The 57,671-nt window shown below is 50.4% G+C and carries 49 protein-coding genes (2 of these 49 only partly in view); 11 read left to right on the top strand and 38 right to left on the bottom strand.

Going from position 1 to position 57,671, the window contains the following annotated elements; all coding sequences use genetic code 11:
* A protein-coding gene (locus AR333_RS08065; RefSeq protein ID WP_068774752.1) for a PH domain-containing protein crosses the window boundary here: on the bottom strand, positions 1-31 show its beginning. The gene continues 347 nt to the left of window position 1, outside the view; only the first 31 of its 378 coding nucleotides appear in the window; the start codon lies at positions 29-31; its stop codon lies beyond the left edge, outside the window.
* A gap of 86 nt (positions 32-117) precedes the next feature.
* A complete protein-coding gene (locus AR333_RS08060) occupies positions 118-1,179 on the bottom strand; it encodes a DUF3900 domain-containing protein (protein ID WP_068774751.1) in 1,062 nt (353 codons plus the stop codon).
* A 196-nt stretch (positions 1,180-1,375) separates the two neighbouring features.
* Between AR333_RS08060 and AR333_RS08055 the strand changes: the two genes are divergently transcribed.
* The gene (locus tag AR333_RS08055) at positions 1,376-1,627 is read left to right on the top strand and encodes a hypothetical protein (RefSeq protein WP_157338760.1); all 252 of its coding nucleotides are present in this window, start codon (positions 1,376-1,378) and stop codon (positions 1,625-1,627) included.
* A 247-nt stretch (positions 1,628-1,874) separates the two neighbouring features.
* On the top strand, positions 1,875-3,281 hold the full coding sequence (locus AR333_RS08050; protein WP_068774750.1) for a hypothetical protein: 1,407 nt from the start codon (positions 1,875-1,877) through the stop codon (positions 3,279-3,281).
* 188 nt (positions 3,282-3,469) lie between these two features.
* Here AR333_RS08050 and AR333_RS08045 read toward each other — a convergent pair whose 3' ends face one another.
* Entirely contained in the window at positions 3,470-4,138 is a 669-nt protein-coding gene (locus AR333_RS08045; protein ID WP_068774749.1) for a uracil-DNA glycosylase, read from the bottom strand.
* A 12-nt stretch (positions 4,139-4,150) separates the two neighbouring features.
* Positions 4,151-6,631: a type IA DNA topoisomerase gene (locus AR333_RS08040; RefSeq protein ID WP_068774748.1), complete on the bottom strand. Its 2,481-nt coding sequence runs from the start codon at positions 6,629-6,631 to the stop codon at positions 4,151-4,153.
* 376 nt (positions 6,632-7,007) lie between these two features.
* Between AR333_RS08040 and AR333_RS08035 the strand changes: the two genes are divergently transcribed.
* Positions 7,008-7,355: a hypothetical protein gene (locus AR333_RS08035; protein ID WP_068774747.1), complete on the top strand. Its 348-nt coding sequence runs from the start codon at positions 7,008-7,010 to the stop codon at positions 7,353-7,355.
* Between the two features lie 85 nt (positions 7,356-7,440).
* On the opposite strand, the gene AR333_RS08030 is transcribed toward AR333_RS08035, so the two are convergent.
* The 3 genes from AR333_RS08030 to AR333_RS08020 form a co-directional block, all read right to left on the bottom strand.
* Entirely contained in the window at positions 7,441-7,944 is a 504-nt protein-coding gene (locus tag AR333_RS08030) for a metallophosphoesterase family protein (protein WP_068774746.1), read from the bottom strand.
* Positions 7,945-7,994: 50 nt separating this feature from the next.
* Positions 7,995-8,555, bottom strand: a complete 561-nt coding sequence (locus tag AR333_RS08025) for an MOSC domain-containing protein (RefSeq protein ID WP_068774745.1) — start codon at positions 8,553-8,555, stop codon at positions 7,995-7,997.
* Positions 8,556-8,739: 184 nt separating this feature from the next.
* Positions 8,740-13,260: an S-layer homology domain-containing protein gene (locus AR333_RS08020; protein WP_068774744.1), complete on the bottom strand. Its 4,521-nt coding sequence runs from the start codon at positions 13,258-13,260 to the stop codon at positions 8,740-8,742.
* Between the two features lie 329 nt (positions 13,261-13,589).
* Here AR333_RS08020 and AR333_RS08015 point away from each other — a divergent pair, with 329 nt between their 5' ends.
* Complete coding sequence (locus AR333_RS08015) at positions 13,590-15,767, top strand: 3'-5' exonuclease (RefSeq protein WP_068774743.1); 2,178 nt, start codon at positions 13,590-13,592, stop codon at positions 15,765-15,767.
* 157 nt (positions 15,768-15,924) lie between these two features.
* Here the strand turns inward: AR333_RS08015 and AR333_RS08010 are convergent, their stop codons facing one another.
* From AR333_RS08010 to AR333_RS07990, 5 genes are all read right to left on the bottom strand, one after another.
* Complete coding sequence (locus AR333_RS08010; protein WP_068774742.1) at positions 15,925-16,770, bottom strand: DegV family protein; 846 nt, start codon at positions 16,768-16,770, stop codon at positions 15,925-15,927.
* Positions 16,771-16,785: 15 nt separating this feature from the next.
* A complete protein-coding gene (locus AR333_RS08005) occupies positions 16,786-17,634 on the bottom strand; it encodes a DegV family protein (protein ID WP_068774741.1) in 849 nt (282 codons plus the stop codon).
* Positions 17,635-17,690: 56 nt separating this feature from the next.
* The gene (locus tag AR333_RS08000) at positions 17,691-18,413 is read right to left on the bottom strand and encodes an amino acid ABC transporter ATP-binding protein (RefSeq protein WP_068774740.1); all 723 of its coding nucleotides are present in this window, start codon (positions 18,411-18,413) and stop codon (positions 17,691-17,693) included.
* Positions 18,406-19,095 (bottom strand): amino acid ABC transporter permease, encoded by a 690-nt coding sequence (locus AR333_RS07995; protein WP_068774739.1) that lies wholly within the window; start codon positions 19,093-19,095, stop codon positions 18,406-18,408. Before AR333_RS07995 ends, AR333_RS08000 begins: the two co-directional genes overlap by 8 nt.
* Before the next feature lie 146 nt (positions 19,096-19,241).
* A complete protein-coding gene (locus AR333_RS07990; protein WP_068774738.1) occupies positions 19,242-20,048 on the bottom strand; it encodes a transporter substrate-binding domain-containing protein in 807 nt (268 codons plus the stop codon).
* A 386-nt stretch (positions 20,049-20,434) separates the two neighbouring features.
* Between AR333_RS07990 and AR333_RS07985 the strand changes: the two genes are divergently transcribed.
* Entirely contained in the window at positions 20,435-21,070 is a 636-nt protein-coding gene (locus tag AR333_RS07985) for a hemolysin III family protein (RefSeq protein WP_068774737.1), read from the top strand.
* A gap of 46 nt (positions 21,071-21,116) precedes the next feature.
* On the opposite strand, the gene AR333_RS07980 is transcribed toward AR333_RS07985, so the two are convergent.
* Positions 21,117-21,770: a GDSL-type esterase/lipase family protein gene (locus tag AR333_RS07980; protein WP_068774736.1), complete on the bottom strand. Its 654-nt coding sequence runs from the start codon at positions 21,768-21,770 to the stop codon at positions 21,117-21,119.
* Between the two features lie 75 nt (positions 21,771-21,845).
* Positions 21,846-22,151: a hypothetical protein gene (locus AR333_RS07975; protein WP_068774735.1), complete on the bottom strand. Its 306-nt coding sequence runs from the start codon at positions 22,149-22,151 to the stop codon at positions 21,846-21,848.
* Between the two features lie 200 nt (positions 22,152-22,351).
* Here AR333_RS07975 and AR333_RS07970 point away from each other — a divergent pair, with 200 nt between their 5' ends.
* Positions 22,352-23,527, top strand: coding sequence for a M20 family metallopeptidase (locus AR333_RS07970; RefSeq protein ID WP_068774734.1), 1,176 nt, complete (start codon positions 22,352-22,354; stop codon positions 23,525-23,527).
* A 127-nt stretch (positions 23,528-23,654) separates the two neighbouring features.
* On the opposite strand, the gene AR333_RS07965 is transcribed toward AR333_RS07970, so the two are convergent.
* The 13 genes from AR333_RS07965 to AR333_RS07905 form a co-directional block, all read right to left on the bottom strand.
* Positions 23,655-24,308, bottom strand: a complete 654-nt coding sequence (locus tag AR333_RS07965; RefSeq protein ID WP_068774733.1) for an amino acid ABC transporter permease — start codon at positions 24,306-24,308, stop codon at positions 23,655-23,657.
* 58 nt (positions 24,309-24,366) lie between these two features.
* A complete protein-coding gene (locus tag AR333_RS07960) occupies positions 24,367-25,014 on the bottom strand; it encodes an amino acid ABC transporter permease (RefSeq protein ID WP_253735740.1) in 648 nt (215 codons plus the stop codon).
* Positions 25,015-25,099: 85 nt separating this feature from the next.
* Positions 25,100-25,948 carry an ABC transporter substrate-binding protein gene (locus tag AR333_RS07955; RefSeq protein ID WP_068774731.1) on the bottom strand — a complete coding sequence of 283 codons (849 nt, stop codon included), beginning with the start codon at positions 25,946-25,948 and terminating at the stop codon, positions 25,100-25,102.
* A gap of 46 nt (positions 25,949-25,994) precedes the next feature.
* On the bottom strand, positions 25,995-26,723 hold the full coding sequence (locus tag AR333_RS07950; protein ID WP_068774730.1) for an amino acid ABC transporter ATP-binding protein: 729 nt from the start codon (positions 26,721-26,723) through the stop codon (positions 25,995-25,997).
* A gap of 279 nt (positions 26,724-27,002) precedes the next feature.
* Entirely contained in the window at positions 27,003-28,004 is a 1,002-nt protein-coding gene (locus tag AR333_RS07945) for a DMT family transporter (RefSeq protein WP_068774729.1), read from the bottom strand.
* Positions 28,005-28,266: 262 nt separating this feature from the next.
* Positions 28,267-28,608: a bacillithiol system redox-active protein YtxJ gene (ytxJ, locus tag AR333_RS07940; protein WP_068774728.1), complete on the bottom strand. Its 342-nt coding sequence runs from the start codon at positions 28,606-28,608 to the stop codon at positions 28,267-28,269.
* Positions 28,609-28,706: 98 nt separating this feature from the next.
* On the bottom strand, positions 28,707-29,255 hold the full coding sequence (locus tag AR333_RS07935) for a chromate transporter (protein WP_084783532.1): 549 nt from the start codon (positions 29,253-29,255) through the stop codon (positions 28,707-28,709).
* A 179-nt stretch (positions 29,256-29,434) separates the two neighbouring features.
* Positions 29,435-29,848 carry a PaaI family thioesterase gene (locus tag AR333_RS07930; protein WP_068774727.1) on the bottom strand — a complete coding sequence of 138 codons (414 nt, stop codon included), beginning with the start codon at positions 29,846-29,848 and terminating at the stop codon, positions 29,435-29,437.
* A gap of 122 nt (positions 29,849-29,970) precedes the next feature.
* Positions 29,971-31,776: a long-chain fatty acid--CoA ligase gene (locus AR333_RS07925; RefSeq protein WP_084783531.1), complete on the bottom strand. Its 1,806-nt coding sequence runs from the start codon at positions 31,774-31,776 to the stop codon at positions 29,971-29,973.
* Positions 31,777-31,808: 32 nt separating this feature from the next.
* Positions 31,809-33,587: an acyl-CoA dehydrogenase family protein gene (locus tag AR333_RS07920; RefSeq protein WP_068774726.1), complete on the bottom strand. Its 1,779-nt coding sequence runs from the start codon at positions 33,585-33,587 to the stop codon at positions 31,809-31,811.
* Positions 33,588-33,664: 77 nt separating this feature from the next.
* Positions 33,665-34,849, bottom strand: a complete 1,185-nt coding sequence (locus AR333_RS07915) for an acetyl-CoA C-acyltransferase (protein ID WP_068774725.1) — start codon at positions 34,847-34,849, stop codon at positions 33,665-33,667.
* Positions 34,850-34,876: 27 nt separating this feature from the next.
* The gene (locus AR333_RS07910; protein ID WP_068774724.1) at positions 34,877-37,276 is read right to left on the bottom strand and encodes a 3-hydroxyacyl-CoA dehydrogenase/enoyl-CoA hydratase family protein; all 2,400 of its coding nucleotides are present in this window, start codon (positions 37,274-37,276) and stop codon (positions 34,877-34,879) included.
* Positions 37,277-37,321: 45 nt separating this feature from the next.
* Positions 37,322-39,490 (bottom strand): (Fe-S)-binding protein, encoded by a 2,169-nt coding sequence (locus AR333_RS07905; protein WP_068774723.1) that lies wholly within the window; start codon positions 39,488-39,490, stop codon positions 37,322-37,324.
* A 310-nt stretch (positions 39,491-39,800) separates the two neighbouring features.
* On the opposite strand from AR333_RS07905, the gene AR333_RS07900 reads away from it, so the two are divergent.
* From AR333_RS07900 to AR333_RS07890, 3 genes are all read left to right on the top strand, one after another.
* Entirely contained in the window at positions 39,801-40,385 is a 585-nt protein-coding gene (locus AR333_RS07900) for a TetR/AcrR family transcriptional regulator (protein ID WP_068774722.1), read from the top strand.
* Positions 40,386-40,469: 84 nt separating this feature from the next.
* Positions 40,470-41,231, top strand: a complete 762-nt coding sequence (locus AR333_RS07895) for an electron transfer flavoprotein subunit beta/FixA family protein (RefSeq protein WP_068774721.1) — start codon at positions 40,470-40,472, stop codon at positions 41,229-41,231.
* A gap of 61 nt (positions 41,232-41,292) precedes the next feature.
* A complete protein-coding gene (locus AR333_RS07890) occupies positions 41,293-42,264 on the top strand; it encodes an electron transfer flavoprotein subunit alpha/FixB family protein (RefSeq protein ID WP_068774720.1) in 972 nt (323 codons plus the stop codon).
* Positions 42,265-42,483: 219 nt separating this feature from the next.
* On the opposite strand, the gene AR333_RS07885 is transcribed toward AR333_RS07890, so the two are convergent.
* Both AR333_RS07885 and AR333_RS07880 read right to left on the bottom strand, forming a co-directional pair.
* Positions 42,484-43,521 carry an anti-sigma factor gene (locus tag AR333_RS07885; RefSeq protein WP_068774719.1) on the bottom strand — a complete coding sequence of 346 codons (1,038 nt, stop codon included), beginning with the start codon at positions 43,519-43,521 and terminating at the stop codon, positions 42,484-42,486.
* Positions 43,514-44,095 (bottom strand): RNA polymerase sigma factor, encoded by a 582-nt coding sequence (locus AR333_RS07880; RefSeq protein WP_068774718.1) that lies wholly within the window; start codon positions 44,093-44,095, stop codon positions 43,514-43,516. Before AR333_RS07880 ends, AR333_RS07885 begins: the two co-directional genes overlap by 8 nt.
* A gap of 197 nt (positions 44,096-44,292) precedes the next feature.
* Here AR333_RS07880 and AR333_RS07875 point away from each other — a divergent pair, with 197 nt between their 5' ends.
* Positions 44,293-45,888, top strand: coding sequence for a copper amine oxidase N-terminal domain-containing protein (locus tag AR333_RS07875; RefSeq protein WP_068774717.1), 1,596 nt, complete (start codon positions 44,293-44,295; stop codon positions 45,886-45,888).
* Positions 45,889-45,997: 109 nt separating this feature from the next.
* Here the strand turns inward: AR333_RS07875 and AR333_RS07870 are convergent, their stop codons facing one another.
* Positions 45,998-46,462, bottom strand: coding sequence for a hypothetical protein (locus tag AR333_RS07870; RefSeq protein ID WP_068774716.1), 465 nt, complete (start codon positions 46,460-46,462; stop codon positions 45,998-46,000).
* Positions 46,463-46,703: 241 nt separating this feature from the next.
* Entirely contained in the window at positions 46,704-47,564 is an 861-nt protein-coding gene (locus AR333_RS07865) for a MurR/RpiR family transcriptional regulator (protein ID WP_068774715.1), read from the bottom strand.
* Between the two features lie 563 nt (positions 47,565-48,127).
* Between AR333_RS07865 and AR333_RS07860 the strand changes: the two genes are divergently transcribed.
* Complete coding sequence (locus AR333_RS07860) at positions 48,128-49,699, top strand: FAD-dependent oxidoreductase (protein ID WP_068774714.1); 1,572 nt, start codon at positions 48,128-48,130, stop codon at positions 49,697-49,699.
* Between the two features lie 131 nt (positions 49,700-49,830).
* Here AR333_RS07860 and AR333_RS07855 read toward each other — a convergent pair whose 3' ends face one another.
* The 7 genes from AR333_RS07855 to AR333_RS07825 all read right to left on the bottom strand — a co-directional run.
* Positions 49,831-52,791, bottom strand: coding sequence for a glycoside hydrolase family 10 protein (locus AR333_RS07855; protein ID WP_084783528.1), 2,961 nt, complete (start codon positions 52,789-52,791; stop codon positions 49,831-49,833).
* Between the two features lie 239 nt (positions 52,792-53,030).
* Positions 53,031-53,813, bottom strand: coding sequence for a TspO/MBR family protein (locus AR333_RS07850; RefSeq protein WP_068774712.1), 783 nt, complete (start codon positions 53,811-53,813; stop codon positions 53,031-53,033).
* A gap of 105 nt (positions 53,814-53,918) precedes the next feature.
* On the bottom strand, positions 53,919-55,010 hold the full coding sequence (locus AR333_RS07845; RefSeq protein ID WP_068775166.1) for a Xaa-Pro peptidase family protein: 1,092 nt from the start codon (positions 55,008-55,010) through the stop codon (positions 53,919-53,921).
* 234 nt (positions 55,011-55,244) lie between these two features.
* Entirely contained in the window at positions 55,245-55,862 is a 618-nt protein-coding gene (locus AR333_RS07840; protein WP_068774711.1) for a rhomboid family intramembrane serine protease, read from the bottom strand.
* A gap of 95 nt (positions 55,863-55,957) precedes the next feature.
* Positions 55,958-56,470, bottom strand: coding sequence for a type 1 glutamine amidotransferase domain-containing protein (locus tag AR333_RS07835; RefSeq protein ID WP_068774710.1), 513 nt, complete (start codon positions 56,468-56,470; stop codon positions 55,958-55,960).
* Positions 56,471-56,524: 54 nt separating this feature from the next.
* Positions 56,525-56,938: a hypothetical protein gene (locus AR333_RS07830; RefSeq protein ID WP_068774709.1), complete on the bottom strand. Its 414-nt coding sequence runs from the start codon at positions 56,936-56,938 to the stop codon at positions 56,525-56,527.
* Between the two features lie 181 nt (positions 56,939-57,119).
* Positions 57,120-57,671: the end of an LCP family protein gene (locus AR333_RS07825; protein WP_068774708.1), read on the bottom strand. The gene runs 876 nt beyond the window's last position; 552 of the gene's 1,428 nt are visible here — the last part of the coding sequence; its start codon lies off the right edge, out of view; the stop codon is at positions 57,120-57,122.

The following is a 57,671-nucleotide window of genomic DNA, read 5'->3' as shown; positions in this document are numbered from 1 at the left end:
CATTTCCTAATAAAGCATCCAGCAGTCCCATGATCCATCCATCTCCTAAATAAAAGTATAACTAATTGTATCATCAGTTCCCTCTATCTAGAATCACCCTTGCCTAAATGGCTGGATTTAATCTCCCTCGGCAGCCAGCTTCTCCAGCTTAGCCAGGACAGAATGCAGATCTTCCGGTTGAAGCAATTCTATAGGGGAAACCCCTTTCTCGAAGTGCAGGGAGCTTCCGCTTAACAAGACCACATATTGATCTCCAAATTTGGCAAAATGAACTTTCCGTCCGTAGTCGGCCAGCTTGCCCTTGACTGCCAGGTGATCCAGCTTGAATGCCATACCCAGATCCGGCTGTTGATCCACCAGATGATTGGCGGCTTCCATCACAAGTTCCGGCGTCCATTTCTCCTGAAGCTCCCGCTTGTCACTCGCTGCCCACAGCTCCAGATCACGCTCCTCCGTCTCCCTGAGCTCCGGCTGAGCTACCAGCGTTTCTTCAATGTGCTGCTGAACCATGTTGTATACCTGATGATTGAGCAGTTCAGGCATGGATTTCTCGTATTCAACGAATTTAAGCAGATCCTCAAAATATTTGGCATGGGAAGGCTGATGAATCTTGAGTTCCCACTCTTCCAGCATTCCCGCTTCCGGCATATAAGGATACTGGATGGCCTTCATATTCTTAGCGTTCACAGCCATTTCAACCTCATGCAGCAGGCTCGACTCATCCGTAATCCTTGCGATTTTGGGTTCAAAATCACATTTCATGACAAAGACAAATGGCTCGTCAAAATACTGCGGCAGCTTCGCGCTCGCTATAATCAAAGCTCCTGTCCGCACCGAACTCGTCTGAATATAAGCTCTGGCCAATTCATCGCTTTCTTTGAAGAAGTCATCCCGGTTAGAAGCCGCTCTCAGCCTGGCAAACATATTATAATTCGGATTCGTTTCAAGTCCGCAGCCCGGCTCTGTAATGAAACGGCCGATTTTGGTCGGTACCTGTTCGGATTGCGGATTGCGCTCCACCTTGCGTTTGGCAAGTCTAGCGAATTCTCCCCCCAGGAATTGTTCCAGCGAACTTCCTTCATAAGCATATCCGTCCAGCGTCTGGAAATGACGATATGCTTTGCCTGTCCCGTCGTCCTTTATGACAAAAAATGAGATGTATTGCACATCAAAATTCATGTAAAAGTCCCCTTTATTCGTTAACCTGTTGTCTAACCTCTATTGATTGTAGCGAATCCTGTGTTTTTTGACAAAAGAAACTCGAATGCCCGAAAAAAACTTTACATAGTAATGTGATAAATCATCTAATGGCACTGTCTATATACATAGAACCATTACTAATAGGACTGACTAAGAAGTTGGGGTGTAGGATGAGATGATTTATGGAACGAGACTACTGGAAACCGATATTGAATTGTTTGCTGCTGCATTAACTCGAAGTGAAGTGTATATTTGGGGAATGGATGGCAATGACGTATACGTCCAAATCGGATGCGGCTACATTGAAAAATACAACAAGGAGCAAGTGAAGATCCGCTCCAGCATCCAGAACGGTTCAACCGTATACTCCCGTGAAAAATGTGAATTCAGCTCCAAAGTCGAAAGCAACAACGAAATGCCGAGATAACCCCCGCTTCTAAATTCCTGCCCACACTAATAGAGAAAAATAGCTGACCCTATATAAAAAAACAAAAGCAAACCGGTTTGAAGCCCCGCAAGGCCTTCATGACCGGTTTGTTTATATTTAGAGCCCTTTTTAAACTCAGCGCAGCCCTAACCTTATAAGTATTGGCCCCCTCTGGCATGAACCTTTGCTGCATGGATGCATAGATTGTAGCAGTACAGGATATCAGCCCAATTACGGAGGGATTCTCGTGGGTGTAGAGCTGATGGGTTTGCATGGGGTCTACGTGCTGTTTATTGCGCTTATCATCGGATTTATGATCTTTCGTAAAGATACAACGCCGATTTGTCTAATCGGCATTCTACTCATCGGTCTGGCCGCCACCGGATCGGTGAGCCAATCCGTCGAGGGTATTTTCACAAGCTTAATTTATGCCATGAAAGAACTGCTTCCCACGATCCTCGTCATTTCAATTATCGTCGGCATGAGCCATGTGCTATCCCTGTCGGGGGTAAGCGATACTATGATTTCTCCGGTAACCAAGCTTATCCGCAGTCCCGCAGCCGCCTACTGGATCATCGGTATCATCATGATGATCGTGTCGTGGTTCTTCTGGCCATCCCCTGCTGTCGCTTTGATAGGCGCGGTTCTCCTTCCCGCTGCCATTCGGGTCGGTTTGCCTGCCATAGGAGTTGCAGTTGCCATGAATCTCTTCGGTCACGGCATTGCTCTCTCCGGCGATTTCGTCATACAAGCGGCTCCCACATTAACGGCCGATGCAGCCGGTCTCCCTGTCGGGAGCGTTATCACTGCCTCCATTCCCCTCGTAATTGTGATGGGAACGGTTACGACGGCGCTTGCGTTCTGGTTTCTGCGCAGCGACCTCAGAAGAGGTGTTCTTAAGCCAGCCAGTGCCATGAAGTCAGCGGTTCCCGGAATCAGCGGCTCTTCCATGAAAGGAATCCCTCTCCTCCCTGTGAGGAAGCGGAGAACTCTAGCGGTTCTTATTCCGCTTCTCTTCCTCGCCGACATCACAACCATGTACGCTTACCGGCTGCAGGGCGGAGAGGCAACCGCCTTGATCGGCGGAACGGCGGCCCTAATCCTGCTCCTGGTCGCGATGTTGTCTCACCGGCAGGAGGGATTCGGCAAATCTACCTCTTACCTGGTGGACGGTTTCCATTTCGGGTTTAAAGTATTCGGTCCCGTTATTCCCATCGCAGCATTCTTCTATCTCGGAGATGCCGCGCTGCTGGAGCTGTTCGGCAACGTCCTGCCGGCAGGTTCCCAGGGCATCGTCAATGATCTGGGCTTGGCGCTGGCACATCATGTGCCGGTACAACCGGCAGTCAGTGCTGTCACACTGACTGCGGTCGGCGCGATTACCGGACTCGACGGCTCCGGCTTCTCGGGAATCTCGCTGGCCGGCTCTGTCGCCCACCTATTCTCGGCTGCCCTTGGAGCCGGGGCAGAGACTCTTACCGCACTCGGCCAGGTAGCCGCTATTTGGGTGGGAGGAGGTACGCTCATTCCGTGGGCGCTCATCCCGGCCGCTGCTATTTGCGGCGTCGATCCGTTCGATCTCGCGCGCCGCAACCTCAAACCGGTGTTGATCGGTCTTGCGGTTACGACTGTGGTCGCCATCTTCCTGATTTGACCTATAGAGAGCCTGAAGGCACCTCCGCGTTGTCAAGGAGGTGCCTTTAAGATGTTCTTGCTTTTCTGTTCTCGCTTTTCTGTTCTTGCTTTTCTGTTCTTGCTTTTCTGTTCTTGCTTTTCTGTTCTTGCTTTTCAGCTCGGATAGGCACGGATAGTATCAGCCTGCTTATCACAGTCTGTATCTCACTACGCCAGACACCAGTCGATCGGAGACAAGCCCCTCTCTTCGAGCCAGGCATTCGCCTTGGAGTAAGGCCGGCTGCCAAGAAATCCGCGGTGTGCGGAAAGCGGACTCGGATGAGGAGAACGAATGACCCCATGCCTGCTTGTATCAATAAGCTTTACTTTGGACTGGGCATGGCTCCCCCATAAAATAAATAATACAGGGTCCGTCTTCATGCTGATCGTTTCGATCACTTTATCCGTAAAAGTCTCCCAGCCTTTGCCTTTGTGGGAGTTAGCCTCACCTGCGCGCACCGTCAAAACCGTGTTCAGCAGCAGCACGCCCTGATCCGCCCATGGCTTCAAATAACCGCTGTCAGGCAGATCACAGCTCAGGTCCTCTCGTAACTCCTTGAACATATTCCTCAAGGAAGGAGGCAAGGGTATGCCGGGTTTAACCGAAAAGCTCAAGCCATGAGCCTGTCCCGGCCCGTGATACGGATCTTGGCCCAGAATAACTACTTTAACTTCCTTAAACGGTGTATAATTCAGCGCGTTAAAGATATCTTTTTTCTCCGGATAAATCGTATGTTCCTCGTACTCCTCCGCAAGAAATTGCATCAATTCGCCGTAATAAGGCTTCTCGAATTCAGCTTGGAGATAATCCTTCCAGTCGTTAATCAGATCACTCATGGCGTTTCCCCCCTATTCCTCGGCGGCAAGCCTTCCGGTAGCCGGATCAGCTAGAACAAGCCGAGCCGAAATTTCGCCCCTGCCTTCCTGGACGATTTTCAGCTTCGCAGTCCTGCCTTTCTCCAGCAGCGATTTCACCTGCGCATCCGTCAAGCTCCGACCGAAACTGTCCTTCCATATGACAAAGCCGCAGCCTCGCTTGTAATGCGAGCAGCCGTAGCCTTTCTTCCCCATAAAAATCGTCCCGCCGCAGCCTTGTCTCGGACAAGCCCCGACAACCCGCGGGCCTTCCGGGCCCCGGCGGCCGCCGTCTGCACTTGAGGCGGCAGAACTGCCCGAGACCTCAGTGCCGCCCCTCACACCGGCGATCCTCCCTCCGTTATTAACGGAGGTTACTGCTTGGCCGGCAGCGCTTTGCGAGGCCTGTTGAGAGCGGCGGCTTGTCTTCTGCGCAGCCGCGGCACCTGAAGCAGCGCTCCTGCCGCCGGCAGCAGCTGCGCTGTCACGTGATGGCGTCCTTGCGCCCCCTCCTGCCGCCTTCGATCTCCCTGTCCCGGGAGCCGATTTGCTTGCGGCAGCGCGGGCTGTTTTCGCGCCCGCACCTCTGCCTGGAGACTTCTGAGCGGGCTCCTCGTTCTCGAAGGCCGTGCGCGAAGCCCTGTGCTGTACGCGCACTTTGTCCACAATAAGCGAGGCGAATTTCTTGACGTTAAGCATAAAGGTTTCATCCGATGCCTGTCCGCGCGAGATTTCATTGAGTCTTCTCTCCCACTGTCCAGTCATCTCAGGAGATGTTAACAACTCAATACCCGCCCCGCGGATTAGTTCGACAGCGGTTCTTCCTTTGAGCGTCAGCGTGATCCGCTTCCCCTGCATCGTCACATAGCCGACATGCTTAAGGCGTTCAATGGTTGCCGCTCTCGTTGCAGGCGTTCCGAGTCCGGAATCCTTCATCGCATCCCGGAGCTCTTCGTCCTCTATTTGTTTACCCGCACTTTCCATCGCTTTAAGCAGGGTGCCTTCCGTAAAAGCTTTGGGCGGCTGGGTTTCTTTTTCTTTGGCAGAAGAATCTTTGCAATAAGCCGGCTTTGACGCATCCAATGAAAAGGGCTCGCTTACTTCCTCTTCTTCCGCTTCCTCATCTTCTTTGTTCTTGTCGTCCTTGGCTTTGCTGCGCTTGCTCTCTTTTTTGGAATCCGGGTACAGCACCTTCCAGCCCAGATGCAGCAGCTCTTTAACTGTCGTCTTGAACATTTCTTTCTCAGCTTCCGTCAGAACAGTATGCACTTTATACTCCGCTGCCGGATAGAATTGAGACAGAAACCGCCGAACAATCAAGTCATATACTTTTTGCTCATCGGCCGATAAACCGGCCGCTTTCTTACCCGTCGGCAGAATCGCATGGTGATCCTCTACCTTGGCAGGGTTGCAGATCGCTTTGTTGTTTTTATGAACCAGATTGCGGTTGGCCTGCTTAACCCATTCATCGTAGGAGGTCCCCTGGAGAGCGGTTAACGTCTTGTGCATCTCCGGGATGTTCTGCTCCGTCACATAGTTCGAGTTTGTTCTCGGATAGGAGATGACTTTGTGCTTCTCATAGAGTGCCTGCGCGATATCCAGCGTCTTTTTGGCCGAGAAGCCAAGCTTTGCATTCGATTCCCGCTGAAGCAGCGTCAAGTCATACAGTTTGAACGGATATTCTTTGGTATCCTTCACTTCATAAGAAGCGATCCTCGCTGTCTTTCCTTTGACCTTGGCTGCTATGGCTTCCGCCTTGGCCCCGTCCGTAATCCGCTCTCCCTGCCATACGCCGCGGTATTCGGTCTGCTCCTGCGTAAAAAACGCCTCTACATCGTAGAACTTCAGGGACGAGAAATCCTCGATAATCTTCTGGCGGTCATAGATAAGCGCAAGTACAGGCGTCTGCACCCGGCCTACGGATAAAAGCACGTTGTGCTTAGTTGTAAACGCGCGTGACCCGTTCATCCCGATAATCCAGTCCGCTTCGCTGCGGGCTTTGGCGGCTCTGGTCAGATTATCAAAGTCGGACCCGGCCCTAAGCTGGGCGAACCCCTGCCGGATCGTCTCTGCTGTCAAGTCGGAGATCCACAGACGTTTGACGGGATGTCTGAGCTTCAGGTGCCTCTGGATCAGCGAGAAAATATGCTGGCCTTCACGTCCCGCATCACAGGCGTTTACGATGCTGCCGCACTGTTTTGCCAGCTCGGCAATGACCTTCAGCTGGTCCTTGGTGCGGGGGTTCGGGAGCAGCTTAAACTCATCGGGGATAATAGGCAGATGCTCAAACCGCCATTTTTTGTATTTGTCATCATATTTGTCCGGTTCGGCAAGCTCAATCAGATGTCCGATGGCCCACGTAATGATATAGTCCGTTCCTTCGATATAAGTCCGCTTGTTCGCCGCTAGGGGCTCGATGACAGCCGCAATCGTGCGGCCCATATCCGGCTTTTCGGCTATCACAAGAGTTTTCACAGGCTATCTCTTCCAATCTATCAATCTATCTGGAATTCTGTTAGGAGATTGACTTATTTTGTACCACGTTTTGGCGGCATACGCTTGCCATGTATTCCTCAGTATATCGGCCCTGGAGAAGCTGTGCAAGGGAAACGGATGCCGCTGCTCCCTCCCTAAGAAGCGCCCAAAGCCCTTCAGACCGCCTCCGCTATGCGGATGTTGACCCCTCGGAATGTTGTAAATTGGATAAGTCTCTAAAGCTTTTCTAAGTCCGCGTTTCTTCCGTCTGGATTTTGCACATGACTGTATAAGTTTGGTTCTGTTTAAATTGTTGCTCGCAGGAAACATTAAGAGCGAAACACCCTAATCAGACCCTGAGAGGAGAAGGTTCACTATGTATTTGATCTTCGGTATAGCCCTGCTGCTTGGGGGACTTTTGACGATTAACAGCATTTTCTCTTATCAAAGCAAGCATATTGATCCGGCATTCCTGACAACGCTGTGGTTTCAGTTTAAAATGATTCCGCTTGTTTTTGCTGCCAACATGATGATTGGCTACGGAGTGAAGTTCAGTTATAAGACGACCGGCAATTTAACTTTCTCGCTTGGTATTTCAAAGGGAATAGAGATCTTTATTTGTGTGCTGATGGGCTATATTTTCCTGAAGGAAATTCCCTCTTGGAAAACCTATGCCGGATTAACAGTTGTGGTCTTAGGCTTCGTCATAACCAGATGGAAATAAACCCTTAGGATTCCCGCACGATTCGAAAAGCCCCGAACCTGTCCACAGGCCCGGAGCTTACTCGATCCACCATTCATGATCTTCTTTATTCCCTGCTGTCAAAAAAAACGTGCTGCGCTTCAATCTTCTCGCCATCAATCGCGATTATGCCATAGGAGAACCGGGGCTGCCATCTTTTGTCCCAAGGAGAGCCCGGGTTAAAAAGCAGAATTCCGTCTACATATTCGTGGTGCGGAATATGGGAATGCCCGAATACGATAATATCCGGCTGCTCGTCGCGAAACGTCAGGAAAGCGCGCTGCTCCGTTGATTTGCCAGGTCCGCGATCACCATGAACAAGGCCAATACGCTTTCCACCAGCGGAGACGATCTTTGTTCTGCCAAAATATTGTGCAATGTCAGGACCGTCATTATTGCCAAGGACCGATTCCACCGGGGCGATTTCCTTCACCCATTCAATGACCTCAGGACTTGTCCAATCTCCGGCATGGAGAATAAGATCAACTCCGCTTAACCCTTGTATGACTGCTTCAGGCAGTTTACCCGCCGCTCGTCTCATATGCGTATCCGACAAGATTCCAATTCGCATGGGAGTCTCCCCTTCCAGATGACTATAGATTGATTCGGCTGCTGCCGTATTCAAGTAGCGGACGGAAGAAGAATACGGACCGTCTCACCCGGCTGTACAAGTCCCGGACATTCAACAGAAGCAACAATACCGCGGCGCTTCCATGCCGCTTTGACAAACTTCGCGGCCAGTTTGGGATTGTCTGAATGTTCGGCGATGACTTTGCCGGGGAAGACGCACGGCTCATTCTCCCCTTCGCAGATCAGTCCCGCACCAGAAGGAAACAGAATCCGTGAACCTGCGGGAAGCTGCGTAAGTTTTTCTAGCCCGCTAACCGCCATATTAGCTCCCAGCCACTGGGGAAGTACCTTCTCAATACCCAAGGCCGCAGCGATTTGCCCACACTCTTCTTCCGAGACGATGCTGATCTGCCTCCGGTTCATAATCTCAGTTCCGCGCGGGTACATAGACTGCCGTACGTCGGCACGGCTCGTTACACCGAAATGCCGGTCTCCGGGCAATCCCCCGAACTGCAGCTCTGCAGATTCCAATACTCTTGTAATGAAAGACCCCTCTTGATCTGCAATCAGAACAGCGCTCAGGACAGCGCCTAATTCATTGGCTTTGGCCATGAAAGTTCACTCCAGACTTGATTCACTGTTTCCCAGGAGACAGTTTTCTCTATTTCCCGACATTATAACATAGGAACACACATGGCTTAAATGAGCACATATACTCCACACTGCAATTCTTTGCTTAATTTTCGAAAAAAAAAAGAAACGACTTCCTCTCGGGAAAGTCGTTTCAGAAACCGGATTAACGCATGCTGCCTGTAAAACCTGCACCCTCCAGCACGCGCTCGAGGACTACGGCAGCTTCCGCTCTTGTGATCGTTTGCATAGGCTGCAAGCGGCCCTCGCCGCGGCCTTCCAGCAGCTTCGCTTTTACAGCTGCCGCCAGTTCATTCGCGGCCCATGCTGCTTCATTAACGTCGGCGAACGGATGAAGCTGCTGCTGGGCCTCTCCTGGGTTCAGGCGGACTGTCTTCCCTGTGAAGCTGAGGGCACGGACAGCCATCGCCGCCGCTTCAGCACGGGTCACTGGGTGATCAGGGCGATAGGTTCCATTCTCATAGCCGTCTACGAGCCCTGCACGGACTGCAGAAGAAATTTCACCGGTAAACCATGCATCTGCCGGCAGATCTGTAAAGCCATGAAGCGGATCAGCTCCGGCGCTCAGACCAAGCGCCCGGCTCAGCATGGCAGCGAATTCCGCGCGCGTTACATTCTTTTCCGGTGCAAAGGTATTCGCGGACACACCGTTAACGATTAGTTTACGGGCGGCATCAGTAACGGATTGTTCAGCCCAGTGGCCGTTAAGGTCCGCAAATGTCTTATCCGACTTGATAATGGCATACGCGCTCATCCCGGTTCTCCAGAATGAAGCCTCTGTACCGTCAACATGGCTGGGAACAAAGCGAAACTCTTCCTTATCGGAATTGAACATGGCTGCAACGGAGCCGGCTTCAGCCTGCCGGCCAAGCTTCAGCGTCCGCTTCATATATAGTGGAGCGAAATCAGTGATGTCCAGCCGGGCCCCCTTACTTTCGAGTGACAAACTATACTCGTAAAGAGGCGATTGCAGTTCAATGCCATTCTTCATTGCAACCCGGGCGGCTTCATCCGATACACGCTTTGCGGACTCGGTTAGACTAAAACGGAGCTGGAGCTCTGCAATAGAAACTCCGAGTTTGCCCGCCCACTCCTTAAGCGGAAGCTTGGATGGCGCAAGCTCGAAGGTTCCTTTATCCGTTTGGATCGTCAAAAGGTCGGCGACGGCTCCCTGCAAGCCGGATGCGGGCACCAAAGCCTCAGTCTTCGCCAGAATTGTAACCGGAGCAGAAGTAGCGAGCGCTGCTTTAAGATCATTCGCTGTGACACCTTGATTGTCGTTTACCTTCAAGGTCTTAGACACATCCGGTACGGTACCGGGGTCCGTTCCGCCACCGCCGCCCGGAGCAGTTTCACCACCAGTGCCCGGAGCAGTTCCATTGCCATTACCCGGGCCCGGGCCACTCCCTCCGTTGTCACCGGGATTAGTTCCACCTCCGGTATCGGGGTCCGTTCCACCAGTGCCCGGATCGGTTCCGCCGCCTTCACCAGGGTCTGTCCCGCCGCCATTACCGGGGTCTGTTCCCCCTCCACCGGCGTCCGAGCTGCGATCAAGCCAAGATGACTTGCTGTATAGCTTGCTGTCCTGATTAACCTGCAAACGAATTTTTTTATAGTCCGAGTTTAGCCGGAAATTAAAACCGTACTGGTATTTACCATCCTCATAAACGGAATAAGTAGCGGTTTGCACCGAATGGGCGGCGAGTATCTTATCCTCAGAAGAATGGGCTTCAACTGTAACGGTTCTTCCGTCCTGCGGTTCTAAGAAATACACACTCCCGCTTACCGTACCGTCCGCTTTAAACTCCGTCTGAGTGAAATGATTCTCAAGCACGGTGATTGTGACAGGAGATGCCTCTACTATTCTCCCATCAAGATTTACAGTTGCTTTTATTTGCGTTGTTCCTGGCTGATGAGCCGTTACTACTCCGCCCTCGACCGTTGCTATATCAGGGTTGCTGGAGACCAAATGGCCCCCGGCTCCTTCCAGTGATGTGTCTTTGCCGTTAGCATAAGTAAGCTTCACAGTAAGTGCGGACGTATCGCCAGCCGCAAGAACTGCGGACTCAGACTCGACGGACGCAGACGCAATTTTTACCGGCAGCTTATAGAGCTTAGTACCGACGACATAGTAGATGCTGCCGTCTTGTCCCAGTGTCATTAGATTAACGGTACCGTCTATAACTTTTTGAGAGCGCATATCGGCAGGATCTACAGCGAACAATTGGCGGCCGATCGTCGTATAGAGCAGCCCATCCTGCCCCCAGCGCAAATAATAAGGGCGGAATTTACTTGTATTATAAGGTGATTCTGTAACGATTTTACTTTTAACGATTTCCAGCGTGTCAGGCTTCATAGCAAAAATCGCCGCCTGATACCCTGCATCTTCGGTTCCTGCCGGATCTTTCGTATTGTCCATAATCCCCCAGAGAAGACCATCGGGACCGATCGAGAGATTACCGATTAACCGTGTTCTGCCTTGCAGGCCTGGTATTTGGGGAGTGAGTCTCTTGGTGACTTTCTTGGTCGCTGTATCAAATACGAACAATTCCGCGTTCGTTACCGCAGGGGTGGTACCTAGTCCCCCGTTGAGAGAAGTTCCTCCATACACGTTGCCGTTTAAATACGCCAGCCCGAAAATACTCTGGTCCGGAACTAAATGACGGAATGTTTCGGAGTTCACTCCGGCAAAAGAACCGTCCGCATTCCGTTTTTCTTCCAGAATCGTAATCGCGCCGCCCGTCTGCCCATAGCCCGGGAAAGTTCCGATGAACAATTTATTATCGCCGCTCGTCATTGCAAACGGCCGGTCCTGATAATCTTCTATATCAAGAGCCAGACCCGGATTCCCGGCAGATTCCAGTTCTTTGTAATCCAGAGGCTTCGTCATATCCAGACGATACATGCGCGCTCCGCTGTAGGTACCGAAATAAACCATATCGTTCAGAAATCCGATACCCTCAGGCTGGTGGAACTGTTTATTCTCATACACAAATTTGCCCGTCTTTGTATCATAAATGCTCATGCCGCGCTGATAGCCGCCCATGTACAGATAGCCGCCGGATTCCTCAAGCGCATTAACGGAAGTCGCAGATGTCGGCAGATCGGCAGCATGTACTTCGTACTCGTTAGCAACCGGATCATACAGGAAGGATTCACCGAATGCCGCCATGCCGGCCAATACCTGCTTTCCTGCAAATTTGCCGCTTGCAGGCGTGACCCAAGCATGACTTTTTACAGCTGTATCATCGGGGAGTTCCGGGATCCCTTCAATCTTCGTTATTTCATCCCTGGCTATACTGTAGCTGTACAGTTCCCCCTTCAGCTTGTAATAAACCAGATCCGGATTGAGAGGGGACGGAGGGGACAGCTTGGATTGAAAATTAATGGTACGGATGAAATTTCCAGTCTGCTCATCAATCACATACAAATCTTCTCCGCTATAGGCGAACAGTTTGCCGTTATTGATATCCACTTCCGAGATTGTCTTGGTCGTACCGGTAACACCTGGAATCGTTATCTCCGTAATCTGCTCGGTCCTTCGGTCATAACGCATCAGGTGAGCGCTTGTTCCGATACCTACATAAAGGGCATCATCGGTTACACCTATTCCACGTGCATATTGCTGACCTTCCTTCATTATGCCAAGATCACGGAACTTACTCGTCTGGATGTCATATTCAAAAACACGGCTCATATTTGTTGCGGAATACGTGGAGCCATATATCTTGCCGTCTTTGCTGGCTTTGAGATCAAACACCTGCTTGTTGGACGGATTATCGCCCAGCTCTTCAATACGTTTCTCTTGAACCAGATAGCGGTAAAGGACACCGCCAGTGCTGAAGTACATATTCCCGTCTGAACCTTGGGCTACTCCCCAGATCGTGTCCGCCGAGCTTTTGATGGACTGGGAAAATTTCAATTCTCCTGTCACTGTGTCTACCACATGAAAACCGACCGGGGTACCGTGTGTGGTGACATACTGTTCGGATAATCCGTCAGGTCCGGTGCCGTAAGCGGCCGCCTGCGAGAGTGCAAACTGGACGGCATCACCGATCATAACCGGGGCATCGTAAGGAAGAGGAAGCGGAGAAAGCATTTTCTTCTTTTCCAGTTTAATATCATCGACATATGCGGAGGTACCTACTCCCGATCCCCCCATATAAAAAGCAATTTCAGCGGTATCCGCTTGATCCGGTGCCGTACCTTCCAGGTTCAGCTCTTTCCAGCTGTTCAGCGTATTGGCCAGGAAATTGACACTGGAGAGCTCTTTCCCGTCTTTCTTAAAGCGGAGATAGGCACGTACGCTTTTGCTTTCCACAAAGATTTGAGCCGACAACCGATAAGCTTGTCCCCCCTCAACCGGAATAAGTGAGCTATTGACCTCAAGAGCAGACTTGGCGTTGTTGTCTACAATCTTCACACTGTTGTTCCCTGAGAATTTACGGTCCTTAGCTACTTTAACCTCCAGGTTATCCACAGGCAGTGCAGGGGTAACCTTCCATCCGGGCATCGGCAGATCGTCTGACTCCTCAAAGCCGGGATTCTGCACATGAAGGGGCGTATACTCAAAATCTGCCGCCTGAGCGGTTGGAGCAGGTATAGCTATCGCGGGAAGAACAAGTGCCGCACTAAGTGCAGCGGATAAGAGCTTTTTCCACTTCAAAAAGACCAGCCTCCAGTTTGTCGCCTAGAAAAGCAGTTCTAAGCGATAAAATATAATATGTATAGATTAAGTTGCTTTGGAGGCGCTGTCAATACAGAAAAGAAATGAATATTACTAACGGTCAATATTTATCTAGGCTATATAATCATGAATCCAGACAAAAATAACAGAAAAAACATCTTCTAGAACATTCATACTTCTCCTAGTCGTTAGTCAGAATAAATCTCTTTGTTTGAAAAAATGCGTAATAGAGGTACAATGAATGGACGCTTGCCCGCACTACATAGTGAAGCTTTACAAATTCGATTCCCATAAGGAGGTAACTGATTTTGGACAAGAATCAAAGTGCCTATCAGGAAGAACAAAACCGTTTAAACCGGCTTTTACAAAATGTGGACCGCCGCTTGGAGAAACTTCGTGCGATTCCCGTCTACAGGGGTCCCGATTTTACCGAGCAGGCACTGGAGGCTGTCCGTGAGAGCGGCCGCCAATCCTTATCCCAGGCTTCTGATGAGCCATATTTCGGGCGGCTCGATTTTCATCCGGATGATAAAGTCGGAGCAGCCCCTCTTTATATAGGTAAGTTCGGCGTTGACGACGAAGAAGGCGGCGAACCGCTTGTTATTGACTGGCGCGCACCGGTTGCCAGCATGTTTTATTCATTTACAGGCGGAGAGGAGAAGGCATCTTACGAATCACCTGAAGGAATTGTGGAGGGATTGGTGTATCTCAAGCGGAACCTGGTCATTCGCAAACAGATTCTACAAAGAGTAGTCGATACGTTTGAGAGAGACAGCGATTTGCTGTCGGGTGCAGGCGGAGATGAATTCCTGCTGTACCGTCTCGGCGAGAATAAAGACAATAAGCTGCGTGATATTGTTTCCACGATTCAGGCCGAGCAGGACCGCATCATCCGGTCTGCCAAGAATGCCGCGCTCATCATCCAGGGCGTTGCCGGAAGCGGCAAAACGACGGTTGCACTGCATCGTCTCGCTTTTCTTCTCTACCAGTACCGGGATCAGGTCAAGGCGGAGAATATGATTATTTTTGCGCCTAACCGAATGTTCCTGGATTATATATCCGGCGTACTGCCGGAGCTCGGTGTCGGGCATATCCGCCAGACTACGTTCGCGGACTGGGCTTTTGAACTGACGGGTCTTACAGCAGAGCTTGCCGATCCAGACGAAGAAAGTGCGGTATGGTTCGCTGTCGGTCCCACAAGACCGGACCTGAATGATGGGGTATCCGGACGCTGGAAAGGCTCTACGGCGTTCATGAAGCTGCTGGACGACTGCTTCCTGAAGTATGAAAGCTCCTGTCTGCCGGAAGCCGACTTTCTTCCCTGGGACGGCAAACGGCTTTCTTCCGGGTTGATCCGTACGTGGTACTCTGATGAATACAAGCATCTTCCTCCCGCCAAACGCAGAGAACGGGTTGTCGCACGCATCAAACGCTGGCTGGGGATGGAGCTCGATAAACTATGGGATGCCAAGCAGAAAAAAGAACGCAAGACGAAATCTGCCCAGCGTTTGAAAACGTTCCTGAAAGCTTGGCCCGAGCCGGATGTGCTGTCCTTTTACAAAAACGTATTCGATCCGAAGGCAGACGTCTCCTGGTTTACAGAAGAGCAGCGCAATGAAATTCCCACGGCATTAGTCAAGGAAACGTTAGCGCTGCTCAAGCGTAAAAAGGTTCGCACTGAGGATTTGCCTGCCCTTGTCTACATTCATTCCGCCTTATACGGCATTGAAAGTGCCGAGCGCTTCGACCATGTCGTCATTGATGAAGCGCAGGATGCCTCCCCCTTCCAGATCGCCGTACTGGACAACTACACGCGCCAGCATTCCTTTACGATACTGGGCGACTTGTCCCAAGGCATCCATGCCTACCGGGGAACGACGGACTGGGCGGAGTTCACCTCGCTGTTCGGAGAAGGCGAAACGGCTTATTTCGAGCTGGAACGGAGCTACCGTTCCACCATGGAAATCATCCGGTTCGCCAATCATGTTCTCACCACCGGTGTGGGAACGGGTCTGCTCGCCGAGCCGGTATTCCGAAGCGGCGAGCGGGTTAAAGTGCTGCAGACCGGCAAGGAGCATCAAGCAGAGTTTCTGCGCGATGCGATCTCTCACCTTCTGCAGCAGAACTACGACACGGTCGCTGTCATCACGCGGACCGAAGAAGACGCCGCCATGCTGCACGGCGCGCTCCGATCACTCGGCATAGAAGCCAGCCGGATTACGGCGGACCAGAAGCAGTATGCCGGAGGCATCTCGGTCGTGCCGGTGTACTTGACCAAAGGACTCGAGTTCGATGCGGCGCTGCTGATAGACGCCGATCCTGAGCACTATGGCGCCAATGTACAGGACGCCAAGCTGCTGTATGTCGGCTGCACGCGCGCGCTGCATGAACTGTGGGTCCTCTACACCCTAGATGCTTCTCCGCTTGTCTGCACCGACGACCCGGAGATCGTCTCTCTGGAGGCCCCCGCCCGGCTCCAAACATGATTGAACAACAAAAGAAGGGAAGTCTTGCCGCGGGGCAGGACTTCCCTTCTTTTGGCTCACACATAAGCGCCGGGGCTTGTGTGTGGACATCTCAGTGCTTCAGGCTGCAAATCACTGCAGCGCGAATAGCGATGTATGAGTAAAGAATCACACCGCATCAGCAAGTAATCAGAATGCCGCCTTCACCCGCATAAGTGCCGATGACCGGCCCCATCTCCGAAATAACGACGGTGCCAAAGGGAAACAGCTTCAGCATCTGTTCTTTGACATCGCGCGCACGTTCCTCACAGTTGCTGTGAGCTATACCCAGAATGATTTTCTCGAAATCGCTGCGGGTCTCGCTTACCTTCTCGCCCACTCTTTCAAGCAGCCGTTTGAGAGCGTTCTGCGTGCCGCGGACTTTCTCGAACGGCTCCAGAGTGCCTTCTTCGCTGGCTTTCATAAGCAGCTTAATATTAAGAACGGATGCAACCGCTCCGCGGACGCGGTCCAGCCGTCCTCCCTTAATGACATTCTCAAGCGTATCCAAGAAAAAGTACGTATGATGATTCTTTATCGTATTCTGCATCTGTACGACCAGTTCTTCGAAGGGTACGCCTTCTTGCGCGAGCTTGGCGGCCTTAACAGCCAGAATGCCCTGACCGAGCGAAGCCGAGCGGGAATCCAGAACTTCGATTTTTCCCGTATAGCCCTCTTCAATCATTTGCTCTTTGGCCATAGTGGCATGATGGTATGTGCTGCTCAAGTTGGACGAAACACAAACCACGAGAATATCTCCATCCGCCTTGCTGTATTCTTCCATAAATGTATGTGGGGAAGGACTCGCCGTCTGAGGCAGCTTCGGCTCACTGCGCATCATCTCATAGAACAAGCTGTTGCTCATATCCGATGTCATTTCTTTATCTCCGAACCGGACGAGCAGAGGGACAACTGTGATGTCCAGTTCCTGCGCCAGCTCCTTAGGCAAATCGGAAGTACCGTCTGTAATAATCTTGATTGTCAACGAGGACCCTCATTTCTAAGATTTAATAAATACGATTCCGACGGTTTGAGGACCGCAATGACTGGAGACCACACAACCGGTTTCCGTGATTTCCACCCGCTTAACACCCGTCTCTTCAAGCAGTTGTTTCCGGACAAGCTCAGCTTCTTCTCTAGCCATAGAATGCGTCACGAATAGTACATCCGGATCCATAGCGTGTTTGAAATCCAGCGTATTGTTAATCAGCTGCTCCAGCGCTTTTTCTCTTTTGCCGCGCACTTTGGAAGTCAGGATCATCTTACCTTCCTTGACCTGCACAACAGGCCGGATCTTGAGCAAACTGCCGAAAAAAGCTTGTACGCCGGAACAGCGGCCGCCCTTATGCAAGTAATCAAGCGTGTCGATAATAAATTCGGTACTCACCCGGGGAATGCATGAATAGATAAGGGCTTCGATCTCAGCAGGTGAGTCCCCCTGTTTGACAGCTTCTACTGCTTTGCAGACGAGTATGCCGATGCCTGTTGCCAGATTCCGGGAATCAATAATCGTGATACGCTCTTCTTCCAGTAATTCGGCGGCCAGCTTCGCATTCTGATAAGTCGAGGACATTTCAGATGAGAGTCCGATATACACGATATCATACCCCTGCTCGATAAAAGGACGGAAAGCACGGTCAAAATCCGCAGGTGAAGGGGCTGCCGTCTTCGGAAGCTTGCCCGTCTGCTCCACCTTGCGGTAAAGCTCTTCTGTCGTAATATCGACGCCATCCCGGTAGGATTCCTCGCCAAAGATTACGTATAAAGGAACCACGCCGATTTTATTCTCATCGAGATACTCCTGATTTAAATCGTTTGTGCTGTCAGTAAAGATTTTGATGGGTGCCACTAGACAACCTCCTGGTCTCTTTGCAACAAATTCTTGCGCTCACGTGCAAATGTACACTACAAAACCTTACCTAAGAACTCCTTGGTGCGTTCATGCTTAGGATTCGTAAAGACTTCAGCCGGAGGGCCTTGTTCAACGATGACCCCGCCATCCATAAAGACAACACGGTCACCTACCTCTCGGGCAAAACCCATCTCATGCGTAACCACAACCATAGTCATTCCGTCCTTGGCAAGTTTCTTCATGACATCCAGCACTTCCCCGACCATTTCGGGATCGAGTGCGGATGTCGGTTCGTCAAACAGCATCACGTCCGGAGACATCGCCAGAGCACGCGCTATGGCGATCCGTTGCTTCTGTCCGCCGGACAGCTGATCCGGATACGATTTGGCCTTCTCGGACAAACCTACTTTACGCAAGAGATCGGCCGCGGTTTCATTTGCCTGCTGGACAGAATAATTTTTGAGTTTGCGCGGCGCCAGTGTAATATTGTCCTGCACAGACAGGTGCGGGAACAGATTAAACTGCTGGAACACCATGCCCATTTTCTGGCGTACGCCATTGATGTCGGTTTTCTTATCCGTGATCGAAATGCCTTCGAACATAATCTCCCCGTCGGTCGGCACTTCCAGCAGGTTCAAGCAGCGGAGAAACGTACTCTTGCCAGAACCGGATGGCCCGATAACTACGACCACCTCACCTTTGTCAACCTCCATGTCAATACCGTTCAATACATTCAGTTTGCCGAAGTGTTTGTGTAGATTCTTGATGTTAAGCATGGGATCTCTTCAGCCTCCTCTCAAGTCTGCCAACCAGCTTGGACAGGGTAAAGGTGATAACCAGATAAATTAGAGCGGCGATAATAAGAGGTTCAAACGGTTTGCTTAGACTTCCTTTAACGGTATCCGCGTTGAACATAAGCTCACCCAGACCGATAACCGATACGATAGATGTCTCTTTGATGATCACAATCAGTTCATTCCCGAGTGCGGGGAGAACGGTACGGAACGCCTGAGGGATAATAATGAGGCGCAGTGACATCCAAGGCTTCATGCCGAGGGAGCGTGCCGCCTCCATCTGGCCTTTGTCAACAGACTGGATACCCGCGCGCATAATCTCGGCCACATAAGCCGTACTGTTCAGGGCCAGTGTAATGACCGCTGCCGTGAATTCCCCGCCGTATTGCTCCAAGAATGGAAAAGGGGGAAACCGGAATCCTTCTATTAATTGCGGCAAAGAATAGTAAACTAGGAATACTTGAATAATGATTGGAGTTCCGCGGAAGAACTCAATATATGCGGTTGCCAGCAACCGGACAGGAGTGAGACCGGAGAGTCTCATTAAGCTTAATAATGTACCGAAAATAGCTCCCAGGACGACTGTAAAAATTGAAAGCAGAAGAGTCACCTTCGTGCCATCCACAAAATAATGCCAATATTCACCTAAAAATTCAAAATTCATGGGCTGCCTGTTCCTCCTTTAAATGCGGATGGACAACGATTATTATACCTTCCTAGTACCCGCGTGACCATCCCTTGAAAAAAGAAAATAGCGGAGGTTTCTCCGCTATCCCGATCTACATGCAAGATCCTGCATTTCATACCGTGTTATTCGGCTTCGACCTGATTTGATGCTTCCGTTACGAATTGTTCGATTTTCTTCTCGGCAATGAGGCGGTCGATCGTTTTATTGGCCTGGTCGACCATTTCCTGGCTGCCTTTCTTAAAAGCAACCGCAGAACCTGCTTCTTCTACAGAAGGAGTGGCTTCAGCGATAACGATCGTCTTGTCTTTGTTCACATGAGAAGTAGCTACCGGAAGTTCAATAATAGCCGCGTCGGCATTTTTATTTTTCAGCTCCAGCACGATATCCGTAATTTTACTTAACGTTTTGATCTTGGCATCTTTAATCTGTTCTTTAGCTACTGTTTCTTGAATAGAAGCTTTCTGAACGACAATTCTTTTGCCGGTCAAACTTTCCATGGTCTTGTACTGCTCTTTATCTTCCGCACGAACTACGATCATCTGCTTTGCAGTATAGTAGGTTTTGGAGAAATCCACACTCTTTTTACGTTCCTCAGTCGGTGTCATACCCGAGAGAATCATATCTACATTACCCGTTTGAAGGGCCGGAAGAAGACCGTCGAATTTCATATCGCGGACAACCAGCTCCGCTCCCATGTCTTTCGCGATTTCTTGCGCAATCATAATGTCGAAACCGATAATCTGATCCTTGCCGTCAACGGATTTATGAAATTCGTATGGCGGATAATCTGCGCTCGTTCCGAGTGTGATTGTTTTCTTCTGAGCGTCGGCGCCGCTTTCTCCAGGCTGTGCTTCAGGCTTTTGCCCGCAAGCAGCAATGAGGCTCAGGGAAAGTACAATTGCGACGAGTGTTAGTCCCCATTTTTTCATGATAAAAGCTCCTTTTATGATCGTTTTTTAATTAACGTAGGGTCAATAATGTAAAGAACATGAATTAGTATATCGAATACTCACATTTTATGCAAGGATATTTGCGTTCATGCTCTGTATGGTAATGATTTCACGCTTTTGATGCATAAATATACAGGATTTGTATTCGCCGGTTTCCTCCTCTTTTGTTTTATAGATAACATTTTTCGTTTATAGATAACGTTCCCGAATTTAATTCCTGCAAACGGGGTAAATCATAGGGGAGATTATTTATTTGAAGGGTATCGGTTCTAAGCAGCGTCTAAGACTATATCAACTCATAACAAACTTTGTAAACAAAGAACCTGTACGGGTCATGGACCCCTCAATAGGCAAGGAGGATTAGAATGGAATATTCACCGCGCGAGGAAGTCGCAAACGCAGTCTCACATGGAATCGGCACCCTGCTCAGCATAGCCGCTTTTGTACTCTTGCTCATTCAATCAACGAGATATGGAGACGCCTGGCACGTCGTCAGCTTCAGTATTTTCGGTATTTCCCTGATCGTTCTCTATCTCTGTTCGACTCTTGTACATAGTGCGCCGGGAGGCCGCTTGAAGGATATTTTTGAAATCATGGATCACTCGGCGATTTATTTGTTAATAGCGGGATCATACACCCCGTTTATGCTGGTCACTCTCCGGGGAGCGCTCGGATGGACGATATTCGGAATTGTGTGGGGGCTTGCCATCCTGGGTATCATCCTGAAGATCTTCTTCGTCAAAAAATTTATCGTACTGTCTACGATTTGCTACATAGGGATGGGCTGGATTATTGTACTGGCCATCAAGCCTCTGGCGGAGAACCTTTCTATAGGAGGAGTTGCGTGGCTCGTTGCAGGCGGCGTCGTGTACACGATCGGGACGGTCTTCTATCTGTGGAGACGTATACCATACCACCATGCTATCTGGCATTCCTTTGTTATCGGAGGCAGTGTCTGTCATTTCTTTGCCGTACTTCAAGTGCTGCCTGTCCCCCATTAAAAAAATCCAAAACAAAAACAGTGAGGCGATCATGCTTCACTGTTTTTTAATTCCACTTATTCGAGTAGGAGGTAAGCTTTACCGTCCGGGCGATCTGTGCGCCAATGACCTTATACCCCTCTGTATTGGGGTGAAACAAGTCGGATGAAACGAGCCGGCTTTCCGACCCTTTAAAAGCGTCATATATACCGACGTATCTTACTGAGTCCGATTGCATCTTGGCTGTCGCGGTATTGAAGCGCTTAATCCAGAATTCGGCCTCCGGCAGCATCGGAATCGGGTTGTACAGCCCAATCAGAATGATTAGGGGGCCTGCCGATCCCGCAGGGGTCGAATGCTGAATCCAGCGGACCATCTGCCTGAGATTAGAACCATACGCGCGCAGGCTGTTCTTGAGAACGGCTGTATCGCGGCCCGCGATGTATGGCTGAGCCGCCCGGATGAGATCATTACCGCCCGCGGTAAGAGTGACGATGCCGGCGCTACCCAGCCCGCGTCTAAGTTCACCTTCGTTGCGGAGGAACTGGAGCAGTTCGCCGGAAGTGGCTCCCTTGGTACCGGCGTTGCGCAGAGTAACGGGGCGTTTCAGCACCTCTTGGGCATAATCACGATAGCGTCCGGCAAAGCCCCGGCCCGTATTATCACCTGTGCCTACCGTAAGCGAATCTCCGAAAGCGCAGTAACGAATCGCTTCGCTCATAGGAATTCCCCCCTGTCTTGACATTGTATACTCCAGTATATTAAATCCCGCTCCGAAAGGTCTCTGCTTTTATGCTCAGCTTAAAGATTTAATAGAGGCACTGCAGTGTTGCCGAATAAAGGCGGCAATCTGCTCTTTTTCCGCGGGGGTAAACATAAATTCACTATCGCAGCCTTCATCGAGAAGGATATATTGAACGATCGTTCCTTCCAGATTGCAAATAACATACACGCTGGGATCGCTCAGATCCTCCGGCAGCATCTGCCCCGGCTCCGTCAACAGGTTAAGGCGCACGTCGATCCAAGGCCCTCTGCGCTCTATTTCCCCGCATTCCAGTGTAAAACGGTGGTCCTGCAAATGTTCCGCGCCATATTTGTTCATATTCGTTCCCCCTATATGTGTCCTTATATGAATGGAATCTTGAAGAGGCGTGTATAAAAACCGCCCTGCCGGTTTATTGTAACCGAAAGGCTGCTTTAGTGGTAGCTGGAGCCCGTTTGTATTACAATAAACGTGATGCGTTACATATCCCATGCTGGTCCTGAACAGACTTTATCGCATAAATCCGGAGGAGCTGCACTATGAAAGAACTCATTTATACAACAATTGATGGACACGCTTCCGACTTCCAGTCCATTTCAACCTATATCGGCCAGAACCCTGAGCTTGGCCATGAAGAATATTTGGCAGCGGACCGGCTGACCAAGGAACTGGAAAGTCACGGCTTTCAAGTCGAACGGGGCGTTCTCGATATTCCGACGAGCTTTATCGCCGTGTACGACTCGGGCAAGCCCGGCCCTACTGTGGCCTTTCTGGCTGAGTATGACGCCCTGCCGGAGCTTGGCCATGCCTGCGGCCATCATCTCATCTGCATGATGAGTATCGGCGCTGCAGTCGGCCTCAAATCGGTTCTCGATGAGATTGGAGGCGTTATCCGCGTGTACGGGACGCCTGCCGAGGAGACCAAAGGAGCCAAAGTTCCGATGTCCAAGGCGGGATTGTTCGACGACGTGGACTTTGCTCTAATGGCTCATCCGTATTACACGTATGAGCGTTCAGGCGAATCGCTGGCGCTGGATGCGATACAATTCGAATACTTCGGCAAAGCCGCGCACGCCGCCGCTTCTCCCTATGAGGGCGTGAACGCGCTGGATGCTGTGCTCCTGCTGTTCAACTCCATGAATGCGCTTAGACAGCAGCTCCGCAGCGATGTGCGCATTCATGGTGTGATCACCGAGGGAGGCAAGGCCGCGAATATCATTCCCGACTATGCCGTTGCACAATTCTATGTGCGCTCCTCGACGCGTGCGTATACGGATGAAGTCGTCGCCAAGGTGCTCAAGTGCGCCGAAGGAGCTGCGCTGCAGACGGGCTGTACGCTGCAAACGTCTAACTATGAGTATTCCTACGATGAACTGAACACGAATGAAACTTTGTCTGCCGTCTTCAACCGCAATTTGGAGGCTTTCGGAATCACCGAAGATCAGATCCAGTCCGGCAAGGACCACGGTTCACTGGATCTGGGCAACGTATCCCTGCATTGTCCCACCATCCACCCTTATATGAAGGTGATTGATGAGCGGCATCTGCTTCATACGCCTGAGTTCCGGGACGGGGCTATGCGGCGGCAGGCTCTGGATGCGATGATCTTCACGGCCAAGATGCTGGCCGTTACCGCTTATGATGTCATGACGCATCCTGAGCTTCTCACGGAGATCAAAGCGGAATTTCAGCGTTCCCGCATGAAAGCGGAATAGCCTATATACTAAAAACCGCTTCAAACGAAGTTTCATCCTCCGTTTGAAGCGGTATTTTGCGAGCGCCGCGAGTGATATGCTGCCGCGGTCTGCCTATTCCGTTCCTGGTTCATCCCTATTATTTAACTCAGGTACGCTTAAGCTCAAACCGCTGCGCGAATAAAGCGATGCAGTAGTTCACCGTGAAGTACATAAGCGCGACAAGCAAGAATATAGGGATGACATATTGCTGAGAAGCTCCGTTAATGATCTGCGCGTTATGCACCAGCTCCGGCGCAGCGATAATAACCGTGAGCGATGTATCTTTGAGCAGGGAAATAAACTGGCTGACCATCGGGGGAACCATACGCCGAAGGGCTTGAGGGAAGACGATATGCCACAAGGTTTGCACGTAGGACAAGCCCGAAGAACGCGAAGCCTCAATTTGACCTTTATCGATCGAATTCAGGCCGCCTCGTATTATTTCCGCAATCATAGCTGACTCGAAAATCGTCAGTGAGATAATAGCGGAGGTGAGGATGCTCATGTTCCAGCCCGTGATCTCGGGAACCGCGAAATAGACGAAGAAAATGATTAACAGCAGCGGCAAATTGCGGATTAACTCTACCCACACACCCATAAGCTGACTCAGCACCGGGATTTTGGAATATCGGATCACGCCGATCAAGCTGCCGATCACAAAACTGAGGACAATAGCAATGGCCGCCATTTCAAGTGTAACCAGAAAACCTTTAAGCAAATAAATAAGATGGTCGCTTGTATAAGCTCCAGCAAAGTCCATTCCGACACCCCACTTTTACATTCACCGAATCGTGTTCCTGTTCATTGGTCCACTTCATTTAAGTACGCGCCATCCGTTTCTCCAGATACCTCACACCAAAACTGAGCGGCACGGTAAGCACCAGGTAGAATAGCGCTACCCCGATATATACGTTGACGGTATCCAGTGTATCGGAGTTAATCAGATCGCCGAAATACATCAGATCCATACCCGCAATTACACCAAGAATGGAAGAATTCTTAATGAGATTCAGAAACTGGTTGCCGAGCGGGGGAACAACAATCTTGATCGCCTGCGGCAATACGATATGGATCATTGTCTGCCCATAGGTAAGGCCTGATGAACGCGCGGCTTCTGTCTGGCCCTTAGGCACGGCAAGGATACCGGCACGGATCGCTTCGGCGATAAAGGCCGAGGTATAAATGGTCAATCCGATCGTACCTGCTGTGAACCCATCCAGCGACAACCCCAATTCGGATGAACCGTAGTAAAAGAAAAAGATGATCAACAGAAGCGGAATGTTCTTGACGAATTCCACATAAGCCGCACTTACAATCCGCAAAATCTTAATAGGCGAAATGCGGAGAACGGCAATCAGCGCCCCGAGCAGAAAACTGAGTACGAGTGATAGTAAGCTGACCAAAACGGTATTGCCGAATCCTTCTATGTATCTGTCCCAATGTTCAACGATTACGCTCAAGTCCACCGGCAGCACCTCAATTCTATCCGTCTATGTTACCTCGTTAAGGGAATAAAACGGGACAAGCGGATGACCGCTTATCCCGCCTTGATTACTGCGCTGGTTTCTCGCCGATCCACTTTTCGTGTATTTTAGCGTACTCGCCGCTGTCCTTCATTTCTTTCAGCGTATCGTTGACGGCTTTAACGAATTCCGCGTCGCCTTTGCGAATCGCGATGCCATAAGGCTCATCGGTGAACGTGCCTCCAACGACTTCATAATTAGCGTCCTGCTTCATCATTCCGAACAAGATTGCGTTATCCGTCGTCAAAGCTTCACCCTTACCGGACTTGAGTGCGGTGAAGGCTTCCTGGTAGTTCTCGAATTCAAGGACTTGCGCATCGGGCGCTTTCTCGCGGATGTTCTTCGCAGAAGTGGAGCCTTTAACCGCTAATACTTTAATTCCCTTCTTGCCCTTCACGTCGTCGATCGATTTGATCGGGCTTCCTTTCTTCACGAGCAGCGACTGGCCTGCCTTGAAGTAAACATCCGTGAAATCCACTTCCTTCTTGCGCTCTTCGGAGATGGTCATCGTCGCGATAATCGCATCGATATCCCCCTTATTCAGCATCGGAATACGAGTCTTGGAAGTCACTTCTTTCAGCTCGATTTTGTTTTCGTCGCCAAGCAGTTTTTTGGCAATCGCTTTGGCGATATCGATATCGAACCCATTAACCTGACCGGTACCCGGGTCTTTCAGGCCGAATAAGTTCGTATCGTATTTGACACCGACCACCAGTTTATCGCGCTTCTTGATAGCCTCCAGGGTCTTGGCTTCTCCGCCAGGTGCATCCGATGCATTCCCGCCGCCTTCCGGCTCCTTTGCTTTGCCGCATGCAGCCAGAACCAGCATAAGAGACAGCATGATTAACCCCAGTTTAAAAAATTTCCGATTTTTCATATCAAGACCCCTTTCAATCTCCTATTTATAATCGCCCTCTACCCAATTAATGCGCAAACAGGCGGCTCAAGAACAATTTTGCTCTCTCTTCCCTCGGATTCGCGAAAAATTGTTCAGGCAGTGCTTCTTCCACAATTTGTCCTTGATCCATAAAGATGACCCGGTCTGCGACTTCTCTGGCAAACCCCATCTCATGCGTGACGACGACCATGGTCATCCCCTCGCGTGCAAGGGCTTTCATGACGTCCAGAACTTCGCCGATCATTTCGGGATCCAAGGCTGAGGTAGGCTCGTCGAACAGCATGATCTTGGGCTTCATCGCAAGTCCTCTGGCTATAGCCACACGCTGCTGCTGGCCTCCGGACAAATTAGAAGGATAGGTTTGGGCTTTGTCCGGAATTCCTACCTTCTCCAGAAAGAACATGGCACGTTCTTCCGCTTCTTTCTTAGACAACCCGAGAACTTTGATAGGAGCCAGGGTAATGTTGTCGATTACTTTTTTGTGAGGATACAGATTAAAGTGCTGGAACACCATTCCAATCTCACGGCGCAGCTTATTGATATCGGTTTTCTTGTCATTCACAGCTAGACCTTCAACCGTCAGCTCGCCGCTTTGAATCGTTTCCAGGCGGTTAATACAGCGCAGCATCGTGCTTTTGCCCGATCCGGAAGGCCCGATTACGACCACTACCTCGCCCTGCTTAACTTCGAGATTGATATTCTGGAGTACGTGAAAAGAGCCATAGTACTTGTTAACTTCCCGAAAATTAATCATGGCATCCCCCTCTTTGGCAACAATGCGGATTGACTCAGTAAAGAACCGTCTGACCGCTTTATGTATATGGTTAGTTTGCTAAATAATTACACAGTTCTTGTAGACCTGAAACACCATCGTCTATTTAACCAATGTAATCGTTTTCTTTATATAATTTAACATATATCTTCTCTTTTTTAAAATGGTAAATCTTGAGCGGCTGATCTGTAACATATGTTCATAAATAAAAAAGGCCGGACATTGGAGTCCGGACTTCTGTTTACGGTTGTGTGGTTTCTCTCATCTGAACGATGACGGTTGATTAGCGGTTGATGCAGCCGCATCACCGGAAGTGAGCGGCTTCTCGGGAAGAGGCGCAGGTACCGCTGGAGTCGCAAGCAGCTCATCCTGTCCGATTTCTCTGCCCTGACTGCGGATAAACAGCCATATGCCGAACAGCAGCAGGAAACCTGCGCCGACCTGGATGCCCGTAATCGCTTCACTGAGCAGGTAATAGGCCAAGATCGTAGAGCCGAGAGGTTCCCCGAGCACACTCATCGACACCGTTGCCGCCTTCATATATTTAAGCAGCCAGTTAAACAAATAATGACCGAACAGAGTCGGTACGATCGCAAGCAGCAGGAACATGGTCCAGTCTGTCTGGCTGTAGCCCGTCAGAGGAGTTCCCTGCACGATATTGTAAAGGCCGAGCACAACGCCCGCGGCTAGAAAAACAAAGAAACTGTAGACAAACGCAGACATCGACTGTCTCATCGATTTTCCGATCAGCATATGCACGGCTACCGCTGCGGCACTCACAACGGACAGGATGTCCCCGCGCAGTGCTTCGCCGGAGAAGCGGAAGTCGCCCCAGCCAATCATAGCGGCTCCGATCATCGCGATCAGAATGCCGGCTATCGTCCCCCAGCTGCTTTTTTGCCGGAAAATCAGATAGGCGCCGCCCATAACAAAAATAGGCTCCAGTGTCAGCAGAGCAGTAGATGAAGCGACCGTTGTATAGGATAGAGAAGCCATCCACAGCAAAAAATGAAGCCCCAGGAAAAAACCGGAGCTGATTAACCAGGCAAGGGATTTCCAGCGAATGCCCCTAATTTCCTTTATGTACCGGAACAAAAACGGGAGCATGATTAGAGTAGTCAGAAGCAAACGATACATAGCGGTTACAGCTACCGGAGCGGAACTCCAGCGGACGAAAATAGCGGAGAAAGAAATTCCTATGATCCCTACAACAAAAGCAATCCATACAGGAAAAAGCGGTTTGTCAGTCGAATGTGCAGTCATGTTCAGTAGTCCTCTTCCAATGGTCAATTTTATGAATCCCGAACAAGTATACCTGATTTAATCCCCTCTGTGTACGGCATTTGCCTTCCATTATTTTCTTGTATCCGCGCGCAAAAAATAACCTTTACCCGCAAAGGAGTAAAGGTTATGAAAAAAAGATCCGACGGATGACTACTTTCCACGATAATCATCCGTAGCAATAGTATAGCGTATATGATTTTATCTATACTAGATGTATATATTGGTATTGCAGTCCCAGTTATTAATCTAAAACCGCCGCAATGTGTTTAGCCGTCACCGACCAATGAGAAGTGTTCCAATAGGATTCTTTGTTCTTGACATACAAAATTTGCGGAGAAGCGTGTTTCACACCGATGTCTTCGGCAATTTTGTTCGACACAGGGCGGGACTCAATCACTTTAACGAGATAATAACCAACTTCTTGATTGGGCTGTTTGCCCAGATAATCATCGTATTCTTCCAGCGCACTCGCGCTTACCGGGCAAGTCGTACTATGCTTCAGGATGACGAGAGGTTTGTCTGTGGAATTCTCCAGAATATCGTTCCATTCTTCTACGGTCGTAATTTCAGTCCAGTTAGCCACTTAGCACCGCTTCCTTCCTAGTTCTATTATCGGGATACTTGTCATTATAAAGAAATCAATCCTTATGTACAAATGCAGCGTTCATCTTATGCGGGAACTTACCGGATAAACAAAGCGCCGATAATTAGCGCACCGATAATTCCCCATACCGGATTTATGTTTAAATACTGTACCATTATAAAATACCCGGCTGCCAAGAGAAATGGAAGAAATTTCACCGGACCTTCTGTCGTACCGAAGCCGAACTTCGCGAAGTCATACGCCAGCATGGCCAGCATGACAAAAATAATCGGCTGTACGCCTTTGATCATTCCCCGGATCACCGGGTTCCCGTTCAGTTTGCTCATTACACCGACCAAGGCCACCATAAGAATAGCCGTTGGCAACACCACGGCCCCTATGGCGACTGCGGCTCCCATCCAGCCTCCGACTTTGAACCCGATATAGGCCGCCAGCTTAGTCGCAATGGGTCCGGGAAGAGCATTGCCGAAGGCAAGCGCTTGTCCGAACTCTTCTTTGTTCATCCAGCCGAAACGGCTTACCACTTCGTTCTCATAAAGCGGAATGATGGAGGGGCCGCCACCGTAGCCAAGCATGGTAGAACGGCCAAAGGCAACAAACAATTCCCACAGCTTCATCACTGTCATCTGCAACTCCTGTCCTTGCTATGCTTTCGAAATTTATTCCTAGTATACCCCAAAATCATCCACACCCGGGAAAAAGTTTCTTACGGACACGCGGGTACCGCACAAAAAGACCTGACAACCATCGGCCAGGTCTTCCGCCGGAAAAGACGCTGCATAGCATCCTTGCTAGCTTCCATTCATTAAATGACCCGGAATGTACCGGTACCCAGCGTCCCCAGACGCCCCTGTCCATCGGTCACCCGGCCGCTGGCCGTCAGCATCTTACGCGTCTGATGCACGAGCTCAGCCGTCACAATCAGCTCACCCGGCTGCATAGGCGCAACGAATTGCACATTCAAATTAGTTGTGACAATCTTCTCGTCCGGTCTCGCCAGCATGAGCACGATACCCATCGCATTATCGAGCAGAGACGAGGTAACGCCTCCGTGGACAATACCGATGAGATTCAAATGGTGCTGCTGTGCGTCCAGACGAATGACGACTTTCTCCGTACTGGCTTCCACCAGTTCGCAGCCCAAATAGTCCCAGAATGTGTCTTTTGCCTGATCGATCATCTCTTGATAACGGGGGTGCAGCAAGCTTTCTTGTTCCACCGGTCTCCCTCCCTTCTCTATAGCGTCATTATAACGGGACATACTGGAAAGAAAAAGTCCCGGTCAGGGACTTTTCGTTAGTGGATAGGCAGCAGAGCGGAATCCGCCCGCGTTCCGCTTCCTTATGCCTTTTCCTTTTCATCTTCTTCTTCGTCTAACATGGACGGATTCGGATTCCGGCTTCCCTGAACCTGCTCTCTATCCGTCCCCCCGGGAACCTCGTGCTTCTCGAGCTTCTCGCGCTCCCTGACCCTGCTGAGCAGTTCCATCTCTTCTTCGAGAAGTTTGCGCCGGAGTACTTTACCCACCATCGTCTTAGGCAGCTGAGTCCGGAATTCGTAACGCCGGGGAACTTTAAAGGCTGCAAGGCGTTCACGGCACCAGACATCCATTTCTTTGGCCGTTAGACTTTCACCGTCACGGATAATAATGTAGGCTTTCACCGTTTCACCGCGATAGGGGTCCGGAACACCAATCGCAACAGCCTCTTTGACGGCCGGATGTTCGAACAGCACTTCCTCGATTTCACGCGGATAGATATTAAATCCGCCCGCAATAATAATATCCTTCTTCCGGTCCACAATGGAGAAGTAACCCTCTTCGTCCATCCGTGACATATCCCCTGTATACAGCCAGCCATCGCGGAGAACCGCTGCCGTCTCGTGGGGGCGGTTCCAGTACCCTTTCATAACCTGCGGACCCCGGACGATCAGTTCTCCGATCTCACCTGCCGCCACTTCTTCTCCGGTGGCCGGATCAATCACTTTCGCTTCCGTATCTGGAAAAGGGAGCCCGATCGTCCCGATTTTACGGTCCCCCCAGATTGGATTGACATGTGTGGCAGGTGAAGCTTCCGTCAGTCCGTATCCTTCAATAAGTCTTCCTCCGGTTAGTTCTTCAAAACGCTCTTGAACCTCAAGCGGGAGAGGAGCAGATCCGCTAAGACACACATTAATAGAAGAAAGATCATATTCCCGGATACGGGCATGATTGATCAGTGCGATATACATCGTGGGTGCACCCGGAAATATCGTCGGCTTCAGCTTCGCAATCATCCGGAGAATTTCTTCAATATCAAACTTCGGGATAAGTACGAGCATCCCTGAGCGCAAGATCGCTTGATTCATGAGCACAGTCATTCCGAACACATGAAAAAATGGAAGCGCTGCCAAGTAAATTTCTTCGCCTTCCTTGGATCGGTAACACCACTTAGCTGCCTGTACGGTATTCACCACCAGGTTATAATGTGTCAGCATCACACCTTTGGATAGCCCGGTGGTACCCCCGGTATACTGGAGCAGGGCAACATCCTCTGCCGCTTCCACTTCAGCCATCACGGGTTCAGGCGAAGCATAAGATAAATGCGTGCGGAAGGAGCGGATTTGATCGCTCCAGGCTACGTTTAAATCCGTCCCGTCCCGCTTCGCTTTAATCGGGTACAGGATATTTTTCGGAAAAGGCAGATAGTCCTTTATGGAAGTCACGAGCATGTGGCGCAGGTTCGTTCTGGCCATTAACGGAGATACTTTATGATGCAATAGATCCAGAGTAACCATGACTACGGAACCGGAATCCGCCAGTTGATGCTCCAGCTCCCTTTCCATATACAGCGGGTTCGTCTGCACAACAATGGCTCCCGCCATTAATGCTCCGTAATAAGCAATGATGCTCTGGGGGCAGTTGGGCAGCATGATCGCCACCCTCTCCCCCTGTTTGACACCGAGCTGCTTCAGCCCGTTCGCAAACCGGTAACAGGCATCCAGCAGCTTGGAGTAGTTCATTTTCTTCCCCATAAAATAGATTGCGGGCTTCTGCGGATATTTCCCGGCCGCCTGTACGAGAAAATGCGCAAGATTGTGCTTGGGATATTCGTAAGTCGAGGCGACTTCGTTGTCGTAGTGATGCAGCCAAGGCTTAGCTGAATCCATACAAGATCATCCCTTTCCCGGGAGCCGGATCGTCAAATGACGTATTTCTCAGAGGCGATGACACGAGCGGCAATTTGCCGTTTGAGGCCGACTGCGTCTGCCGGTATGCTGCGGGTCAGTTTCTTAAGCACGGACAATTGAGTCCGCAGCGTATCGCCGGTCTCCATCGCAGCCAGCGTATCTTTGGCAAGACGTTCGATTTCAGAGAAAGCTTCGTGTACGTAAACCTCGGTCATCTGGATCGCATTCTGCGCTTTCGTTTCTCCGGATTTATCCCTGATCTTACGGGTACGGAGAAGAATCGTTTCCATCGCAAAAATCTGAATCATCATATCCGCCAGGTTGCTCAGCACTTCCTGCTGTTTTTCCAGGTTCATTCCATATTTCTGTACAGCCGATCCGCCCGCCATCAGAAACACTTTCTTGGCCATGCCGACCAGATGAGCTTCTTGTTCCAATACGCCGTCAAACGTCTGACCTGGGACCAGCTGCATCAGCTCGGATTGCAGAGCTTGTGCTCTTCCCAATAAATCGATTTCGCCTTTCATAGCTTTCTTGAGCAAGGTGCCCGGAATCAGAAGCCGGTTTATTTCGTTGGTTCCTTCAAAAATACGGTTGATCCGCGAGTCGCGATAAATCCGTTCGATTTTATATTCTTGAATAAAGCCATAGCCTCCGTGAATCTGTACACCTTCATCCGCGATGAAATCAAGTGCCTCTGAAGCGAATACTTTATTAATGGAACACTCAAGCGCGTATTCCGCAATCGCCTTGGCTGACTGCTGCCCCGCTTCTTCGCCGGCATGGTCCAGATTCTGCAGCGCCTTGTCAATCATGCCGGCTGTCCGGTACACCATGCTTTCGGTGACATACGTGCGGATATTCATTTCAGCCAGTTTTTTCCCGATCAATGGGAATGAAGAAATCGGCTGACCGAACTGGGTCCTCGTATTGGCGTATTGCGAGCTAAGTTCTATCGCTTCTTTGGAAGCGCCCAGACAGCCGGCTCCGAGCTTGAATCGACCAATGTTCAAAATATTAAAAGCAATAATATGCCCGCGACCGATTTCCCCCAGTACATTGCCGGCAGGAACCCGTACATCTTCGAAATACAGCGGACACGTCGATGATCCTTTGATTCCCATCTTCTTCTCTTCCGGACCCACCGAGAAGCCTTCCATATTCCGCTCCACGATAAAAGCCGTAAAATCTTTGCCGTCTACTTTGGCATACACAATAAAGATATCCGCGAAGGCCGCATTCGTAATATAAAGCTTAGAGCCGTTCAAAATATACGATTCCCCGTCTTCCGAGAGCTTTGCCGTCGTTTTGGCGCCAAGCGCGTCTGATCCCGAGGTCGGCTCCGTCAGGCAGTAGGCCGCGATTTTTTCGCCGGTGGCGAGTTCAGGCAGATACTTGTTCTTCTGCTCTTGCGTCCCGAAGAACACAATCGGCAAAGTGCCGATTCCCACATGGGCGCCGATAGATAACGCGAAGGAGGCGGCTTTGGACAGAGTCTCGTTGATGACGGTAGAGCTGATTTTGTCCAGACCGAGTCCCCCATACTCCTCCGGCACATCTGCCCCAAGCAGGCCGAGTTCCCCGGCCCTGCGCATCAATTTCACGGTAAGCCCGTAGTCCAGTTTCTCGATTTCTTCATCCTTGGGAAGTACTTCCCTCTCCACGAAATCTCTCGTAGTTTCCATCATCATTCGCTGTTCTTCCGTAAAATCCTCCGGAGTAACGAGAGCATCTGCATCCAAATCCTCAATGACAAAGCTTCCGCCTTTTACAATTTTAGTCTCCAGCATCTCTGATCTCTCCTTTAATGGATTCATATGCGGATAGGAGCTTGCTTTAGTTCATGTAAATCGCCGGGAAGAATGCATTAAGGACCGAATACTTCAAAGACTCCTGCGGCTCCCATACCGCCGCCAATACACATGGACACTACGCCGAGCCCTCCGCCCCTGCGCCTAAGTTCATGCACAAGGCTCGCAGTCAGCTTCGTCCCCGTGCAGCCGAGCGGATGTCCCAGCGCAATGGCGCCCCCGTTCACGTTCACCTTCTCTTCTTCGAGGTTCAGCTCCCGGATGATATGCAAGCACTGGGAAGCGAACGCTTCGTTGATCTCATACAGATCAACCTGATCCTGCGTAATTCCGGCCAGCTTAAGCGCCTTCGGAATCGCTTCGACCGGCCCCACGCCCATAATCTCGGGCGCCACGCCTGCCAGCGCGAAGGAGCGCAGCGCAGCCAGCGGCTTAAGGCCCAGCTCCTCCGCCCGTTCGCGGCTCATCAGAACGGCCGCTGCTGCGCCGTCGCTCACCTGCGAAGCATTGCCCGCCGTGACGCTGCCGCCCTGCGTGAAGGCGGGACGCAGCTTGCCGAGCACTTCAAGGGTCGTGTCCGGGCGGACGCCTTCGTCCGTATCCAGCACGACCGGCTTCTCCCAGCGCGTGCTGCCGGCATCTACCCCCACGAGGCGGGTAGCGACAGGCACGATTTCTTCCTTGAACTTCCCGGCAGCAATAGCAGCCGCCGCTTTGCGGTGGCTCCCGGCGGCGAAGCGATCCTGATCTTCGCGGGTGATGCCGAACTGCCGGGCGACATTCTCGGCCGTATGGCCCATGCCCATATAGACTTCGGGCATCTCAGTCGCCAGTTTGGGGTGAGGCGACAGTTTGAAGCCGGTCATGGGCACATGGCTCATGCTTTCTACTCCGCCGGCGATGATGACTTCCGCATGCCCCAGCATGATCCGGTCTGCGGCATAAGCAATGGCCTGAAGGCCGGAGGAGCAGAACCGGTTGACCGTAACGGCAGGGACTGTATGGGGAAATCCGGCATACAGCGCCATCGTCCGGGCAAAGTTCAGTCCCTGTTCGCCCTCCGGCATGGCGCACCCGATAATAATATCTTCCACATCTTCTTTGAGGAGCCCCGGTGCCCGGCGCACCGCTTCTTCGAGGACAATGCGTCCGAGATCTTCCGCCCTCGTCTGTGCCAGACTGCCTTTCCTCGCTTTACCTGCCGGCGTGCGCACTATCGATACAATGACTGCTTCTTTCATTGTGTTCTCCCCTCGCTTCGTCCCGTTTTAGTTGCGCAGCGGTTTGCCTTTGGTCAGCATGTGCTGCATACGCTGCTGGGTCTTCGGCTCTCCGCACAAGCTCAGGAACGCCTCCCGCTCCAGGTCAAGCATATACTGCTCCGATACCAGGGTGCCCGCCGGAACATCTCCGCCCGCCAGTACGTGTGCAAGTTTACCCGCAATCAAATGGTCATGCTCACTGATATATCCGCCGAGCTGCATCGAATAAGAAGCGACCTGGAGCACCGCCTTGCCCGTGTCGCCGACAACGCGGATCCGCTCTTCCTGCGGGAGTACATAACCTTCACGATCCATGGCGAGCACGGCCTCTTTCGCCGCAAAGATGCGGTGATCGCTGCTTAGAACGACAGAATCGTGCGGCCCCATATAGCCGATCCGTTTCGTATCAAAGCCGCTAGTCGACACTTTGGCCATTCCGATTGTTTCGAAATATTGATTTATGAACGGCTGCAGATCAATATCCGGATTCCCTGCCGCTATCCGGCTTGTGCGCAGGGCCATTTCTTTACAGCCGCCCCCTGCCGGAATAAGGCCAACGCCAACCTCAACGAGCCCGTAATAGGTTTCCGGTGAGAAGATTACCCGGTCTGCCGGCAGACAAGCCTCCACACCGCCGCCAAGCGTCATACTGTGGGGTGCCGCTACGACCGGCTTCTCCAGTCTTTTGAGGATCATCATGCTGTTCTGGAATAAACGGATGATCCCGTCGACTTCGTCCCACTCCCCATCCTGGGCTTCCATCAGAAGCAGCATTACGTTAGCTCCCACGCAGAAATGTTTCCCTTCATTGGCGATCACCAGTCCGCGGAAATTACGGCGCACTTCGTCCGTGCTCTTCTGGATCATCGTCAGAATATCCGCCCCGATCGCATTGTTCGGCGAATGAAACTCCAGACAGGCCACTCCGTCTCCGATATCAATCAGACTGGCGCCGCTGTTGCCCAGCACAACCTTGTTCTGCCGCTTAAGCATCTGGAGCGAGATATGCTCTGGACGCGTCTTCAGCTCGGTATAAGCATTCTTCAGGTAATAAAAAGTCGCTTCTTCCCGCTGCTCATAGAAATGAGTATGGCCGGACGCGATCCACTCCTTAACCCAGTCCGGAACTGTGTCCCCTTCCTTCTCCATCCGCTCGGCCGACCGCTGCAGGCCGATGGCATCCCACAATTCAAAAGGTCCGAGATCCCAATTAAAGCCCCACTTCATGGCACGGTCGATTTCGACAATGGAATCCGCAATCTCTCCCAGTTTATCAGCCGAATACAGCAGGACTGGCTTGAGCAAGTTCCAGGCGAGCCTTGAATATTTATCCTCCGCCGACAGCAGCGCCTTGATCTTGCCCGCTGCTCCTTTGGCGCTCTTGGCCGCTTCAAGAGAAGCGGAAGTAATCTTACGCACTGGCGCGTACTCCAGCGATTGCATGTTCAGAGCCTGAATTTCCTTCCCTTTCTCCGTCCGGACTTTCTTGTAGAAGCCCTGCCCGCTCTTTTCTCCGATCCGCCCTTCTTTCACCATACCTTTCAGCACTTCGGGAACTTCAAAAACACTCTTCTCCGCTTCGCCGTCTACCAGATCGTAAACATTCCGGGCCACGTGGACAAAAGTATCCAGCCCGACCAGATCCAGTGTGCGCAGAGTTGCGCTCTTGGGTCTTCCCAGAGCCGGGCCCGTTACCGCATCGATCTCCTCCACCGTAAAGCCCTTCTCTAGCATTTCACGCAGTGTTACAAGCAGCCCGTATGTTCCAATGCGGTTCGCAATAAAGTTCGGGGTATCTTTGGCTCTTACAACCCCCTTGCCGAGCCGTTTCTCACAAAATTCAGTCATGTAAGACACGATAGCTGGGTCGGTCGTCTCGCCCGGAATAACTTCCAGCAATTTCATATAACGGGGGGGATTAAAGAAATGCGTGCCGAGAAAATGCCGTTTGAAATCAGCCCCTCGCTCCTCCACCATCGCATGAATGGAAATGCCTGAAGTATTGGATGTTACAATCGTTCCAGCTTTCCAGACCTTCTCAATTTGAGCAAGCAGGTTTTTCTTCACATCCAGACGCTCCACAACGACCTCAATAATCCAATCCGCGTCTGCCAGTTTGCCCAGATCGTCTTCCAGATTTCCAGGTGTTATACGGGAAGCGAACGCTTCACTGTACAAAGGTGCCGGATTCGTCTTCGTAAGCCGCTCAATGGCTGATGCCGCCAGACGGTTCCGGACTTTCGGATGTTCCAGCGTAAGACCTGCTTTCGTTTCATTTTCAGTTAAATCCCCGGGTACGATATCCAGCAGCAGACAAGGGATGCCTGCGCCTGCCAAATGCGCCGCAATTGCCGCGCCCATAACACCGGAGCCGATCACGGCCGCTTTCTCAATCGGTTTCACCATGTCCTATACCTCCTGATCTTCTGATGGCTCTGCTGCAATCGTCCGCTAGCTGACGGCTGCTCCCGGCACTTGTGTCCTTGCGCCGAATACGGACTCTTCGAGTAATTCAGCGATATCCCTCGCCTTGACAGTTTCTTCGACTTCCTTCATCTTGACGCCGTCTTCCATCATCGTCAGGCAGTACGGGCAGGCAGAAGAAATCACCGTCGGCTTTACTTCAAGCGCCTGCTCGGTCCGGGCGAGATTGATCCTCTTGCCGGCTGTTTCTTCCATCCACATCATACCGCCGCCTGCACCGCAGCACATCCCGTTCTCCCGGCTGCGCTCCATTTCAACAAGCTCGACGCCCGGAATCGCTTTTAATACATTGCGGGGCTGATCATAGACGTTATTATAACGGCCAAGGTAACAAGAATCGTGGTAGGTGATCCGCTCTTTAACCTCATGGCTCGGAGTCAGCTTTTGTTCACGGACTAATTGATCCAGCAGCTCGGAATGATGCAGCACTTGCGCTTCGAGCCCGAACTCCGGATATTCATTCTTCAGCGTGTTGTAAGTATGCGGACATGCGGTTACGATTTGCCTCACCCCATATTTCCGGAAAATTTTAATATTCTCCTCACACAGCTGCTGGAAAAGAAATTCGTTGCCCAGGCGGCGCGCGGTATCCCCCGAATTCTTCTCTTCATTGCCTAGGATCGCAAAATTCACCTGTGCTTCATTCATGAGACGAACGAGCGAACGCGTAATTTTACGGCTGCGGTTGTCATAAGATCCCATCGAACCGACAAAGAGCAGAACTTCAAAATCCGGATTCTCTTGTACCGTAGGGACATTGTGCCGTCCTTCCGGACCCGTCTCCTGAGCCCATTTCGCGCGGTCGTTCCGGCTAATGCCCCATGGGTTCCCCTGCCTCTCGATGTTCTGCATGGCCTTCTGTCCGTCATGAGGCATACTGCCCTGCATCAGGACTAACTGGCGCCGCAGGTCGATAATCTTATCCACATGCTCGTTGGCTACGGGACACTGATCTTCGCAGTTGCGGCATGTCGTACAAGACCAGATTTCCTCTTCCGTCATTACATCGCCGGCTAGCTCCATATCTTCGGGCTTTTTATCCGTCTGTACCCATGAAAGCTTCTGCGCGTTCATCGTAGGGCCGATGTCGGTCGTCCCCGAGCCGTTCCAGGCACCAAGTTGATGCCCTGAGGCCTGCATGATATGGGTACTGCCTTCGCCAAACACAAAAGCGGGAACCCAGGGGGATTTGCCGGTAACCGCCGCCCCCTTTTCCGTCAAATGATCGCGCAGTTTTACAATGAGATGCATGGGAGACAGCATCTTCCCCGTGCTTGAAGCAGGACATACATTGGTGCAGCGCCCGCATTCGACACATGCATACAGATCAAGCATTTGCTTCTGTGTCAAATCTTCAATCTTGCTCAGCCCGAACGATTCCGCCTCTTCATCCTCCAGATCCAACCTGCGTAACCGGCCTGCGGGCTCCTGCCGTTTGAGCAATATGTTCAGCGGAGCCGTGATCAGATGGAAATGCTTGGATTGCGGTACGTATACCAGGAATGAAAGCAGAATAACGAGGTGCAGCCACCAGCAAATCCCGTACAGAACAAACGCCGCCCCCGGAGGCAGCCACCCGAAAGCAGAAGCAATAAGCGATGAAACAGGAGCAAAGGCTGAAGCCTCCAACCCTTCACGAATCCGGTCAAATCCCATCGTTAACAGGACGGACAACATCAGGCCGCAGATAAAAAATACGACCAGGCTAGGTTTCCAGCCTTTCTTTAAGCGTTTGATCTTCTCGCCGTACCGCCGATAAGCCGCATATCCCATTGCCAGCAAAATTGCAGCAACGGTGATTTCCTGAAGTAAGCCGAAAGCTTCATAACCCGGAAGCGGGAGCGGGCGGCCGCTTAATCCTTTTACAATAATATCTATGGCGCCGAACTGCAGAATAATGAATCCGTAAAAAATAACAAGGTGCATAATTCCGCTCTTCGTATCTTTGAGCAGCCTGGTCTGTCCGAACACTTCAACAAGAAAGGGCCCGAGCCGCCTTTTCAGCTGCCCTCCCAGATTGACGGGCTGACCTAGTTTAATGTAGGAATACCGGTGATATACCGCTTTGGCGAACAGATATATTCCCAAACCTGTCACACCTATAAACAGAATCAACTGCACAATTGCTCCCGGCACCGAAAACAACCCCTTTCTAAGGTGTTTTACAACTATTTTCTTTTCCTCCATATTAAGCGCTTACAATATCTTTACAAATAAAAGCATCGTTCATCTTATATGTAACCGAAGAATGAATCATGCTTTTATCAGGGTGCACTACATTCAATAATCATGTTGACAGGAGCAGTGGAGTAGCGGAGTAGCGGAGTAGCGGAGTAGCGTTTATTTCAGTCATTGACATTGCCCTGGATCTATTTTATGATGGCTGTATAAAAATGAATGAGTATTCATTCACTATTTATTCATATTTTAGCACCGGGGTGATTCCATGACAAGCAAAAAAAAAGAAAAATACGATTTAATTATCGAAGCAGCGCTGAAAGTCTTTGCCGAACACGGATATCACCGTTCACAAGTTTCTAAGATTGCCAAAGCCGCAGGAGTGGCGGACGGCACTATCTATTTGTATTTCAAGAGAAAGGAGGATATTCTGATCTCCCTTCTTCAAGAGAAGCTTGGTGAGCTGGTGGCGAAATTTCACGCGAACATTGAAGAAACAACAAGCGCCAAAGAAGCATTGCGCAAGGTCTGCGAAATTCATTACACGGAGCTTGAAAACAATGTGGACCTCGCTTTTGTTACCCAAATCGAACTGCGCCAAAGTTCCTTGGAGCTCCGCCGGGAAATTGGAAAAGCTGTAAAGCCATATATTACATTAATTGAGCAATTGCTCATTAGAGGTGTGGAAGAGAAAGTGTTCCGGGCCGACCTCGATGTTAAATTAACGCGTCTGCTCATTTTTGGCGCTATGGATGAGGTTGTGACTTCCTGGTTAATTTCCAGCCGCAAGTACTCCCTCTCTGCACAGGTTGAAGGCACGGTTAATTTCTTCCTGCAAGGAATCCGGGCCTAATCAGATCGCAGCTGAAGTATTTTCATTACGATCCTCTGTTCCATTCTTTCCGTTCATCTGATTATCAGAAAGGGGACAATGACAATGAATGTATGTGTGCTGTTGAAACAAACATTTGATACGGAGGAAAAAATCATTCTCGAAGCGGGACGGATTTCGGAAGATGGCGTCAAGTTCGTTATCAATCCTTATGATGAGTATGCGGTCGAGCAGGCTATCCAGATCCGCGATGAGCAGGGCGGCAAAGTAACGGTCGTCTCGATCGGACCGGATCGGAGTGCCGAAGCCCTCCGAAGCGCGCTAGCCATGGGCGCGGACGAGGCGGTACTCATCTCTGATGAGCGGATTGGAGCGGATGAATATGCGGTTGCGCAGGTCCTCCATGCTTTTGCATCCCGGGAATCTTTTGATCTGTATCTGGGAGGGAACTTTTCAGTCGATAACGGTTCCGGTCAAGTCGCCATACGCCTCGCTTCCCTGCTCGATATCCCTCATGTCAGCTCCATCACTAAACTGGAGCTTAAAGACGGGCAAGCCATCGTCCACCGGGATGCTGAGGGTGATCTTGAAGTCGCCGAAGTTACACTGCCTGCGCTGTTCACTGCCCAACAGGGCTTGAATGAGCCCCGTTATCCTTCGCTGCAGGGCATTATGAAGGCTAAGAAGAAGCCATTTCGCCAGCTTGCGCTTGATGACATCGGCCTGACTTCAGTCGAAGAACGTACCGAACGCGTGGATCTCTTCCTCCCTCCTGCCCGGCAGGCCGGCAGAACGCTTCAAGGAGAGCCGGCCGCCGCTGTGCACGAGCTGGTTCAGCTCCTGCGCTCCGAAGCCAAAGTTATCTAACCTTCAAGAACACGGATCTGCTGTACGTATCTATCTTATAAGATCGAGGAGGCATCCTGCCATGTCCCATTCTTATCTGGTTGTTGCTGAAAGCAAAGGCGGCTCGCTCCGCCAAGTATCCTTCGAAACAATCGCTGCCGCCAAAGCGGCTGCTGACGTTGGAGATCATATTGCTGCTGTTCTTATCGGTTCCGGCGTGTCTGATTTGGCCGGTGAACTTGCATCTTATGGAGCAGACAAAGTCTATGTCGTTGATCACACCGACCTGGCTACCTATAACCCCGAGGCTTATTCGAAGACTCTCCAATCCGTTATTAGGTCCGCCCTGCCTGATGCGCTCTTGTTCGGTCACACGGCTATAGGCAAAGATTTAGCACCGAGAACCGCAGCCATCCTGGGGGCAGGTCAAATATCGGATATAACGGCTGTCGAGCAAAAAGACGGCCGTGCGGTCTTCACCAGACCGATTTATGCCGGCAAAGCTATTGAAAAGAAATCGTTCACAACTTTCCCTTGGGTCGTTACGGTCAGACCGAGCAACATAGCCGTGCCAAAGGCGCAGGAGGACCGTTCCGGCGAAGTAGTGAACATCGCGTACGAAGCTCCTGCGCTTCGTACCGTTATCCGCGAGGTCGTCCGGAAGACCTCGGGCAAGATCGACCTTGCCGAAGCCAAGGTCGTGATCTCCGGCGGCCGCGGCGTCAAGAGCCCCGGCGGCTTCAAGCCGCTCGAGGAGCTGGCCGGCGTCCTCGGCGGAGCGGTCGGGGCGTCACGCGGAGCTTGTGACGCCGGGTACTGCGACTACGCGCTGCAAATCGGGCAGACCGGCAAGGTGGTCACGCCCGAGATCTACATCGCATGCGGTATCAGCGGCGCCATCCAGCATCTGGCTGGGATGAGCGGATCGCGGGTGATCATCGCGATCAACAAGGACCCGGAGGCGCCTATCTTTAAGGTCGCCGACTACGGCATTGTCGGCGACCTGTTCGAAGTCGTGCCGCTGCTGACGGAAGAATTCCGTAAGGCTCTGTAGGCACGACACAAAGTCCCGATTACGCTGACGGTTCACCCGAGCGTAATTGGGACTTTGTTCTTGCTGCGGCGGCTTGCGGCTGGTGGCGGTTGGTGGCGGCTTGCCGGAATCAAGCCCCCCGTATGCCGCCTTGCACTTGCACTTGCTCTTGCACTTGCACTTGCACTTGCACTTGCACTTGCACTTGCACTTGCTCTTTCGCCTGCACTTGCTCTTGCTCTATCCGTTCGATTTAATCGGTGACGCCAGTACAATCGTTCCGCGTGGCTGATTACCTGACGTGTCAGGCTCGAGCGTGATCGCAACCGTATCGTAGTCACGAGGCTCAAATGTGTAGTAAAGGGCGCCCTTTCCGTCCCGTGTCAGGAACGTACCTGCGTTTACTTTCTCTTCGCCTTTAATGAGCCAGACCTGGAACGCTTCGCTGTTCTTGAGCTCCGGCAGTTTCTCCGCCTGTACAACCAGATGTGTTCCTTTGTTGTCTATGACAATTGTGGCCAGACCTTGTGCTACGATTCCTTCTGCTGCGGGATCGAGCTTGACAATGTGATCAGGTTTCAAAGCTCTGGCGGGAAGAACATTAGCTTCCAGGCTGCCTTGAAGAGAATTCACATTCTGCTGAAGCCGGGCATTAAGCTCCTGCAATGAGTTCACGTCACTGCGGAGCTGGATATTCACCAGTCCGAGCAGTACTGCCGCAGCAGACACACCTGTTATCACTGCTCTTCGGACCAAATCATTTCGTTTGCGTTTACCTCTCATATCGCCCGCTGCTTCTAGGTTTCTCCTATTGACATTCCCGGCAATACCCCGTGCCGTATCCCCATTATGTTGATCCTCCGTCTTATAAGCTGAGCCCAGATTCTCTCCGGATTCAAAGCCTGTCGGTCCTTCATTTTTATGTGATCCCGTCAAGGGTACGAATTTCCGCTCTGCTTGAGCAATCCTTTTAACATAATTATTTGTATCTTGTTTGTTAGTGCTCTCCGTCTGATCGCCAGCGTTGTCTTCCGAAGCCGCCTTACCCGTTCCCAGCACTTGGCCTAATACACGCTGCTTCATTGCCGCTGGAACTGCCACCGGCTCTGCCGCCAAAGGGAGATGTTCTAAGACACTTTGGAGTTCAGCCACCTCGGCCTGACAATGCGGGCATGTACTCAGATGCTGTTCGAACAGCTTTCTTTCGGAATCGTCCAGTCCTCCCAGCACGTAAAGTTCCACCCATTCGCAGGTTTGCGGAGTCTGTTGATTATTCATGCGCATTCTCCCTCCTTCTATGCCCGGATAACCTTTCTTTAAGCTGTTTCATGGCCAGTCTCACCCTGCTTTTGACGGTTCCGAGCGGAATGCTCTGATTATCGGATACTTCCTGCTGGGTATATCCCTCAAAATAAATGAGATCAATGACCTTCTTCTGATCTTCGTTCAAATGCTCCATGGCAGCTGCAATTTCTAGACCCATTAGATGAAGTTCTGCCTGCTCCTCCGTGCCTCTGCCCGTGTCAGCCATTTGCATAATCTGATCCGGCTCCCCCAACTGATTGGTTGTACGGGTATGTTTTTTGCGCAGAATGTCGATTGCTATATTTCTCGTAATCGCAAACATCCAAGTCGTCAGTTTACCGTGTGTATCCTCATATCGCTCTGCATGATTCCAAATGCGCATAAACAATTCTTGAACCACTTCTTCCGCCATCATGGTGTCTTTAACAATACGGTAAGCGAATGCATATATGGGCCGTTCATACCGGTCATAAAGTTGTTCGAGGGATGCTGCATCTTTGTCCATAATCGAGCGAATAAGCTGTGTGTCATCCAGCCTTTCGTTCATTAGGGGACCCCTTCCTATGTAGATTCCCTTCATTATAACTTTCGTAACAGAGGAACGCTTGGATTTGTTGCAAAAAAATTTTTCAGTAAGTTTTATAAAAGGGTGATCCATTCGACGGTCTGCTGCGTTTCACTAAATAGAACCGTTTGAAACGCAACACAAACGGCAGCCCACCATTCGAAAGGACGTGTCTTCACATGAAATCGTTACGTATCAAATGGATAGTCTCCCTGCTCGCGCTAGTCTTGCTGCTTCCATCAGCGGGATTTGCGCACACACCATCCACGGGAGGAGCCGGTGCAGAACTCCGCTCCAGTCTGGGCCAGATGTTCGGCGATCACGCCTTGTTAGCCGCATTTGCGATGCAGAAGGGAATCGACGGCAAAGCCGACTTCAAACAGTCTGCAGCTGCTTTGAATGCGAATACCGATGAAATTACAGCAGCCATCGCTTCGGTATATGGCAAGGAAGCCGGTACAGCATTTAAACCTATCTGGGCTTCACACATCGGCTATTTCGTCGATTATGTAAAAGCGACCGGCGCCAAGGACGAAGCCGCACGTCAGAAGGCGCTATCCGATCTGGAAGTTTACCGGATGAAACAGGCTGAATTCTTTGCTTCCGCCAATCCGAACCTTCCTAAAGAAGCGGTAGCCGCTTCACTCAAAATTCACATCGACCACCTGCTCGTTGCTTTTGACAGCTATGCAGTCAAAGATTTCGACAAAGCCTACGAACAAATTCATACCGCTTACGTCCATATGTTCGAGACAGGCGACACCATTACAGGAGCCATTGCCGCACAGTTCCCGGACAAATTCGCTCCGGCAAGTGTCAAAAACCCTGCTTCAGATGTACGCTCCCTGCTGGAAAGAGTTCTAGGCGAGCATGCGACACTGGCAGTTATTGCGATGCAGAAAGGAATCGATAGCGCTGCTGACTTCAACCAAGCGGCCGGTAGTCTGAACGCGAATACGGACGAACTGACCCACGCGGTAACCTCTGTCTATGGAGATGAGGCAGGTCAAGCTTTTAAGACTATCTGGTCATCCCACATCGGTTACTTCGTTGATTATGTGAAAGCAACAGCGGCCAAAGACGAAACGGCACGCCAGAAGGCACTTTCCGATCTGGAAACTTACCGGATGAAGCAAGCCAAATTTTTTGAGGATGCGAATCCAGAGTATTTCAAAAAAGATGCAATCGCTGAAGGCCTCAAAACTCATATCCACCACTTGCTTGCAGCCTTTGACAGCTATGCAGCTAAAGATTATGACAACGCCCATAAAAATGCACGTGAAGCTTATTCCCACATGATTCCAACAGGTACTATGCTGGCATCGGGAATTGTTGCACAATTCCCCGATAAGTTCCATGGAGAAGATCAAGGCTCGATGGCTCCTGTTGTAAAATTCCAGATCGGCAGCCAGACTCTCATGCTGGATCAAAAAGCCGTCATGATGGACGTAGCTCCTTTCATCAAACAAGAGTGGAGTTTCATTCCCCTCCGTTATCTTGCCGAAGGCATCGGTGCTGAGGTCACTTGGGATGCGGCAACTCAAACCGCTTGGGTTAAAGCGGGCAAAGATACGGCAACCTTCTGGGTTGGTAAAAATTACATGGAGCTAAACGGAAAGAAAATGGAAATCGGCATTCCTATTTTCCTTGAAGGAGGACGTATGCAAGTACCTGTCCGCTTCATCGCTGAGTTGTTCGGATGGGATGTGAAATGGGAGAATACGGCGAGAACAATCGAGTTAACCAAGAAAGAAGCTGCGCATACGCAGCATTAATCCTGATTGATTTCTCTGCCTGGGCAATGGATAGAACGCAAAAAGGACCGCTCATGCAGCGGTCCTTTTTGTAGTCAATATCCAAACACCGATTCTGCGTGTCTGACATTCACTTAACCCGCATCCATTTCCACACGGCATAAACGCCTGCTGCTGCAGAACCACCAAAAGCGGTCACTCTGCATTCCACCAGGAACGATTTGGCTGCACCCAAATACTCGAATCCTTGGGCACTTATCCACCCCGCGCCGCAATAAAATGCATAGAGAACCAGCAGCAGCATAGCCGGCAGAACCCGGAGCTTTTCTCCCTTGAAGCTCCCTGACCGATACCTCAGATAATAAAGGCAGAATACTGAATACGCCAAGGTATAAAGGAGAAAAAAGAACCATTCAAGCTTACTTACGTAGCCAAGCGGCTCTGCCTCGCCTAAAGCCGCCAGCCATAGGGCATGTGCCATCATACCGGCAGCTAATGAAAGGAAGCTTACACCCCAGACTACCCAGGAAGCCACAATCCGTACCGGGCATAACACTCTCTCTTGAGCCAGGCTCTCGTTGCGATTCGCGATCACATTCAACCTCCCGCAATACGAAAGTGAAGTTACTTCTTAACTATACGGATACAGCAGATGGATCATGACTGACGGAGAACCCTACCCTGTTGCAAGCTGATGCCTATATACGGCGTTCATACAAGAGTTAATGGAAACATAGAATGATTTGTACACCCGGACTTCCTGTTATTTAAAAGCAAAAAGCCGGGGCCTTCCGGCCCCGGCTGCGCGCATGATGAGTCTAGCTAGTTCGGATCTTTCAGTACAATTTGTCCAAGACTGATTTCGCCGTATATTCCAGCGCCCGGTAAGTCTGATCCTTCATCTGGATCGCTACCGCCGTGGACAAAATATCGAGCAAATGGATCTGGGCCAGCTTGGATGAGAAAGCGCCTCCCTGAAGCGGTGTTTCTTTGGCGGTTGCAAGTAGAACGACATCGCTCTGGTTAGCAATCGGAGAACGGGCATGATTGGTCAGACAGATGATGAATGCCCCTTTCGCTTTGGCCAACCGGATAGCGTCAACGAGATCTTTGGTGCTTCCCGTTGAAGAAACCGCAACCACCACGTCCCCCTTCTCAGCCAGAGATGCTGTCATCGCTATAATGTGCCCGTCCGAACCGGCATCTACATTAAAGCCAAGACGCATGAATCTGTACTTGGCATCCTGCGCCGTAATTCCGGACGATCCGACTCCGAAGAATAAAATTTTGCGGGCGGATAAGATAGCATCAATGGCTTTCTGAAGTTCCTGCACATTCAATAGAGATGTCGCGTTCTGAACAGCCTGGGAATTCTGGGAGGTCATCTTTTTCATGATCAGGTCAAGATCATCCGTCTCCTCAATCTTACCGTGTACTTGTTCACTTGGCGTTGCCAGGACCTGGACGAGAGAAAGTTTAAACTCTTGATATCCCTTGTAACCTAATTTGCGGCACAACCGGATCACAGAAGTTTCTCCGACTTCAGCCTTTTCCGCCAAGTCCGTGATCGTATAGAATACCGTTGCCTCCGGGTCTTTCAGAACGGTATCGGCCACTTTTTGCTCAGATTTGGTAAGGGAGGAATAGATACTGTTGAGCAGCAACAGCGAGTTGTTCAAATCGGCGATTTTGCTCATAGATGGTACTCCTTTTCGTCATTCTGCGCGGTCAGGCAATCAGTTCACGTTTGTCTTTTCTAGTCTCTTCTTTGAATAGTACTTGAAACATGTCGATTTGCCTAGTCCATAACGCCATATTTTTCAATTTTTTACTAGCTGCGCCAACATTTTTTCCAGTTATAAGATGATGAATAAGGAACTATATAGTAAAATTATTTCCTTAAACATTTTGAACTGATCTGAAATTATGGCTTAATACCATATGAATTGCATCTTTTCGAGCTAAGTGAATAATGGAAATCTATGTATGAAATTAAAATAGCAAGATGGGAAATATTCGACACGAATCACATAAAAAGAATGTAGAAATACGGAGATTTTTGTAGAATGTAAGCAGAAAAAGAGAACGAATATAACATTTTAGATCTTTTTAGCGAAGAAATATTCCATAATTCAGATGCTTGGAGGTGCATACAAAACTAAGAAATGAGACTTTAGACATATTAAAATACGAACATATGTTTGTTAAAATAAGTTGTATTCCAATATCAGGAAAATAAATAAAGAGGAGAGAATACACTATGAACAAAGAATTTCGTGCGGACGTGGCGATTATCGGCGGAGGAGTCGGCGGCTGCGCTGCAGCCCTGTCCGCTGCCAAAATGGGAATGAACGTAATAATGACGGAAGAAACCGAATGGATCGGGGGGCAGCTGACAAGCCAAGCCGTACCGCCGGACGAGCACAAATGGATCGAACAATTCGGATGTACCCGAAGTTTCAGGCAGTTCCGCAATGGAGTCCGGGATTATTACCGCACTACTTTTCCGCTGACGGCTGAAGCCCGCTCCGTACTCAATCTTAATCCGGGCAACGGCGGAGTCAGCCGGCTCTGTGCCGAACCGCGCGCTTATCTGGCCGTTCTAACCGCCATGCTCGCACCTTATGTAAACAGCGGGAAGCTGATTATCCTGACTCGCCAACGGATCACCGGCGCGGAAATGGACGGGGATCAGGTCCGGGCTGTCACTATCAAACATCTGGACCAGGGTCACAAACATACGATTCACGCTTCCTATTTCCTGGATGCAACGGAATGCGGTGACATGCTGCCGCTTACCAAGGCGGAGTACGTAACAGGCGCAGAATCCAGAGCCATGACCGGTGAACCCAGTGCCCCTGAAGTTGCTGACCCCAAGGATATTCAGGCCTTTACGGTTTGTTTTGCCATGGACTATTTTGAAGGAGAAAATCATGTCATTAAGCGGCCGAAGGACTATTCGTTCTGGCGCGATTACAAGCCCGATTTCTGGCCGGACAAGCTGCTCAGCTGGGTATCTCCTAATCCTGTAACTCTTGAGCCGATGGAAGATACCCTCCTGCCGGGAACGGATAAATATCCACTTTTTAATTACCGGAGGGTCATTGATAAGTCGAATTTCAAGCCGGGTACATATCCGAGTGATATTTCGATTGTTAACTGGCCCCAGAATGATTACTGGCTCGGCAATATTTATGATGTTCCGGAGAAGGAAGCCAAGAAGAACTTAGAACAGGCTAAACAGCTGAGTTACTCGCTGCTGTACTGGCTTCAGACGGAGGCTCCGCGCCCTGACGGTAAAGCCGGATATCCGGGGCTTCGCCTACGTCCGGATGTGACCGGCACTGAGGACGGCATGGCGATGGCTCCTTATATCCGTGAATCCCGCAGAATCAAGGCGGAATTCACAGTTGCCGAGCAGCATGTCAGTGCCGCGATTCGCGGTGAGCAGGGTGCAGAAGTGTTCCCCGACTCGGTAGGAATCGGCAGTTACCGGATTGATTTGCATCCGAGCATGACCGGGCGTACCTATCTGGACGTATCGTCGCTGCCTTTCCAGATTCCTCTCGGCAGCCTGATTCCAGTCCGGATTAATAATCTGCTTCCGGCTTGCAAGAACATCGGTACCACCCACATTACGAACGGCTGTTACCGCCTCCACCCTGTAGAGTGGAACATTGGAGAGGCCGCGGGCTATCTGGCGGGCTATTGCGTCCAGCAAGGCGTGCAGCCGCGGCAAGTTCGGGCGAATCAGGTGAAGCTCAAAGATCTGCAAAACATTTTATCCTGGAACGGTGTGGAATTATCCTGGCCGGTCATTACCGCTCTCTAGGACACGCAATAACAAGGCCTGACCCTCCGACAATCTGGCACGTTCATTCAAGCAGAGCAAGCAAATATCCCAACCCGTTGTATATGCCGGGTTGGGATGCTTGCCGCTCTATTCCTGTAAACTAACTTGCACTAATTTATACTTCCAGCAGAGTATCGCTCACATCCTTTTCCCCATTTGCTGATTGTCACCTCCACGATTTTTAGAGCACCTCTAAGATCATATAGCGCACGTGCTTTTACTTTCTCATGTATTCCTGTATCTTGTTGAATTTGATTCATCACGCTAAGCAGACTTTTCTTTATTTCGTTAAGCCGTCCCGGATTCAGCTTGGACTTCTTGTCACCGCCCAGCTTAATCACCATTTCATCCAGTTCCTTGGAATACCAATTCTCCGCAGTGTGGTTCATCCCGCCAAGCGGCACATAAATGCGGTTGATTTTAGACTTCTGATCCTGCATAATCCGGGCTAAGGAAAGAGCTGGACTGCTGTCTGGCACAATCGCTTGCTGCCGGTAGACACCAACTGCCGTTTCTTTATCGTACCCTCCGTTAAAAAACGACTCGTACTCGAAAATCGCACTCCCGCTAATACCAAGTTGACGACTCGAAACGATCTGATTCATAAAGGATTCTTTCGTCAAATGGATAAAAGAACCCACACCGATGGTGACATAAGCTTTATCCTTAGCTAATTCAAACGTTCGACGGGCATCTTCCAGGACAAGAGAAGTATCCAGCTTATAGGACATCGGAAACACGTTGTCAATGCGGTTCTTCGCGACCCAGTTCATCGAATCTTGAAGCACATCTTCACGGGCGAGTTCATACTCTGGCCAGACAGCGGCAGTCACCTTTACACACGGCTTTTTCTTCTTCACCTCATCGGTAAGGCGGAGCACGAATTCATCTACAAATCCGACTCTCATGCTTACCCATTCATCCCACAGCGTATCTCCGGGCTTCAATGTTATCGGATCTGCCCCGTACCGCTTCTTAAAAAGCCCCCGGGTATAAGGATCATAACCAAAATCGTTCGTATAATCTCCTGAACCCGGATAACGCGCATAGTCAAGATGCAGACCATCGACTTCATAATTGGATAGTATTTCTTGATACACGTTTATGAGAAAATCATGCGTTTCATTCAACGCGGGATTGATATAATAATAGCGGAAGCCGCTGGACACATCCTCCTGATAAGTCAAACCTTTGCGGCTTAATAAGGACCATTCCGGTTTGTTCTTGATAACGGGACCTGGCCCTGGGCCACCTGCGAAGAAATTTTCCACCCATGCGTGAATTTCGATTCCTCTTTTTTTGCCTTCAGCCAAATAAGCTGCCAGAACATCGAACCCGTTGTACACGGGATTATGTCCGGTAATTTTATTTTTCGTCGGGAAGATGGTATACCCGTTCCAGAATGTCTCTACGAATACTTGATTGATATGAGCCGCTTCAATTTTATCCATAGTCTGCCGCACTTCTTCTATGGAGTTCTCTTTGGGCCGGAGCCATATGCCCCTGTTTTCAACGGACCTTGACTCAACGTTCATAGAACGCACACGGGTCGCTGTCCGGTCCAGGTCTTTCAGGATTCGAGCGAGGCCTTCAATTCCTTTCTCCGACAAATGTCTGCCCGCTTCCTCACGTAGCTTCTTCACGGAATCAATCTGCTTGCGTATCTGATCATACGGCACATCCAGAAACATTCGTCTGGATTCCTTTAGCGCCAGTTCCGCACTTGCTGCCGTAATTTGCGCTCTGTCCAGCCAAGACTGAGGCGTCAACAGAATCCGTATCTGCTTCTCTGCCCGATTAACCACAACCCTCGCCCCTACAGACGCATAGCGGATAAGCCATATCCTACGGGAACCGTGTCCCGAAAGTACATAACCGCCGGCAGGAATAGGCTGATTGTTGCCCCCGATGCTGATAATTTTACCGGCTGCATTTACGACAACTTCGCTTCCCCAAGCACCTGTCCCGCTTGAAGCCCCATAGCCGCTGTCATAAACAATGAATTGTTCAGCTCCCCTCATTCCCGGCAAAGGCTTATGACTGCCATCATCCCACCCGGCCGGATTATCTTCACGCTTGCGCGGATTCAACGCATCAAAGCCAATTGTCGATGCCTGATACAAGTGATCGTTCTCAAACTCGATTGTAACGGCTGTACCTGGTACTGCACGTGTAAGCAGTTCTTGATAGCAAGGGTTAAGCGACTGGACGGATAGGACATATCCCTTCGGAGGAATTGGAGAGTTATTATCTTCGAACTGGCCGTTGCCAGCCATTTGAATGCTTCTAACACTTACAATTGTTCCGTTCAGAATGGTTGCCTCCAAGCCCCAGGCGTTCGCGCGTGTCATTGTCCCGTAAGAAGAATGATAAAGAATCGCTTCTCCTTCGTATCTGGGTTCGTTCACTTTGTCAATCGGAATAACCAGATCGCCCATACGCGCGTATTTCTCGGGTAGTACGGGAATCTGCATATTGACCGCCTGTACGCTATCCCCGATGTTCAGCGCTTGAAGCAGCCGCTTAACGCTGCCGCTTCCGGATATAACGTAACCATTCCGGGGGATGTAGGTACCTTTGGTCCCAACCGAGACTTTATCGGCTACGATGCCGCCGGTCAGGATCAGTTCTATTGTATCCGTGTCAAAAGAGGGAGTATAAGTGCCATAGGTGCTTGTAAAGACGGAGAGCTTATTCTTCTTACGCGCTTGATCCACACCCGTTACGGGCAGGAATGTTCCATCTGGCAGTTTGACATGAGGCCCGTATACGGATTCATTTACCGTCGCGGCCTCAAGTTTACCCGGAACAGGCTGCCGCTCCGATTCGCGATGACGCGGCAGCCTGTCCTTATCTGACAGGCCCGCTTTCGGGCTGTCCGGCGGCACATTAAATCCGGGGTAGGCCCGGCTCTGCAATGTAAGTCCATCGGCACCACTCTCATAATGAGTTGCGGCGTAACCTCTCGAAGACATATTCCATACGGATAGCATCGCCAGAACCGTTAATAACCAAAGTGCATAGCGTCTAACCCGGCGGCACCGCTGCAATTCGCCATTCTTCAAGCTCATCTTCCTCCTGCTCGTTGTTTAAAATCAAGCTGCAATCCGCTCACAAGTTTATGTAGGCTTCCACCCGGGTATAGTAACCGCAATATGGTTTGCTCGTTTAACCTTCCCTTTAATTGTCCCCACTGATTCCCAATCCAAATTATTTTTCTTATCATCCGTCTTTTAATTGTGGGACAAGCTTCTAAACCACATAAAAAAAGCCTCCCGAAGGAAGCTTTCCTGGTGAATAACGATGCTGTTTAGGAATGGACATAGGACTGATCCCACCGTTTACGGTCCCGCAAAGCCTTGAACAGCAAGAATACCGCATACACTCCAAGGATACCTGCCAAAATCCAAGCTGTATTGCGTACCACGGGAACACTCCCGTGTTCAGCGCCAATGCCGATAAACGCCCATATAAACACGATTGCAAAAGGAACATCTTTTCGTTTAAAACTAAACGTTAAAGCAAGCCCCGTTGCGAAGATAAGCAGAATAACGGCCCAGCTTTCTGAAGAAATCCCCCAACCGTCCCATCCGGAATTTTTGAGAAATACAGTAACATTCACTATAGTCGCCACGCAAATCCAAGCAAGATATAGGCTGAACGGAACCTGAACGAGCCAATACTCTCCGATGGCTCTTGATTCTCTTCCGTACCGGATGCGATGGTACAGCGAAATCAAGGTAACCAGCAGGGCGATCATGACTACGACACTCCAGCCGATAAGAAGGTGGTGCCAGACGAAAATCCACGTTATATTCAGAGCGCAGCTGAGGATAAACCAGTAGCTAATCCTTTCTACCGGCGGTCTTGACCCTGTATCGCGGCGTGCTTGATACACGATAAATCCGATTAATCCGATATAAATCACGGACCAAATTGAGAACACGTATCCGGCCGGTGTGACTAAAGTAGGATAACGATCCGACACATCCCCGGGGGTCATCCCATTGATCGGAAGTGTCTGCGCCAGCGTGTTTACGACAAGCACTGCCAAAAGTGCGATGATATTTAGTGCTTTTCTTGTCTTCTCCATCCCTGTCTCTTCCTCCCATCTCATTCGCTTCTATCTTATGTTTAACCGTATGAGGAAAGAATTAATCCGGATGAAGAAGTCTGGCCTTGTTATAATTTTATCGCCCTACCCGCTTATTATCGTAAGATCTTTGGGGAATGAAGTCAGCACATCTACACCCGAATCGGTGACCAGCACCTCATCTTCGATCCTTACGCCTCCAGTTCCCTGTACATAAATTCCCGGCTCAATTGTAAAAGTCATCCCCGCTCTGAGTACCTCTTCATTGCGGCCATGCACAGAAGGATATTCGTGAACATCTAGCCCGAGCCCGTGACCGAGCCTGTGGTTAAAATAAACACCGTAACCAGCCTCTTCGATCGTGCTGCGGGCAGCCGCATCCACAGAAGCGAATGTGGCACCCGGACGGACAGCTTCGATCCCGGCACGGTTGCCTGCAAGAACTGTTTCGTATATCCGCCGCTGCTCGTCCGAAGCTTCTCCGACGATGAACGTCCGGGTGATATCCGAAGCGTACCCGTTCAGGTAGACTCCAAGATCAAAGAGCAGCAAGTCCCCCTGGTTAATGATGCGTGAACCCGGCACGCCATGCGGCAGTGCTGAAGCCGCTCCCGTCAATACCATCGTAGAGAAAGACGGGCCTTGTGCACCTAATTTCTTCATTTGATATTCCAGTTCGGCGACAATATCGATCTCTGCTGTGCCGATTTTTACTTTCTCCAGGCCCCGCCGCAGTACCTCCTCAACGACCTCAGCTGCCCGCCGCATAAGCACGACCTCTTCGGGTGTTTTAATCACCCGCATATTGCGCAGCTGTTCATCCACCGCAGTAAAACGCCCGGCCTTCACGGAACCGCGCAGCTGTTCATAACGGCTGAGCGTCCACTGCTCGGCTTCGATCCCAACCGCATCCAGTCCCGCAGGCAGCAAGCCTTGAAGAATTTCATAGGCGGAATCCGTGTCCTGATGAGTATGAACTCGTTTGACGGAAGAAGCCTGAACCGCCGCTTCTTCATCCAGAGCAGGTACGAGCAGAAACGGATCTTGACCGTTAACCAAGACCAGCCCGAGGAAACGTTCATGCGGGTCAGATGCAAAACCCGTCAAATAATATACATGTCTAGGAAGCGTAATGATAACCGCATCCAGTGAATTTTGTTCCATATATCCCGTTAGTTGCTTTAATCTCTCGTTCATTCCAATCCCCTTTTCATCCGTTTTATAGCTGTTAATTTCGTGTACCGTTCTTTTTATCATAACACGTCCGGCTTCCCGCTCCCAAACGACCAACTAAACTCTCGAAGCCTTCGCAAACGAAGAGTAAGGATACTCAGGTCTCTAGCCATCCTGTCTGACGGGTATTATGTGAATGAATACAGAAGACCATGCTCCCTAATTCTTTTTCGGATGGGAGTCATGGTCTTCTATCACTTACTTTCTGTCTTTGCGCTTCAGGATCTCAACAATCAGTGCGAACAGCACAAAGCCCGCCGCGAAACCGCCCAGATGAGTATACAAATCAACGTTAGGCACGATGAAGGAGAACAGCAGACCGCTTACGAGAATGATCACAATCGTCTGTCTCGTTCCCTGATCCAGGAACTGTCTGCGGAAAATACACAGATACAAGTAAGCCGCATACAGGCCGTAAATGGCTCCCGAAGCTCCTGCGGCAACGTACTGATCCGTATGAAGCATAAAGGAGATGGCGCTTCCCAGCGCTCCGCTAATGATGTAAAAAGCGGCATAGCGGGCGCTTCCGAGCATTCTCTCCAGCGGTGGAGCAAAAATGATCAGCGCAAAGGTATTGAACAAAAGATGAGACAACCCGATATGCAGGAACATCGCAGTGAAAAAACGCCACCACTCAGGCGGCAGATAGCCAGGCACAGAATATAAAGCCCCGAAATCAAGCAGTGTCCTCGTACTCACAGAGGACCCTTTGATTTCCATTAAGATAAACAAAACCACATGCACAAGCGCAATCAGACTCGTTACCGGGTATCTTCTTATGTATTCCTTGAAACTTTCATTACGGACAAACAGCATGGGAGTCAATAGTCTCCTTCAAAAGTGGGATACCCTAATCATAATGGAAATACAAGAAAGCCCGCAAGCCTTTTGGCCTGCGGGCGTTCCAAGCTTTATTGAAGAGCGCTTTTGATTGCGGCAATAAAAGCGGGCTCATCTTTAGGAGTACGGGACGTAATCAGGTTCTTGTCGACGACAACTTCCTCATCAACGAACTTTCCTCCCGCATTCTGAACATCGTCCTGAAGCGGAGGATAGCTGGTAAGAGTGCGGCCCTTTAATAGATCCGCGCTCATTAGAATCTGCGGACCGTGACAAATGGCCGCGATCGTTTTACCCGCTTCATCGAATTTCTTGACGAAATTCTGAATTCCTGGATTCATACGCAGTGCTTCAGGAGATGATCCTCCCGGAATAACTACTGCATCGAATTCATCCGGCTTCACATCATCAATGCCCTGGTCTGAGGTATATTCTGCTTTTTGATTCTTACCGGTCAGCAGTTCACCTTTTTTGAGCCCGACAATGACGACTTCATGGCCATCTTCCTTTAACTTATCGTACGGTTCCTTCATTTCGGAATCTTCAAATTGCGATGCCAGCAGAAATGCGATTTTTTTACTCATGATTTTTCCACTCCTTCAGTTATTCTAGATGTATATTACTTATTTCGCTTAGATTTAATCCATTTTCTCTACATAGCCGTTGTTGTTACGGATCAACTCGACGATTTCTTGATAATCGTTCTCCGGCACTTTGGCCGACAGAACATATCGCAAGTTCTCGTAGTCATCGTCTCCGCCAAACAAGCTATCATTCTGACCCCGGACTATTTTGTCGGGATCATGCTCCGCCTCGCCATTATTTACGGCTGCAAAACCGGCAGGTCCCGATGAGGTTCCGACAGGCGTTCCGGGAACAGCTATATTGCCAGAGGTTCCTGCATATCCGAATGGCGCCAGAATACCCGTCTGACGGTCTAATCCTTCCGTTTCTCCAACCTCAATCTGTTCAGCCTGATAGGTTTGGAGCCGGATCCGAACATCTTCTGCATCGTTCTCTGTACGAAAATAAGCTTGTATATGTTTGCTCATCACGAACACCTCCAATACTAGAATCGTTCTCCTGCTGATATTACCCCCGCTCCCCGAAAATAACACAGGTTATTTGCAGGAAATATTTTTTAACCAGGCCCTACAGCTTTGCAGCACGAAAAATCGCAGCAAAGAACGCTGCTGATACCATTCAGCAGCGTTCTTAACTTTAATCCTGAAATTAATTCGAAGAATCCGGCACCGTTGCAGGTTTAGGTGTAGGTACAGCCTTCCCTCCGCCATCCGGTTTAACGGTTTCTCTAGGTACTTCTGTCGGCTTGGGCGTCGTCTCAACAGGAGGCTTGCCCGCATCCGGCTTATCATTAGGCTTATCAGTAGGCTTATCAGTAGGCCTAGGCGACCCAGTCGGTCTCTGAGTACCGTTAGGCGTCTCCTTGTTGATGCTTGTTGTAGGAGAAGGCTTTATGCTCGGATTGAAAGAAGGTGTCCTTGTCGGCACAGGAGACTCGCTCGGTCTCACACTTTGTTTAGGCGTCTTAGTCGGTGTAGGCTTCACGGATCGCCCATCCTCCTCACTGCCTATCCCAGAACTATTCTTAGGTGTATTAGTCGGATTCATGCTAGGCATCCAGTTCGGATCCAGACGGAGGTTGAGGGCCTCTCTGGCTTTCTCAACCTCTTCGTCGACCAGCACGATATACGGACTCACCCAATCACCGGTAAGACTGATAAACTCAATGTTCTGAGTATCAATGGTAATGTATTTCGTAAT

Source organism: Paenibacillus sp. FJAT-26967, assembly GCF_001541095.1.
Taxonomy (GTDB): Bacteria; Bacillota; Bacilli; order Paenibacillales; family NBRC-103111; genus Paenibacillus_F.
The sequence above is the reverse complement of the archived record's forward strand: the minus strand, read 5'-3'. Positions and strand labels throughout refer to the sequence as shown.

Excerpts from the sequence above, each read along its gene's own strand:
- AR333_RS08025 (WP_068774745.1), bottom strand. The coding sequence starts at position 8,555 with ATGGCCAAAGCCAATGAATTAGGCGCTGTCCTGAGCGCTGTTCTGATT.
- AR333_RS07880 (WP_068774718.1), bottom strand. The coding sequence starts at position 44,095 with ATGAACGAAAGGCTGGATGACACACAGCTTATTCGCTCGATTATGGAC.
- AR333_RS07950 (WP_068774730.1), bottom strand. The coding sequence starts at position 26,723 with ATGATTAATTTTCGGGAAGTTAACAAGTACTATGGCTCTTTTCACGTA.
- AR333_RS07975 (WP_068774735.1), bottom strand. The coding sequence starts at position 22,151 with ATGAACAAATATGGCGCGGAACATTTGCAGGACCACCGTTTTACACTG.
- AR333_RS07830 (WP_068774709.1), bottom strand. The coding sequence starts at position 56,938 with ATGAGCAAACATATACAAGCTTATTTTCGTACAGAGAACGATGCAGAA.
- AR333_RS08030 (WP_068774746.1), bottom strand. The coding sequence starts at position 7,944 with ATGCGAATTGGAATCTTGTCGGATACGCATATGAGACGAGCGGCGGGT.
- AR333_RS08035 (WP_068774747.1), top strand. The coding sequence starts at position 7,008 with ATGTATTTGATCTTCGGTATAGCCCTGCTGCTTGGGGGACTTTTGACG.
- AR333_RS07915 (WP_068774725.1), bottom strand. The coding sequence starts at position 34,849 with ATGAAAGAAGCAGTCATTGTATCGATAGTGCGCACGCCGGCAGGTAAA.
- AR333_RS07955 (WP_068774731.1), bottom strand. The coding sequence starts at position 25,948 with ATGAAAAATCGGAAATTTTTTAAACTGGGGTTAATCATGCTGTCTCTT.
- AR333_RS07990 (WP_068774738.1), bottom strand. The coding sequence starts at position 20,048 with ATGAAAAAATGGGGACTAACACTCGTCGCAATTGTACTTTCCCTGAGC.
- AR333_RS07875 (WP_068774717.1), top strand. The coding sequence starts at position 44,293 with ATGAAATCGTTACGTATCAAATGGATAGTCTCCCTGCTCGCGCTAGTC.
- AR333_RS07885 (WP_068774719.1), bottom strand. The coding sequence starts at position 43,521 with ATGAATAATCAACAGACTCCGCAAACCTGCGAATGGGTGGAACTTTAC.
- AR333_RS07835 (WP_068774710.1), bottom strand. The coding sequence starts at position 56,470 with ATGAGTAAAAAAATCGCATTTCTGCTGGCATCGCAATTTGAAGATTCC.
- AR333_RS07840 (WP_068774711.1), bottom strand. The coding sequence starts at position 55,862 with ATGCTGTTTGTCCGTAATGAAAGTTTCAAGGAATACATAAGAAGATAC.
- AR333_RS07925 (WP_084783531.1), bottom strand. The coding sequence starts at position 31,776 with ATGGATTCAGCTAAGCCTTGGCTGCATCACTACGACAACGAAGTCGCC.
- AR333_RS07970 (WP_068774734.1), top strand. The coding sequence starts at position 22,352 with ATGAAAGAACTCATTTATACAACAATTGATGGACACGCTTCCGACTTC.
- AR333_RS07890 (WP_068774720.1), top strand. The coding sequence starts at position 41,293 with ATGTCCCATTCTTATCTGGTTGTTGCTGAAAGCAAAGGCGGCTCGCTC.
- AR333_RS07900 (WP_068774722.1), top strand. The coding sequence starts at position 39,801 with ATGACAAGCAAAAAAAAAGAAAAATACGATTTAATTATCGAAGCAGCG.
- AR333_RS07850 (WP_068774712.1), bottom strand. The coding sequence starts at position 53,813 with ATGGAGAAGACAAGAAAAGCACTAAATATCATCGCACTTTTGGCAGTG.
- AR333_RS07865 (WP_068774715.1), bottom strand. The coding sequence starts at position 47,564 with ATGAGCAAAATCGCCGATTTGAACAACTCGCTGTTGCTGCTCAACAGT.
- AR333_RS07920 (WP_068774726.1), bottom strand. The coding sequence starts at position 33,587 with ATGCTGGAGACTAAAATTGTAAAAGGCGGAAGCTTTGTCATTGAGGAT.
- AR333_RS07935 (WP_084783532.1), bottom strand. The coding sequence starts at position 29,255 with ATGACAGTGATGAAGCTGTGGGAATTGTTTGTTGCCTTTGGCCGTTCT.
- AR333_RS08000 (WP_068774740.1), bottom strand. The coding sequence starts at position 18,413 with ATGCTTAACATCAAGAATCTACACAAACACTTCGGCAAACTGAATGTA.
- AR333_RS07855 (WP_084783528.1), bottom strand. The coding sequence starts at position 52,791 with ATGAGCTTGAAGAATGGCGAATTGCAGCGGTGCCGCCGGGTTAGACGC.
- AR333_RS07895 (WP_068774721.1), top strand. The coding sequence starts at position 40,470 with ATGAATGTATGTGTGCTGTTGAAACAAACATTTGATACGGAGGAAAAA.
- AR333_RS07985 (WP_068774737.1), top strand. The coding sequence starts at position 20,435 with ATGGAATATTCACCGCGCGAGGAAGTCGCAAACGCAGTCTCACATGGA.
- AR333_RS08045 (WP_068774749.1), bottom strand. The coding sequence starts at position 4,138 with ATGAGTGATCTGATTAACGACTGGAAGGATTATCTCCAAGCTGAATTC.
- AR333_RS07860 (WP_068774714.1), top strand. The coding sequence starts at position 48,128 with ATGAACAAAGAATTTCGTGCGGACGTGGCGATTATCGGCGGAGGAGTC.
- AR333_RS07965 (WP_068774733.1), bottom strand. The coding sequence starts at position 24,308 with ATGGACTTTGCTGGAGCTTATACAAGCGACCATCTTATTTATTTGCTT.
- AR333_RS07995 (WP_068774739.1), bottom strand. The coding sequence starts at position 19,095 with ATGAATTTTGAATTTTTAGGTGAATATTGGCATTATTTTGTGGATGGC.
- AR333_RS07980 (WP_068774736.1), bottom strand. The coding sequence starts at position 21,770 with ATGAGCGAAGCGATTCGTTACTGCGCTTTCGGAGATTCGCTTACGGTA.
- AR333_RS07845 (WP_068775166.1), bottom strand. The coding sequence starts at position 55,010 with ATGAACGAGAGATTAAAGCAACTAACGGGATATATGGAACAAAATTCA.
- AR333_RS08055 (WP_157338760.1), top strand. The coding sequence starts at position 1,376 with ATGATTTATGGAACGAGACTACTGGAAACCGATATTGAATTGTTTGCT.
- AR333_RS07945 (WP_068774729.1), bottom strand. The coding sequence starts at position 28,004 with ATGACTGCACATTCGACTGACAAACCGCTTTTTCCTGTATGGATTGCT.
- AR333_RS08060 (WP_068774751.1), bottom strand. The coding sequence starts at position 1,179 with ATGAATTTTGATGTGCAATACATCTCATTTTTTGTCATAAAGGACGAC.
- AR333_RS07910 (WP_068774724.1), bottom strand. The coding sequence starts at position 37,276 with ATGGTGAAACCGATTGAGAAAGCGGCCGTGATCGGCTCCGGTGTTATG.